Consider the following 56,563-nt stretch of genomic DNA (forward strand, 5'->3'; position numbering starts at 1 on the left):
GGGCGCGGGTCCTGACGATGAGTTCGTCGCCCGAGTGGACGCGCTCGCCGTCGACCTCGGTGATGATGTCGCCCGCCTTGAGCCCGGCCCTGGCACCGGGGCCGCCGGCGGTGACGGCGGGGCCGCCGCCACTGCCCTTGGCCGCGACGCGGGCTCCGTCCCCGGTGTAGTCCATGTCGAGGGTGATGCCGATGACCGGGTGGGTGGCCCTCCCGGTGTTGATCAGTTCCTCGGCGACGCGCTTGGCCTGGTTGACGGGGATGGCGAAGCCGAGCCCGATCGAACCGGCCTGGCCGTCGCCCGTGTCGGTCCCGTCGTCGGCGGACCGGATCGCCGAGTTGATCCCCACGACCCGCCCCTGGGCGTCGAGCAGCGGCCCGCCGGAGTTGCCCGGGTTGATGGGCGCGTCGGTCTGCAGGGCGTCCACGTACGAGACGTCGCTCCCGTCCGCCGCGTCGCCGCCTGCGGTGATGGGCCGGTCCTTGGCGCTGATGATCCCGGCGGTCACGGTGTTGTCGAGGTCGAAGGGCGCGCCGATCGCCACGACGGGGTCGCCGACCCGCACGTTGTCGGAGTTGCCGAGGGGCATCGGCCTGAGCCCGCGCACCCGGCTCACCTGCACTACGGCGAGGTCGTACCCGGTGTCGTGCCCGACGACCTTCGCCCTGGCGGTCTGTCCCCCGCTGAAGCTCACGGATATCTCGCCGTCGGCGCCGGCCGGCTGCACGACATGGTTGTTGGTGAGGATGTGCCCCCGCGTGTCCAGCACGATCCCGGTACCGGTCCCCGACTCCTCGTCACCGGTCACATGCAGCGTCACCACACTGGGCAGCGCCCGAGCGGCGATCCCGGCCACGCTCCCGGCCGCCCGCCCACCGTCCTCCGCACCGGCCTGCGGCAGGACGACGTCTCCACCGCCGACACCGTCCCGCTCCAGATACGCCCCTACGACGCCTCCGACGCCGCCGGAGACCAGGGCGAGCACCAGCCCGGAGACGACGAGGAGTTTCCGGGTGCGGTTGCGACGCTGCTGGTGGGTGGGGGCTGCCGCACCGGTCTGCTGGAGGGGGGCGATCAGTGGCGGGGGTGCCCAGGGGTCGTAGCGGTGCCAGGGGTCGGGAACGGGCGTGGGGGTGGCGTCAAGTGGGACGGGGGTGCCGGCAGCCGCTGAGGGGGCCGGCGGGACAGGAGCGCCGGAGGCCGTTGCGAGGGCCTGTGGGGCGTCACCGGACGCCTGCACGGGCCGCTCCCGCTCGAAGTCCCCGTCGGGAGAAGCGACTTCAGCGCTCGCGCCCACACCGATATGACCGCTACCGCCGCCCCCGCCCGCAGCAGGCGTCGCCGCGCGCCCTCGACCCCACCACTTCGGTTTCGGTGTCCCCTCGTCCATGTGCTCCCCACCGCCCGCCGTGCCACCCCGTACTCCCCGGATTCAACCAGGTCGGCGGGGTGCGGTGCAGGGGCCGGTCAGCGGAGGGGGCGGGAGGAGGCGGAGGGGGCTGGAGTGGGGGAAGAGGTGGCGTCGGGTGCGCGCAGCAGGCCGGGGGCCATGACATCGGGGGCCGTGGACCACGAGGTGAGGGCGACCGGCGGGTTCGTGCTGAGCGGGCGTATCAGCGGGGACATGACCGCCGCACCGGCCACTACGGGCGCGGTCAGCGTGTGCATGACCTCGTCGTCGCCCCGGACGGCCGCCGGGGACGGCACCCCGGGCAGCAGCGGCGCGGAGACGGAGGTCGGGGCCATCGGGGTGTCACCGAGCATCGACCGCTGGCTCGTGCCCTGGGCGAGCAGGGGCCCGACGCCACGGCGGCGCCCGGAGTCGGCGGGCGCGGCGCCCGTGCCCTGCGTGCGGGCCGGGGTCACTCCCGCGCCGCCCCTCGCCTCGGCCGCGGTGTCGCCCGGCGTGACCGTGGCCACCCCGCCCAGGGCGATCGCGGCCAGTGAGACCGCGCCGGCGGCGACGAACGCGAACCGCATTCCGCGCGAGGCGGAGCGGTCGGTGTCGTGCCGGCTGACGTCATGGATGCGGAAGCCCTCGCGGGCCGGTGCGGACGACGGGGTCAGGGCTGTCGCGGCGTGCGGGCCCGCGGGCACGTAGCCGAACTCGAACGCGTCGAGCGGGCCGTCTCTTTTCACGCCGAAGAAGCCGGCTCCGGCGAAGAGTCCCCCGCCGGGTGGCTCCTCGGCGTCCGAGTCACCGTCTCCCCCGGGGAGTCCCTGGAGGCGGGCCAGGAAGCTCTCGGAGGGGGGCGGTGGGGCCATTTCCGCGAACACGTTCTTCAGTCGGCGCTGCGCGTCGGCCTCGGCCTTGCACTTCGTACAGGTGGCCAGGTGCGCCAGTACGCGATCGCGCGACTCATGACCGAGCTCCCCGTCCACCAGGGCGGAAAGTCGGTCTCCCAGATGCTGCTCCGCAGGCGTAGGACGTGATCCACTCACGCGGACGCGCCCCCTCCCCCCAGCGCGGGCACACGCGCCACGAAGGAACGGCGCTCGGCCCGTGCTTCCGGCGAACGGTGTGCGAGGGCCTTGCGCAGCTGGGAGCGGCCACGGTGGATCCGGGACCGGACCGTGCCGAGCTTGACGCCCAGGGTCGCGGCGATCTCCTCGTACGAGAGGCCCTCGATGTCGCACAGGACGACGGCCGCCCGGAACTCGGGGGCGAGGGTGTCGAGGGCCTGCTGGACGTCGGCGTCGAAGTGCGCGTCGTTGAAGACCTGCTGGGGCGAAGGCTCGCGGCTGGGCAGGCGCTCGGCCGCGTCCTCCCCGAGCGCGTCGAAGCGGATGCGCTGCTTGCGGCGGACCATGTCCAGGAAGAGGTTGGTGGTGATGCGGTGCAGCCAGCCCTCGAAGGTGCCGGGCGTGTAGGTCGACAGGGAACGGAAGACCCGGACGAAGACCTCCTGTGTGAGGTCCTCGGCGTCGTGCTGGTTCCCCGTCAGGCGGTACGCGAGCCGGTACACACGGCCGCTGTGGGTGCTGACGATCTCCTCCCAGGTGGGCGGAGTCCACGCCTGCCCGTCCGCGTCGGTGGAGAAGGTCGCGGTCTGGGCATGGTCAGCGGCGTGGCTGTGGTCAGCAGCGGTGTCGTTCACGGATTTCGGCCTGCCCGCCGATCCGAGAAAGCGCCGGAGCACTCCTCCCCGATCCACAGGTACAGCCGCACCTCCCCTGTCGGCTCTGGTGGTGTCCAGTGGAGTCCCTACCATAGCCACCTCGCCCGTTAGCTCCGGATAAGGGGTTTTACGAGAATTTGATACACGCTCATACCGACCTTCCGGCGGTACGAGCCGATGCCCGGTCCCCTGCTCCCGCCGCTGCTCGACGTCCTGATCCATCCTCATCCCCCGCTCTCCCCTCCGGCCGCGTCCCCCAGTGCATTCCTCCCCCTCTAAACGCCCGGTCCCATCAGCAGGTTCCCGGCACCAACGGATACAGTCACGCCCAGGCAACCACGGGGACAGGAGAGGGTCATTACCGGCAACCGGCAGACGAGCTGGGCGTTCGCCGACGCCTATGTCGCCGAGGACGAAGCACTGCGCTGGGCCCGGGACCGGGCCCGCGAGGCAGGGCTGCGCTCGGTGTCGCCCGGCACGGGCGCCGCGCTGCGGATGCTGGCCGCCACCGTGGACGCGAAGGCGGTGGCGGAGATCGGTACCGGGACCGGCGTGTCCGGGATGCATCTTCTCCACGGCATGCGGCCGGACGGGGTACTGACCACCGTCGACCAGGAGCCGGACCACCAGCAGTTCGCCCGCCAGGCCTTCCGCGCCTGCGGCTTCGCCAGCAACCGGGCCCGCTTCATCCCGGGCCGCGCCCTGGACGTGCTGCCCCGGCTCGCGGACGCCGGCTACGACCTGGTGTTCTGCGACGGCGACCGGCAGGAGTTCCTGGACTATCTCGCTGAATCGTTGCGCCTGCTGCGTCCGGGTGGCCTGGTGGTCTTCGAGGGTGTCTTCGCCAACGGCCGGACCGTGGACTCGGGCCCGCAGCCGACCGAGGTGCTGCGGCTGCGCGAGCTGCTGCGGGCGGTGCGCGAGAGCCCGGAGCTGGTGCCCTCGCTGCTGCCGGTGGGCGACGGACTGCTGTGCGCGGTCAAGCGGTAGGACGCCTTGGGAACGCGGGAAAGCAGCTGCCCCGGCACCATCTCGGATGCCGGGGCAGCTGAAGGGGTATGGGCGCGTTCCGCCGCGTCAGCCGACGACCTTCTTGAGGGCGTCGCCCAGGGCGTCGGCCTCGTCAGGGGTCAGCTCGACGACGAGCCGACCGCCGCCTTCGAGCGGAACGCGCATGACGATGCCCCGCCCCTCCTTGGTCACCTCGAGCGGGCCATCGCCCGTCCGCGGCTTCATGGCCGCCATGCTCGTTCCCCTTCCTGAAACCAGCTCATCGTCGCCGACGGCCCCATGGAGGGCACGCGCGGCCCCTAATGAGACACGCGTCACCGGCATCGAACACATTGCTTCCAAGCCATTATCCCGCATCTCAGGACCCGATGACCAACATCAGTCGGCATCGCTTGGGCAACGCGCGCGAGCAAAACCACTCAATTCGCCGATGTGACTGCGATACTTCGCCGCCGCGCGGACCCGCGCCGACCGAATCCGGCCCGGAATTCTTTGACGCAGGTCACACGTCCGGTCCGGTGCGTGGACGGCGATCTCCGCCATGCTGTCCTACGGACACAGGGCGTACCGACCGGTACGCCGGAGCCGCCACACCGGAGGGGACACACCATGGCCGACACCGTGCTCTACGAGGTGAGCGACGGACTCGCGAAGATCACGCTGAACCGCCCCGAGGCGATGAACGCGCTGAACATCGCGACCAAGGTCGCCCTCCGGGAGGCGGTACAGGCCGCGGCGGGCGACGACGCCGTACGGGCGGTGCTGCTGACCGCGGCCGGCGAGCGGGCGTTCTGCGTGGGCCAGGACCTCAAGGAGCACATCACGCTGCTGGCCTCCGACCGGGAGGCCGGGACCGGGGCCACCATGACCACGGTGAAGGAGCACTACAACCCCATCGTGCGGGCGCTGGCCGGGATGGCGAAGCCCGTGGTGGCCGGGGTCAACGGGGTCGCGGCCGGGGCCGGCTTCGGGCTCGCGCTGGCCGCGGACTACCGCGTGGTGTCGGACCGGGCGGGCTTCAACACGTCCTTCGCGAATGTGGCGCTGACCGCGGACTCCGGCATCTCCTGGACGCTGCCCAGGGTGGTCGGTCCCGGGCGCGCCTCCGACCTGCTGCTGTTCCCGCGCACGATCACGGCGCAGGACGCGTACGACCTCGGGATCGCCAACCGTCTCGTGCCCGCGGGCGAACTGCACGCCGAGGCCGAGAAGGTGGCGCGGGCCCTGGCAGACGGGCCGACGGTGGCGTACGCGGCACTCAAGGAGGCGGTGGCCTACGGCTTCTCGCACACCCTTGAGGAGACGCTGGAGAAGGAGGACGAACTCCAGTCCCGCGCGGGCGCGTCGGAGGACCACTCGATCGCCGTGCGGGCCTTCGTCGACAAGGAGACGCCGAAGTATCTGGGCCGCTGAGCTCAGGGGCGGCGGGCCACGCAGTCGACCAGGTGGTCGTCCACCAGCCCGCACGCCTGCATCAGGGCGTACGCGGTCGTCGGCCCGACGAATCTCAGGCCCCGCTTCTTCAGGGCCTTCGCCAGGGTCGTCGACTCGTCCGTGACCGCCGGGACGTCCCCGAGTGTCTTCGGGGCCGGGCCCGGCTTCGGGGCGTGGGACCAGATGAACTCGTCCAGTTCGCCCGGCGCCCAGTCGGCCAGCACGCGCGCGTTGGCGATCGTCGCGTCGACCTTGGCGCGGTTGCGGATGATGCCCTCGTCGGCGAGGAGGCGTGCGCGGTCGGCGTCCGTGAAGGTCGCGACCTCGGCGATCCTGAAGCCCGCGAAGGCGGCCCGGAATCCCTCACGGCGGCGCAGGATCGTGATCCAGGAGAGACCCGACTGGAAGGCCTCCAGGGAGAGCCGCTCGTAGAGGGCGTCGTCGCCGTGGACCGGGCGGCCCCACTCCTCGTCGTGGTACGTGATGTAGTCCTCGGTGGACAGCGCCCAGGGGCAGCGCAGGGCACCGTCGGGACCGGCCACGGCCTCGCTCACTGGTGGTCGCCCTCGGCGGGCTTCTCGATGGAGACGCGGTGGCTCCGCGCGCCCGCCAGCGCGGACTCCAGGTCGGCGATCCGGGCGTCGCGCTCGGCGAGTTCGGCGGCGATGCGGCTCAGCGCGTCGTCCACCTCGGCCATGCGGTAGCCCCGTACGGCGAGCGGGAAGCGAATGCTCTCCACGTCGGCCTGGTCGACGGGCCGGTCCGGGGGCAGCGCGTCGTCGAGGCGCTCGGGCGCGACGCCGGGCAGCGGGGCGTTCTCGCCGCCGCCGATCACCGAGAGGGTCACGGCGCCGACCACGACGGCCAGCCCGACGACCAGGAACAGGAACATGAACATCGCTGGGGTCTCCACGGGCGTCGAGGTCGGACGTGCCGAAGCCGAATGTGTCAGGGTCCGATCGTGCCATGCGACGCTGACAGTTAGGGTCACAGGCGGCTGAAGACGGGGCAGTACTAGGAGAGGTCACAGGGGATGCTCAGGCTGGGCAGGCGTGAATTCGACGCACACGAGCCGGTGATCATGGCGATCGTGAACCGCACCCCGGACTCCTTCTACGACCAGGGGGCGACGTTCCGCGACGAGCCCGCCCTCGCGCGCGTGGAGCACGCGGTGGCGGAGGGCGCCGCCATCATCGACATCGGCGGGGTCAAGGCTGGCCCCGGCGAGGAGGTCACCGCCGAGGAGGAGGCACGGCGCACGGTCGGCTTCGTGGCCGAGGTGCGGCGCCGCTTTCCCGACGTGATCATCAGCGTCGACACCTGGCGGCACGAGGTCGGCGAGGCCGTCTGCGAAGCAGGCGCGGATCTCCTGAACGACGCCTGGGGCGGCGTCGATCCGCGGCTCGCGGAGGTCGCCGCGCGGTACGGCGTGGGCCTGGTGTGCACGCACGCGGGCGGCGCCGAGCCCCGGACGCGCCCGCACCGGGTGACGTACGACGACGTCATGGCCGACATCCTGCGCGTGACTCTGGGGCTCGCCGAGCGGGCCGTTTCCCTGGGCGTGCCCAGGGAGTCGGTGCTGATCGATCCCGGGCACGACTTCGGCAAGAGCACACGGCACAGTCTGGAGGCGACCCGGCGGCTCGGCGAGATGGTCGAGACGGGGTGGCCGGTGCTGGTGTCCCTGTCCAACAAGGACTTCGTGGGCGAGACGCTCGACAAGCCGGTCAAGGAGCGGGTCGTCGGCACGCTCGCGACCACTGCCGTGTCGGCGTGGCTGGGGGCGCAGGTGTACCGGGTGCACGAGGTCGCGGAAACGCGGCAGGTGCTGGACATGGTGGCGTCGATCGCGGGGCATCGGCCCCCGGCGGTCGCCCGCCGGGGGCTCGCGTAACCGCCGAACGGCCTTAGCGGCCGGCTTCCTTGGACACCAGCGCGACCGCTTCCTCCACGTCGTCCGTGACGTGGAACAGCAGAAGGTCCTTCTCCGACGCCTTGCCCTGGGCGATCAGGGTGTTCTTCAGCCAGTCGACCAGGCCGCCCCAGTAGTCGCTGCCGAACAGCACGATCGGGAAGCGGGTGACCTTCTGGGTCTGCACGAGGGTCAGGGCCTCGAAGAGTTCGTCCAGAGTGCCGAGACCGCCGGGCAGGACCACGAAGCCCTGGGCGTACTTGACGAACATCATCTTGCGGACGAAGAAGTAACGGAAGTTCAGGCCGATGTCGACGTAGGCGTTGAGCCCCTGTTCGAAGGGCAGCTCGATGCCCAGGCCGACGGACATGCCCTTGGCCTCCAGAGCGCCCTTGTTGGCCGCCTCCATGGCTCCGGGGCCGCCGCCGGTGATCACGGCCCACCCGGCCTCCACGAGGCCGCGTCCGAGCCGTACGCCCGCTTCGTACTCCGGCGAGTCCGGCTTGGTGCGGGCGGAGCCGAACACGCTGATCGCGGGCGGCAGTTCGGCCAGTGTGCCGAAGCCCTCGATGAACTCCGACTGGATACGCAGAACACGCCACGGGTCGGTGTGGACCCAGTCCGAGGGGCCGCCCGCGTCCAGGAGACGCTGGTCTGTCGTGCTCGCGGTCACCTGGCCGCGTCTCCGGAGGACCGGTCCCAGGCGCTGCTCCTCGGGTGGCTGCTGCTTGCCCTCGGGGTTGCCTGTAGCCATGTGCGCTCCCTCCACTTGCAGGTGTTTCGTACCTCAGCGTAGGTCTACGCGGGTTACGGAGGGGGGACATACGGATGTCAGGCGGTGAGCCAGTCCCGCAGCCGTCGCTCCGCCTCGGGGACGAGAGCCGCCTCGACCCTCTCGTCCACCTTGTGGGCGAGGAGTTGGGCACCGGGGCCGTAGTTCACCGCGGGCACTCCCAGGGCGCTGAAACGGGCCACGTCGGTCCAGCCGAACTTGGGGCGGGCCTCGCCGCCGACGGCCGCCATGAAGGCCGCCGCGGCCGGGTGGTTGAGGCCGGGGCGGGCTCCGCCGGTGTGGTCGTCGACGACGAACTCGTCGACCCCGCAGTCGGCGAAGTACTCGCGCACGAAGGCCTCCGCCTCCGCCTCGCTGCGGTCGGGCGCGTAGCGGAAGTTGACGACCAGGGTGCACTGGTCGGGGATCACGTTGGTGGCCACGCCCCCTTCCACGCGCACCGCGTTGAGGCCCTCGTGGAACCGGAGGCCGTCCACGACCGGGGTGCGGGCCTCGTAGGCGGCGAGCTTGGCCAGTGCCCTGGAGGCCGCGTGGATCGCGTTGGAGCCCATCCACGCGCGCGCGGAGTGCGCTCGTTCACCCCTGAACTTCAGGAACACCCTGAGCGTGCCCTGGCAGCCGCCCTCGACCTGACCGTCCGTCGGCTCCAGGAGGACCGCGAAGTCGCCCTTCAGCCACTCGGGATGGGCTTCGGAGACGTGCTTGAGGCCGTTGAGAGGGGCGGCGACCTCCTCGTTGTCGTAGAAGACGAACGTCAGGTCGCGGTTGGGGGCCGGGACCGTGGCCGCGAGGCGGAGCTGGACCGCGACCCCGGACTTCATGTCGCAGGTGCCGCAGCCCCACAGGACGCCGTTCTCGTCGAGACGCGAGGGGACGTTCCCGGCGATCGGGACCGTGTCGATGTGGCCCGCCAGAATGACGCGTTCTGTACGGCCCAGGTTCGTGCGCGCGACGATGTTGTTGCCGTACCGGTCGACCGTCAGGTGGGGCAGGGCGCGCAGCGCGGTCTCGATCGCGTCCGCGAGTGGCTTCTCGCTGCCGCTCTCCGAGGGGAGGTCGACGAGCTGCGCGGTGAGGCGTGCGGCGTCCAGCGTGAGGTCAAGTGGGGTATCGGCCATGCCGTCGACCCTAACGCGAACGGCGTCTCCACCGTTTGTCCACACCCGGCGCAGCGGCAACAGGAGCCTCCAGTACCTTGTGGAGATGCCTGAGCAGTCCCCCACCCCAAAGAAGCGTCGACGCGGCCGCCTCTTCAGGTTCTCGGCCGCCTTCGTGGTGCTGCTCGCGGTCGCGGGCTATCTGGTCGTCCAGTACGTCACCGGCGGCCGGGGCGGCCCCGGTTGCAAGGTGGTCTCCGGGAAGGGCGACGGCCAGGAGTTCGAGTTCACGCAGGAGCAGACGATGAACGCGGCGACGATCGCCGCCGTCGGCACCGGGCGCGGGATGCCCGAGCGGGCCGTGACGATCGCGCTGGCGACCGCGATCCAGGAGTCGCAGCTCGTCAACATCACCCACGGGGACCGGGATTCGCTCGGCCTGTTCCAGCAGCGGCCCTCGCAGGGCTGGGGCACCGAGAAGCAGATCATGGACCCGACGTACGCGGCGGGCGTCTTCTACGAGCACCTGGCCAAGGTGGACGACTACCAGAAGCTCCCGCTCACGGTCGCCGCGCAGCGCGTGCAGCGCAGCGGCTACCCGGAGGCGTACGCCAAGCACGAGCCCGACGCCGCGATGCTGTCGGCCGCCCTCACCGGGCAGTCGGCCGCCACGCTGACCTGCCAGGGCCTCCCGGACACCACCGTGACCGCCACCGGCCCGGACGCCGTACGGGCCGCGCTGCTACGGGACTTCGGGCGCAAGGTGCTGAAGGAGACCGGCGCGGAGGTGACCGGCGACTCCGCGTCCAAGGGCACGTCCGCGTCGAAGTCCAGGGGCAGGTCCAAGTCCACGCCGTCTCCGAGCGCGACGGGCGGGAGCAGCACGGTGACCCTGCCGGTGCGGGCCGGCAGCACGAAGACCGGCTGGCAGCTCGCGCACTGGGCGGTGGCCAACTCCTCGGCGCTGCACATCGACCGCGTGTCGTACGCCGGGCGCGAGTGGGCCGCCGGCAGCGCGGACGACCCGTGGCACTCGACCAGCACCAAGGCCGCGGGCGGGGTCCGCATCGTGACCGAGGGGCCGACCGGGCAGTAGTACGAGTCCACACCCGTAGGGGTTGTGCGTGGTCGATCCGGGGCCGTGGGTGCTCAGGTTTTCGCGTGGTCACCCCCAGGTGCGCCGAAGTCCTTGAAAACAAAGGGCTGCAAGCATTCGACGGGCTTTCGGACCGGGCGACCTTTGTCCGTTTTTATCCGTAGCTGATAATGCGACGCATTGCCAACTCTTTACGTTGGCGCTCCGCAACCTTCGCGCGCTTCGAGCGGTAGTCACTGCGTCCGAGCCCGGAGATCAACACAAGGAGCATCATGTCCCTCCCCCTGACCCGCCGGATCGCCCGTGCCGCGCTGCTCGTCGCAGCGGGAGCGGCAGCCGGGGTCGGTGCGGCCGGCTCCGCCAGTGCGGCCCCCTCCCTGCCGGCCACCCCGAACCTGGGCGCGCTGACCGCCCTGGACGGGGCGAGCGTCGGCAACACGGTCGACGGCGCGAGCCAGAACGTCACGGGGGTCGCCGGCAAGTCCGGTGGCCAGACGCTGGAGAAGGCGGTGCCGACCGCAGGCAAGACCGGCGGGAAGGTTGCCAAGACGGTGGCTCCGGCCGCGCAGCACGTTGCCGGGGACACGGCGGGGCAGGCCGGAGGCCTGCTCGGTGACACGGCGAAGACCGCCACCGCGGGTGGCGGCCTGCCGACCGACGCCGTGACCAAGGGTGGACTGCCCACGGCGCAGGAGCTGCCGCTCAAGGGTCTGCCGCTCGGCTGAGCGGGCCGCGAGTTGAAGGGGTCCAGGGAGTTCCCTGGGCCCCTTCTGCATGCCGGTTTTTTCGGCCGACCGCCGGTGGGGGCCGGGCGCCCGGTTCCCCGCGCCCCTGAACACTCTCACCTCAACCGGTTCACAGCTGCCCGTACTCGCTCATCCGTCGCCGTCAACGCCACACGTACGAAGTTCCCGCCCGCTTCTCCGTAGAAGTCGCCCGGCGCCACCAGGATGCCGAGGTCGGACAGGTGGGCGACCGTGTCCCAGCAGGACTCGTCCCGTGTTGCCCACAAGTAGAGGCTGGCCTCGCTGTGTTCGATGCGGAAGCCGTGCTTCAGGAGCGCTTCGCGCAGGAGGGTGCGGCGGGCCTTGTAGCGGTCGCGTTGTTCCTGGACGTGGGTGTCGTCGCTCAGGGCCGCCACGACGGCCGCCTGGGTCGGGGCCGAGGTCATCATGCCGCCGTGCTTCCGGATCTCCAGGAGCGGGGCCAGGACCGCCGGGTCGCCGGCGAGGAAGGCGGCGCGGTAGCCGGCGAGGTTCGAGCGCTTGGAGAGGGAGTGGACGGCGACGATGCCGTCGTAGGAGCCGCCGTTGACGTCCGGGTGCAGGACCGAGACGGGGTCGGCCTCCCAGCCCAGTTCGAGGTAGCACTCGTCGGAGAAGATCAGGACGCCGTGCTCGCGGGCCCAGGCGACGGCCTCGGTGAGCTCCTGCTTCGAGAGGACCTTGCCGGTCGGGTTGGAGGGCGAGTTGAGCCAGAGGAGCTTCAGGCCCTCCGGGTCCAGCTCCGCCGGGTCGTCGTAGACCTCGTGGTCCGCGCGGGCCAGGCGGGCGCCCACCTCGTACGTCGGGTAGGCCAGGCGGGGGTAGGCGACCCGGTCGCCGGGGCCCAGGCCCAGCTGCGTGGGAAGCCAGGCGACCAGTTCCTTGGAGCCGACGATCGGCAGGACGTGGCGGTGGGTGACGCCACGGGCGCCGAGGCGGCGCTCCACCCAGCCGGTGAGCGCGTCGCGCAGGGCCGGGGTGCCCCAGACCGTGGGGTAGCCGGGCGAGTCGGCCGCGTCGATCAGGGCCTTCTGGATCAGATCGGGGACCGGGTCCACAGGGGTGCCGACCGACAGGTCGACGATGCCGCCCGGGTGCGCCGTCGCCGTCTTCTTGTACGGCTCCAGCTTGTCCCAGGGGAAGGTGGGCAGACGGTCGGAGACTGCGGACACGGTTGCTCGCTCACTTTCTTCGGTACGGCGGGATGCGGCCGGTATGCCCGGTACGGCAAACGCCTCGGCCCCGTAGGGCGCTGATCGGGCGTGATCAGGCCGTACGGGACCGAGGCGGCGCGTGGGTGCGGGCCGCTCTTACTGGTTCTGCGGCGGCAGCGCGGCGACGAAGGGGTGGTCGCGCTCGATCAGGCCCAGCTTGCTGGCACCGCCCGGGGAGCCGAGCTCGTCGAAGAACTCGACGTTCGCCTTGTAGTAGTCCTTCCACTCCTCGGGAGTGTCGTCCTCGTAGAAGATCGCCTCGACCGGGCACACCGGCTCACAGGCTCCACAGTCGACGCATTCGTCCGGGTGGATGTACAAGGACCGTGAGCCCTCGTAGATGCAGTCGACCGGGCACTCCTCGATGCACGCCTTGTCCTTGACGTCGACACAAGGCTGCGCGATGACGTAGGTCACGCTGTCGTTCCTCCTCGATAGGGCGCTGGCGGGCCTCCGTAGGCTCCGCCGCCAGGCGCGCTGGAGCGCGGCGTCGTCCATGCCCGCACCTAGTATCTCCGTTCCGGGGCGTGATCCATACAGGAGGGGTGAACTGACCTGTGGAAATCTCTGCGGCCGGACGTCTCGAGGTCCGCATCACCGCTGCTGACGTGGGTAAACGGGTCTCCGTCCGGCGATTGAACGACGGTGAAGACACGGCGGAGAAGTTCACCGACACGGTGGGTGTTCTCACATCATGGGACAGCGGTGTGCTGACGATCACACGGAAGGGTGGGGAGTCCGTCCGCATTTCGGAATCCTCGCTGGTGGCGGGCAAGGTCGTACCGGCCGCTCCGGCCCGTCGGCGTGGGCCTGCCGCCACCTACCGGGAGCTGGCGCAGGTCTCCGCGCGCGGCTGGCTGCCGGTGGAGAGCGAGCGGCTCGGCGAGTGGGAACTGCGCGCCGCCGCCGGATTCACCCGCCGCGCCAACTCCGTGCTCCCGCTCGGCGATCCCGGCCTGCCTCTCGACGCGGCCCTCACCGCCGTACGACGGTGGTACGGCGACCGCGGCCTGCCCGCCCACGTCCAGACCGCGACCGGCGCCGAGGGGACGCAGGAGTTGCTCTGTGCCGAGCTGGAGCGGCGCGGCTGGACCCGTGAGGTGACGGCCGAGCTGTGGGTCGGGGCCCTGGCCCCGGTCGCCGACCGGGCCGACCCGGCCGGAGTCGTCCTCTCCAGGACGGCCGACGCCGCGTGGCTGGCCCGCTATCAGCGCAAGGGGGTGAGCGAGGTGGCCCTGAAGGTGCTGGGGAGCGGACCCTCGGTGTGGTTCGCGACGGTGCCCGGCGAGGGTGCCGGGCCCGCGGCGATCGGGCGGTGCGTCGTCGACGGCCGGTGGGCCGGTTTCGGCGCCGTCGAGGTCGATCCGGCGCTGCGGCGGCGGGGGCTCGCCTCGCTCGTCATGGCCGCGCTGGCCTCGCGGGCGCTGGAGGAAGGGGCGTCGGCCGCGTGGTTGCAGGTCGAGACGGACAACGCGGGTGCGCGGGCGCTGTACACCGGGATGGGGTTCGCGGCGCACCACGCCTACCACCACTATCGCGAGCCGGCCTCGACCGATGACATCGGTGCCATCGGTGCCATCGGTCGCGACGGTTCGTCGTGAGGGGGTTCGAGTCCGCCATGCCCGTTCCCTGTCCCCCGTCGCCCGAGCGGTCGGCGGAGGTACGTGCCCGGTTCGCCGAGGAGGCTCGGTCCGAACGGCCCGATCTGACCACGCTGTGCCTGCTGGTGGGGGCGGTGGCGGACGGGGCGCTGGACGACGCCGGCATCGACGCGGCGCAGGTCGAACTGGACCGGCTGGCCGGGCAGTTGCCCTACCGCCCTGGCGGGCCCTCCGCCTGGGCGAGCGCGCTGCACCAACTCCTCGGTGTCCGCTTCGAGTTCCGGGGTACGCCCGGCGACTACCAGCGGCTGGGGTCCTCGCTGCTGCACGAGGTGCTGCGGCGGCGGCGCGGGCTGCCCATCCTGTTGTCGGTGGTGTGGATGGAGGTGGCGCGGCGGGCGGGGGCTCCGGTGTACGGGGTCGCGCTGCCGGGGCACTTCGTGGTGGGGTTCGGGCCGGCCGAGGAACAGGTGCTGGCCGATCCGTTCGACGGGGGACGGGTGTTGTCGGGCGGCGATGCGGAGTTGCTGGTCGCGGGGGCCACCGGGGCGGCGCTGCATCCCTCGATGCTTGTGCCCGCGGCGCCGCTGGAGGTCGTTTCGCGCGTCCTGAACAACATCCGGGCGTGGGCCGCGGCTCGGCCGGAGCGGTCCGATGTGGCTTTGTGGGCCGTGGAGTTGGCGTTGCTGATGCCTTCGCATTCGGCCCGGTTGCGGTACGAGCGGGCTCAACTGCTGGTTGAGCGGGGGGATTTCCTCACGGGGGCGGCCGAGTTGGATGCGTATGCGGAGGTGGTGGCGGTGGTGGATGCACCTGCTGCCGATCGGGTGCGGGGCCAGGCGCGATCGGCTCGCGCCAGGCTGAACTGACGTTCGCCGATGCGCCGTTGAGCTTTCGGTTGTCCCGCGGCGCGGGTGCGATGCGGCTGGGCGCGCAGTTCCCCGCCCCTGGGTGAGCTGCCCCGGCCCGTGTTCTACAGCCAGCCTTTCTCTCTCGCGATCCGTACCGCCTCCGCCCTGTTCCGTACCGCCAACTTCTGGATGGCCGTCGACAGGTAGTTGCGGACCGTCCCCTGCGACAGATGAAGAGCCTTGGCCAGCTCGGCGTTCGTCGAACCGTCCGCCGCCGCCCTCAAGACCTCGCGCTCTCGGTCGGTCAACGGGTTGGCGCCCTCGGCGAGCGCCGCTGCGGCCAGAGTCGGGTCGATGACCCGCTCCCCCGCGAGCACCTTCCGTACCGCTGCCGCGAGTTGGGCCGCCGGGGCGTCCTTCACCAGGAACGCGTCCGCGCCCGCCTCCATCGCGCTGCGGAGATAGCCGGGGCGGCCGAAGGTCGTCAGGACCACCAGCTTCACCCCGGGCAGCGACTTGTGGACCTGGGCCGCCGCCTCGATGCCGGTGCAGCCGGGCATCTCGATGTCGAGGAGGGCCACGTCCACGGCGTGTTCCCGGGCCGCCGCCAACACCTCGTCGCCGCGTGCCACTTGGGCGACGACCTCGATGTCGTCCTCCAGGCCGAGCAGTGCGGCCAGTGCCTCGCGGACCATCGACTGGTCCTCGGCGAGGAGGACCTTGATCGTACGGCTCATGCGGGGGATCCTACGTCCGCCGAAGAGACCGGAACGCCTGCGGGCACCCGTGCGACCAGCCGGAAGCCGCGTTTGACGCGGGTCACCTCCAGGGAGCCGCCGACCTTGTCCAGGCGCTCGGTGAGCCCGCACAGACCGTTGCCCGGGCCCTTGCCCGAGCCGCCCGAGCCGTTGTCCTCGACGGAGAGTTCGAGCATCGGGCCGTCCAGGGTCTGGCGCCGGACCAGTTCGACCACGCAGCGCTGGGCTCCGCTGTGCCGTACGACATTGGTGATCGCCTCGCGCAGGGCCCAGGCGAGGGCCGACTCGCTCTCCTCGGGGACGTCGGTGAGGTCCGGTTCGGCGGGAAGGTCGGCCGTGACGCCCGCTGCCGTCAACGCGACCTGGGCGCCCGCGAGTTCACCGGGGAGGCGGGGGCGGCGGTAGCCGGTGACGGCCTCGCGGACGTCCACCAGGGCCTGGCGGCTGACCTGTTCGATGTCGGCGACCTGCTGGGCCGCCTTGTCGGGGTGGTCGGGGAGCATCCGGCAGGCGAGTTCGCTCTTCAGCGTGATCAGGGAGAGGGAGTGGCCGAGCAGGTCGTGCAGGTCTCGGGCCAGCCTCAAGCGCTCCTCGTTCGCGGCGAGTTGGGCGACGGTGGCGCGAGCCTTGCGCAACTCGACCGTCGTGCGCACGAGTTGTCGTACTCCCGTCATGGAGTAGCCCACCAGCAGCACGATCAGGAAGAGGCCCCAGGCCTCGTCCAGGTCATCGACGAACCATCCCGTCAGCATCATCGCCGCGGTGGTCAGCGGGATCGTCCAGTACGCGGCGCGCAGCGGGAGGGTCACCCCGCAGGAGACGGAGACGTACACGAAGAGACCGAGCCAGGAGTTGCCGAGGCTGAGGGCCAGTGCGACGGCCAGTACCCACAGGACGGCGACCAGTGCGGCGACGAGCCAGCCGGAGTAGGGGCGGCCCATGGTGCGGAAGACGACTGCCAGGTAGGTACCGGTGAAGGCGACCAGGCCCACCCAGCCGGCCGTCGTGGCCGAGGTGGTGTGGTGGCCGCCCAGCAGGTCCTGCACGGGCGCGCCGAGGAAGACCAGCCAGGGCAGGATCCACACCAGCTTGCGCAGCACCTCGCTCCGGTTGCGGGGCGGCTGTCCGATCCGGATCAGCCGCTCCACCCTGGCCTTTTCCGGCAGCGGGTCTTCGGTCATCGCGCTCACGCCTTCAGCGTGTCCTTCCGGTACAGCCAGGCCGCCCCGCCCGCGAAGAGCGCGAAGTAGACGACGAGGAGGGTGATGTCCTTCGCGTGGGGCGACCGGCTCTGCTCGATGGCCTGCCCCAGCGCAGCGTACGCGTGCGTGGGCAGCCACTTCGCGATGTCCTGGAGCCAGGCCGGGAAGGTCGTGGACGGGAACCAGAGGCCGCCGAGGATCGACAGTCCGAAGTAGACGATCATCGTGATCGGGCGGACCGCGTCCCCGGAGGCGAGGTAGCCGATGGCGACGCCGAGCGCGGCGAAGACCAGGCTGCCGGCCCAGATCGCGCCGGTCAGCGCGAGCCACTGCCAGGCCTCCAGCCGTACGTCCTTCACCAGCGCGGCGACGACGAAGACGACCACGATGGACGGCAGGCTGACCACGGCGGCGCTGGCGGTCTTGGCGAGGACATAGCCGCGCCCGGGCAGGGTGGTCAGCCGCAGCTGCCGTACCCAGCCGTTCTCGCGCTCCTTGGCGATGCGCTCGCTGTTGCCCATCAGGACGGCGGTCAGGGCGCCGAAGGAGGCCATGGAGACCATGACGTACTTCGCGATGCTCAGGCCGGTGCCGTCCACGTTGCCGGTCTGGTTGGAGACCAGCAGGAAGATCACCGAGGGGTAGATCACCGAGAAGAACAGGAACTTGCGGTTGCGCAGGGCGCGGGTGAGTTCCAGTTTGATCAGGCTGTTCATGACTGCTTGGCCTCCTCGGCGGTGGTGATGGCGACGAAGGCCTGCTCCAGGCCGAGTCCGGCGACTTCGAGGTTGCGGGGGTAGACGCCGAGGCCGTAGAGCGCGTGGACGGTCGCGTCGGCGTCGGTGGACTGGATGCGGACCGTCTGGCCCGAGATGTCCACGGAGGTCAGGAAGGGGAGGGACCGGATCGGTGCCTCGTCGATCTCGCCGTCCAGGTCGAAGGCGACCCTGCGGGCGCCCGCCTTCGCCTTGATCTCGGCGGAGGTGCCGTCGGCGAGCAGCCGGCCGCGGTGCAGGACCAGCACGCGGTCCGCGATGGCGTCGGCCTCTTCGAGGTAGTGGGTGGCGAAGAGGACCGTACGGCCCTGGTCGGCCTGTTCGCGCATGGTGGCCCAGAAGGCCTGCCGGGCGGAGACGTCCATACCGGTGGTCGGCTCGTCGAGGACGATCAGATCGCTGTCGCCCGCGGTCGCGAGGGCGAAGCGGACGCGCTGTGCCTGGCCGCCGGAGAGCTTGTTGACCTTGCGGTCCGCGATCTGGGCGATGCCCGCGCGGGCGATCACATCGCCGACCTCGTACGGCTTGGGGTGCAGGTCGCAGGCCAGCTTGACCAGTTCACCGACCGTGACCTCGTCCATCAGCCCGCCGCTCTGCAGCATCGCGCCCACCCGGCCGGCGACGATCGCCTCTCGGGGGCTGGTGCCGAAGACGCTGACCGTGCCGCTGTCGGCGTGCTTGAGGCCGAGCAGCAGATCGAGGGTGGTGGACTTGCCGGCCCCGTTCGGCCCCAGCAGGGCCACCGTCTCCCCCGGGTGCAGCGCGAGCGACAGCCCTTCGACGGCCCGGACCTCGCCGTAGCTCTTGCTCACCTGGTCGAACCCGACCACCGGGGTGGCGGTGGTCGCCGCTGTTGTCGTCATGGCACCCATCGTGGCCGCCCGGCCCGGGCCCGCGGCAGTGTCGGCGGTCCTGAGTGGCGGATGACAGATGTCATACGGAGCGGATGACGGAAAGCCGAGCGGCCCCCACCCCCTGGTCGGGGAGGCGGGGGCCGCTCGGCGGAGAATCCGTCACGTGTTGCCGGTCACGAGAAACTTGTGACCGTTGTATTCGAGCCAGATATTAATGGCCTTGTGGTCGGTGAAATTCTTCGAGCAGTAGACCCATTTGCCGGCACCGGCCTTGCTGATGCACTTTCCCTTGCGGTTTCCCGTGAGCCAGTACCCGGTGACGGACTTGCCGTCCTTCTTCTCGTCCCTCACGTAAATGCCGTCGTCACCCCGGTCGAAGCAGACGCGTCCGGCCGGGAGGCCGATCGCGCAGGCATCGCCGTGCTGATTGAAATAGCCGAGCTCGTCCGGGTCGTAGGTGGTTTCGATCCCGGTGTTGACCTCCCAGGAGGCCGCCGAGGCGGACCCCGTGAAGACGCCGAGAATCCCGATGGCGGCCGCAGCGGAAACCATCGGTACGGCAAGACGACGCCGCACATTTCCCCCTTGCATCGGCGGATTGCAGAATATCATCCACCGCACATCAAAGGGACAATCCGGACGCCGTCGTGCGCAAGATCACTTCGCTTGTCAATTGTCCTGCGGAATGGTGACGATACGCGCCGCAGGTGTCTTTCCACGCAATGCCTCACGCAGTCCGACGGCGACGTCGGTCGGTGCCACGGCGGTCTTCGAACCGTTTCCCCGCTCGATCTGCACGCCGTCGAACGTGCTGCCGTAGAGCGTCTTCAGCACGTTGAGGTCGTAGTGCTCGACAAGTTTGCCGTTGAGTGCCCGCACGGTCAGGAACTTGTAGATCGAGTTCTGCGGACTGAACGACACCGCGTGCGTGGCGTCCGTCCTGATCGTCACGTTGGCCGACATCGCGAGCTTCGCGAAGTCCTTCATCTCACGGTCGACCTCGGCGTTCGTGACCGACGGCTGCTTGGTGGTCGTCGGGACCGTCACCGTGGTGGCCGTGTTGGTCTCCACCTCGGTGCGGTACGCGTCCTCCACGGCCGTGACGGAGCCGGCCGCGTCGATGGCCTTGCCCGCCTTGCCGTAGACGGCGACCGCCTTGCCGGCCTTGAACTCGATCGTGCCCTCGGTCACCGCACCGGAGCCGCCGCCGAGGCTCGCGAGGGCGGCCTGGAGCTTCTCCTCGTCGGCCGGCATCTCGGGCTGGACGACCCGGTGCTGGCCGAAGAGCGAGCCGATCACGGAGACCGGGTTGTAGTCGCTGGTGGCGGCCTTGCTGACGGTGGTCGCGAAGTCGAACTGCAGCCCCGCCTGGTCCGGCTTCAGCGAGACGGTCCTGCCGCCCACAGAAAGCTTCAGCGGCTTGTTCACCCGGTCACCGAACGCGTCGTCGAGCTTCTTGACGGCGTCGTCACGGGTGCCGCCGCCGATGTCGACGCCGAGCACGGTGGTGCCCTTGGGCACGTCGGTGTGGTTCATGAGCAGCCCGGCGCCGTAGGCACCGCCCGCGATGACGAACACGCCGACGCCGAGCAGGACCAGCTTGCTGCGGCCCTTCTTCTTTTTCTTCGCCGCGCCCTTGCCCGCGCTCTTGGCGGCGGGCGCGCTCTGCGCCGAGCCGGGGTCGGGCAGCTTCGGGGGCGTGTGCGGCAGCGGTCCGTCCGGGTGGGTGCCCGTGCCGAACGGCGCGGTGCCGCTGCCCGGGACGACCGGCATACCGCTGGTGACGGTGTGTCCGGAGACCTGGTCGGCGGGGGCGCCGTAGCCGGGCATGCCGGGCTGGGCGAGCTTCTGCGGGGTGAGGATCGCGGTGTCGTCGCTGAGGCCGCCGCCGGGGATCGCGCCGGGGAGACTCGCGCCGCCGGCCGTGCCGGGGCCGCTGAGACCCATTGCGGGCCCTGCGCCGGGGCCACCAGGGCCCATGCCGGGACCACCGGGACCCGCGCCAGGACCGCCGGGACCGCGCGGGCCCCTGCCGCGACCGCCGTGTCGGCCGGGAGGCGCGCCACCGGGGACGCCGGGACCACCCGGGCCGTCGGCGTAGCCGCTCAGCGCGCTGGGCGCGCCCGGTGCTCCGCCCATGGGGCCGGGGGGCAGCATCAGGCCGTCGCCGGTGACCGGGCCGCCGGTCGGGCCCGCGGGGCCCTCGGGGCCGCCCTGACCGCCGCGCCCGTTCGGGCCGTTGAAACCGCTGGGTCCACCGGGGCCGCCCGGGGCGCCGGGGCCGATGCCCTGGCCGTCGGCCCCGGGGAACTGCTCGATGCGCGCGCCGTGGCCGTTGGTCCCGGGATAGCCGCCCTGGGCACCCTGACCGCCCGGCCCGGGGAAACCGCCCTGGCCGTCGGGTCCGGGAAGGCCACCCTGCTCACTCTGGCCGTTCCCCGAGAAGTACGGCAGCTCGTCGCGGCGCGGTTCGCCGGGGCCGCCGCCCGGGCGGGAGCCGTTGCCCAGCGAGCCCGCCGCCAGCGCCTCGGTCACGTCGAAGGAACCGGTGCCGCCGCCGTGCCCGGGGGCCACGGGTCCGCCACCGGTGGCACCGGCGAACCCGGCACCGTTCGTACCGCCGTTCGCGCCGCCCGGCCGGGAAGCGCTCGGCAGGCCCATGGCACCGACCACACCGCCGGGCCGGGCGCCGGTCGGCCGCGCGGCCCCGGGCGCACCCGCGGCCGGAGTACCGGCACTCGGGGTCCCGGCGGCCGAACCGCCCGGAATTCCGGCGCCGTTGGTGCCGCCACCGCCCTGACCGCCCTTCGCGGGGCCGGACTTGCGTGGCGCGAACCAGTCGCTGGTCTTCTCCTCGGGCGTGGGCAGGGCGAGTTCGGCGGTCGGTTCGACGACGCCGGTGGGCAGCGCGGAACTCGGCAGCTGCGTCTCGGCGGTCGTGGACCCGTCGGCGGACTCGGTGTCCGCGACGGGCGTGCGCACGACGACCGGCGGAATGGGCCGCGACCCGGGGATGTTGATCCGGATCCGGGTCGTCAGCGTCGTCTCGGTCTTGCGTTCCTCCGGCTGCGCGGCCGAACGCCCCGCATCCGTACGGTCGTCGGAAGCCGCGGGCGTCCCGTACGGCGGGGTCCCCGAGGGGTAAGCGGCTCCGCCGCGCCCGTCGGGCCCGGAGGACGGAGTGTCAGTTTCACGACTCAAGGCAGGTTCTCCCGGTTGGCTCCGCCGCCCGACACCCACGGGCGACTCGGCGGCGCGCACCACCATACTGGCCACTTCTTGGCGGTATCCCACGGCCGCTGGGGAAACCCACACCGGACTCGCACGCGCGCGTCACCGCGAAGTGGTACGTCACTTGCCAAGTCGGACGTAAGGGCCGGTTGGTTGCCGCCCCAAACCCAACGTGGCACAGATCACAGCAACGGCCATTCCGCCGAGCAGGAAGAGATAGGAACCGACTCCCGCGCCGAAGAGGAAGTCTCCCTCCGGGCGGCTGGCGGTGAGCAGGACGACGGCGACCATCCAGCCGGCCGCGGGCGCCACGGCCCCGCCCCGGCCGCCGGCCGCTCTCGCCCCGCCGAGGAACAGACCGCCCGCTCCGGCGAGCGCGAGCAGCAGTCCGCCGGGGAACCAGCCGCCCTGCACCAACGCCCCGGCCGCCCCGACGACCGCGCCGAGCACGAAGAGCCCGAGGTAGGCCAACACCCGTAGTCCGGACGGCCGTTGCAGCGGCTGGGCGAGCAGGCTTCCGCCGCCCTGATTTGCACTCGTCACAGGCCCAGCCCTTCGAAGAGGTCGGTCTCGGACGCCGGGCCGCCGGCCTCGCCCTTGACCAACTCGTAGTACTCGGTGGTGAGGATCGGCTGCGCGAGGTAGTTGGAGAGCACGAAGTACGGCTCGTCCGGCGCGACTTCGATCTGGGTGGCGTGCGCGCGCATCGCGGCGGTCTTGGCGGCGGCATAGTCCGTGCCGTCGATCGCGGTGGTGATCCGTCCGTCGTCCACGACACCCGGTACGTCGTCCACGGCGGCGGTCTCGGCGAAGGGAAGCTCCGGCAGCGCGTCACGCAGCCGCTCGAAGCCCTCCTCGACGACGGTGCGGGGTACCCGGTTCCAGTAGACCTTGGCGATGGACTGCCCGGCGTCGGCGGCGAGTTCGGCGGCGCGCATGGCGACGCGGTGGGCCTGGATGTGGTCCGGGTGGCCGTAGCCGCCGTCGGGGTCGTAGGTGACGAGGACCTGGGGGCGCACCTCGCGGATCACCTCGACGAGGTACTCGGCGGCCTCGTCGACGTCGGCCTGCCAGAAGCAGTCGGGGTCGTCGTTGTCCGGGGTGCCCATCATCCCGGAGTCCTGGTAGCGGCCCGCGCCGCCGAGGAGACGGAAGTCACCGACTCCCAGCTCACCCGTCGCGGCCCCGAGCTCGACCGCCCGGTGTTCCGCGAGCGCGGCACCCGTCAGATGCCGCAGCGCGGGCGGAATGACCTCGCCGTGCTCACCGAGGGTGCACGTGACGAGCGTCACCAGGGCACCCTCGGCCGCGTACTTGGCCATGGTCGCGCCGTTGTTGATCGACTCGTCGTCCGGGTGCGCGTGCACCAGCAGCAGACGACGGGCGGGCAGTTCCGTCATGTGCCCACCCTAAAGGCGGGCCGTCAGAACTTGATGCTGCCGATCATGCTCGCGATGTTCGTCGTGAGATCGCTGATCGTGGGCGCGATCGTCGAGGAGGCCAGATAGAACCCCAGGAGGATGCAGACGACCGCATGCCCGCCCTTCAGCCCTGACTTCTTGACCAGAAGGAAGACGACGATCGCCAGCAGCACCACCGCCGAAATCGAGAGTGCCACGGCGGCTCACCTCCAATGATCCCAGGGACTAGGGGGTCGGACTATGGGGGCAATGGATCCATGGCGTGGATCCGTAGAGCAAATCCATACAGCAGCCAGCAGGTTCATACCCACCCAGCGCCAGTGATCATAACTATCCGCACTCGCGCATCGCTCGGCGCACAGCCGCACAAGGGGGCGCATGGCCAATATGGTCGGGGCATGACGACCGAGGCTGACTCCTTCCCCCGACGGCACGCCCGTACCCAGCGGTTCACGCTCGGCGCGCCCCGCGCGTTCACCGTGGCGCCCGACGGTTCCCGGGTCGTGTTCCTGCGCTCCGCCTCCGGCGACGACCGGGTGAACGCGCTGTGGGTCCTCGATCCGGCGGGCGGCGAGGAGCGCGTCGCGGCCGAGCCGCGCGCCCTCCTGGGCGGCACCTCGGAGCACCTCTCGCCCGAGGAGCGGGCGCACCGCGAACGCACCCGTGAGGGCGGTGCGGGGATCGTCGGCTACGCCACCGACAGCGAGGTCGAATTGGCGTCTTTCGCCTTGTCAGGGCGGCTTTTCACGGCCGAGCTGCGAGCCGGCACGGCACGTGAACTCACCGTCCCCGGGCCGGTGATCGACCCGCGTCCCTCCCCCGACGGACGGCACGTCGCCTATGTCACCGGAGGCGCCCTGCGGGTCGTGGGAGCCGAGGGAGAGGGCGACCGGGCGCTCGCCGGGCCCGAGTCGGAACAGGTCACCTATGGACTGGCCGAGTTCGTCGCGGCCGAGGAGATGAGCCGTACCCGCGGCTTCTGGTGGTCGCCGGACTCGGACCGGCTGCTGGTCGCCCGCGTGGACGACACGCCGGTGGAGCGCTGGTGGATCGCCGACCCGGCCCACCCGGAGCGCGAGCCGCGGAGGGTCGCGTATCCGGCGGCGGGGACGGCCAACGCGGAGGTGCGGCTGTATGTGATCGCGCTGAACGGGGTGCGCACGGAGGTCCTCTGGGACCGCGCGCGGTACCCGTATCTGGCGCGAGTGCACTGGTCAGCGGCGGGTGCGCCACTGCTGCTCGTGCAGGCGCGGGACCAGCGCAGCCAGCTGTTCCTGGCCGTTGATCCGGACACCGGGACGACCCGGATGGTGCACGCCGACGAAGATCCAATTTGGCTTGATCTTTTCCCTGGCGTGCCGTGCTGGAGCCCCTCCGGACGGCTCGTGCGGATCGCCGACGAAGGGGGCGCCCGGGTGCTCGCGGTCGGTGAACGCCCGCTCACCGGACCGCAGTTGCACGTCCGTGCGGTGCTGGACGTCTCGGACGACAACGTGCTGGTCGCGGCCTCGGCGGGCGAGACCGCTCCCGCCCCGGAGATCGGCGAGGTGCATGTCTACCGGGTCAACGAACTCGGCCTGGAGCGCGTCTCGCAGGAGCCCGGCGTGCACTCGGCGGTGCGCGCCGGGGGCGTGACGGTACTGCTGTCGGCGGTGCCGGACCGGCCGGGCACGCGGGTCCAGGTGCTGCGCGAGGGCAAGAAGACGGTGACGATCGCGTCGCACGCCGAAGATCCCGGTATGTCCCCGCGCATCACGTTCACCGAGGGGGGCGCACGCCGCGTCCCGTGCGCCCTGCTTATGCCACGGGACTACGACGGCAGCGGCCCGCTCCCGGTTCTGCTCGACCCCTACGGCGGTCCGCACGGCCCCCGCGTGGTCGCCGCACACAACGCGCACCTCACCTCGCAGTGGTTCGCCGACCAGGGTTTCGCGGTGCTCGTCGCCGACGGACGGGGCACGCCGGGCCGCTCGCCTGCCTGGGAGAAGGCCGTCCACCGCGACTTCACGGTCTCCCTCGACGACCAGATCGACGCCCTCCAGGACCTCGCGAAGTCCCACCAGCTCGACCTCTCCCGGGTCGCCATCAGGGGTTGGTCGTACGGCGGTTGGCTCGCGGGGCTCGCCGTACTGCGCCGCCCGGACGTCTTCCACGCGGGCATCGCGGGCGCCCCGGTCACCGACTGGCGGCTCTACGACACCCACTACACGGAGCGGTACCTCGGGGACCCGGCCAAGGACCCGGAGCCGTACGCGAAGAGCAGCCTGGTGACGGACGACGGCCTGTCCTCGCCCGCCGCACCGCACCGCCCGCTGATGGTCGTCCACGGCCTGGCCGACGACAACGTGGTGGTCGCGCATGCCCTGCGGCTGTCCTCCGCGCTGCTGGCCGCCGGTCGCCCGCACGAGGTGCTGCCGCTGTCCGGAGTGACCCACATGACCCCGCAGGAGCAGGTCGCGGAGAACCTGCTGCTGCTTCAGGTGGACTTCCTGAAGCGGGCGTTGCGCCTGGTCTAGGTACGGCAACGGACCGGGGCGACATGGCGCGCCCCGGTCCGTTTACGGCACCCGCACGGCCGTACGTCAATCAGGTTGACGCGTCCGTATATCGAGATCGGGTCGGCCGAGTTGCTTGCGTGTTAACGCGGTTGATGCCTGTTTGTGGCGTTATTCCGCCCCCTGATCAAGATCGTCCACCGGTTCGGTGGGGGTCGCGTCCTGGGGTACGACCGTCTTCTCCTCCGCGAAGTGACAGGCCGAGTCGTGGGCGGCGGGCCCGCTCGCGAGCCGGAACTCGGCCGGTACCGTGAGCAGCGGTACCTCCAGCGAGCAGCGCTCCTGGGCCTTCCAGCAGCGGGTGCGGAAGCGGCAGCCGGACGGGACGTTCGTCGGGGACGGCACGTCCCCGGACAGGATGATCCGCTCGCGGTGCTCGCGCGCGTCGGGGTCGGGCACGGGGACGGCGGACAGCAGCGCCTGGGTGTAGGGGTGCGTCGGGTGGTCGTAGATCTCCTCGTCCTTGCCGATCTCCACGATCCGTCCGAGGTACATCACCCCGACCCGGTCCGAGATGTGCCGGACGATCGACAGGTCGTGCGCGATGAAGACGTACGACAGGTCGAACTCGTCCTGGAGCCGGTCGAGGAGGTTGATGACCTGGGCCTGCACGGAGACGTCGAGCGCGGAGACGGGTTCGTCGGCGACGATCACCTCGGGGCGCAGCGCCAACCCGCGTGCGATGCCGATGCGTTGGCGCTGGCCGCCGGAGAACTGGTGCGGATAGCGGTTGATGTACTCGGGGTTGAGCCCCACCACGTCGAGGAGGTCCTGAACCCGCCTGCGCCTGTCGCCCTTCGGCGCCACCTCGGGGTGGATCTCGTACGGCTCCCCGATGATGTCGCCCACCGTCATACGGGGGTTGAGGGAGGTGTACGGGTCCTGGAACACCATCTGGATGTTGCGGCGGGCGGTCTTCAGGGCGCGGCCGGACATCTTGCTGATGTCCTCGCCCTTGAACTTGATCGACCCCTCGGTCGGCCGCTCAAGATTGACCAGCATCTTGGCGACAGTCGACTTGCCGCAGCCGGACTCCCCGACGATGCCGAGGGTCTCTCCCCTGTTGAGCGTGAAGTCGACACCGTCGACGGCCTTGACGGCACCGACCTGTTTCTTGAACAGGATGCCCTGGGTCAACGGGTAGTGCTTGACCAGTCCAGTCACTTCAAGGATCGGCTCAACTGTTGATCCGGCTCGACCTGTTGACTCAACCATTGAGGCACTCCCTCCAGAAGTGACAGGCGCTGCCCCGGTGTTGATCAACCTCGTACAGCTCGGGCTCGTCGGTCCGGCACACGTCCTGGGCCATCGGACAGCGGGGGTTGAAGGCGCAGCCGGGCGGGATGTGCATCAGGTTCGGCGGGAGGCCCTTGATGGCGTAGAGCTCCTGGCCCTTCTGGTCCAGGCGCGGGATGGAGTCGAGCAGGCCGCGGGTGTACGGGTGGGCGGGAGCCTTGTAGATGTCGTGGACCGGGGCCGACTCGACGATCCGTCCCGCGTACATCACGGCGATCTTGTCGGCGACGTCCGCGACGACTCCGAGGTCGTGGGTGATGAGGATGAGCCCCATGTTGAGCTCGCGCTGCAACTCGGCCAGCAGGTCCATGACCTGCGCCTGGACGGTGACGTCGAGGGCGGTCGTCGGTTCGTCGGCGATGATGAGCGCCGGTTCCAGGGCGAGCGCCATCGCGATCATGATGCGCTGGCGCATACCGCCGGAGAACTGGTGGGGGTAGTCCCGGACGCGCTCCTTGGCGGCCGGGATCCGCACCCGCTCCATGAGCTCGACGGCCTTGGCCCGGGCGTCCTTCCTCGACATCCCCTTGTGCACGACGAACATCTCGCCGAGCTGGTCGCCCACGGAGAGCACGGGGTTGAGCGAGGACAGCGCGTCCTGGAAGATCATCGCCATCTCGGCGCCGCGGACCTTGCGCCGCTCCTCCTCCTTGAACTTCAGCAGATCCTTGCCCCGGAACAGGATCTCCCCGCCGGTGATCTTCCCCGGCGGCACATCGAGAATCCCCATGACGGCCTGCGCGGTCACGGACTTCCCGGACCCCGACTCCCCCAGCACGGCGAGGGTCTCCCCCTCGTCCACGCTGTAGTTGACCCCGTTGACGGCCTTGGCGACCCCGTCCCTGGTCCTGAACTCCACATGCAGATCCCGCACTTCGAGCAGCATGACGCCGGTCACCTCACCTTCGGATCAGAAGCGCCGCACACCGCGCCGCCGAACACACCGAACCCGGCCGCGACTTGGGCCGCCCCGGCCGGAGCACACCGGGCGGCCGGTCCGCCCCGCGACTCCCGCCGCACACCACGCACTCCCGGCGTCAGCACGCCGCCACCCCGACTCCGGACCGAGGGCGTCGCAGGGAGCGCCGCCGTACAGGAAGAACGCGGACGCGGGGATCACGGGCGCGGGCGAGGGGCACCGAGTGGGTGAAACGGGGCGGAGCACCCGCCCCCGGCGCCCCGACGGCAGCCTGCGCCCGGTCCCCCGCGAGGGCTCGGGGCCCCGGCTGCGGAGCAGACACCTCACGCACCCTCACGCCGTCACCCCGGCCCCGCGTCGCCGAGCGGGAAGGGTGTCCGCGCCCCGATCACCGGTCGCCGGTCCGCCGGCCCGGGCCGGCCACCGCCTCTCGGCGCCAAAACCGCCGTACACGACGGACATCGGCACGGTCACGGGCTGCCCGCACCGGATCCCCGGGGCGGCAGCCCCGCTCCCCGCCTCACGCGCTTCCGTCATCAGCACGCCGTCACCTCAACTTCGGGTCGAGGGCGTCGCGCACCGCGTCGCCGAGCATGATGAACGCGAGGACGGTGATCGCGAGGGCTCCGGCCGGCCAGAGGAGCATGTGGGGGGCGTTGCGGATGTAGGCGGAGGCCGAGGAGATGTCGATGCCCCAGCTGACCGTGGGGGGCTTCAGGCCCACGCCGAGGTAGGACAGGGTCGCCTCCAGCGAGATGTAGGTGCCGAGCGCGATGGTGGCGACGACGATCACCGGGGCTACCGCGTTCGGGGTGATGTGCCGTAGCAGGAGGCGGGAGTTGGAGGCGCCGAGTGCCCGGGCGGCCTGGACGTAGTCGTTCTGTTTGGCGGTGATGACCGAGCCGCGGGCGATGCGGGAGATCTGCGGCCAGCCGAGCAGCACCATGAAGCCGATGACCGGCCAGACCGTGTTGCTGGTGACCACGGACAGGAGGACCAGGCCGCCGAGGACCACCGGGATCGCGAAGAAGATGTCCGTGAGGCGGGAGAGGATCGAGTCCCACACCCCGCCGAAGAAGCCCGCGAGTCCGCCCAGGGCCGAGCCGAGGATCGCGACGCCCAGCGTGGCGAGGACACCGACCGTCACCGACGTACGGGTGCCGTAGACCGTGCGGGTGTAGACGTCGCAGCCCTGGCCGTCGTAGCCGAAGGGATGGCCCGGCTGGGAGCCTTCCTGGGCCTTTGCGAGGTTGCACTTGAGGGGGTTGCCCGACGCGATCAGCGAGGGCCAGAGGGAGATGACGATCAGGAAGAGGATGACGAGCGCGGAGATGATGAAGACGGGGTTGCGGCGCAGGTCGCGCCAGGCGTCGGACCAGAGGCTGCGGGGCCGCTCCTGCGGGCCGGTGCCGTCCGGTCCCCCGGGTGTCTTCTCCAGCGTCTCCGCCTCGCTCGTGGCGAGGTCCATCGCCCCGCCCGCGCCGGTCCCGGCGATGGCGCGATCCGGCTCGAACGGCTGCTCAGGCATAGCGGATCCTCGGGTCGAGTACGGCGTACAGGAGGTCGACGAGCAGGTTGGCGACCAGGAAGACGAGGACGAGGACCGTCACGAAGCCGACCACGGTCTGCGTGTTCTGCCGCACGATCCCCTGGTAGATCTGGAAGCCGACGCCGTGGATGTTGAAGATCCGCTCGGTGACGATCGCGCCGCCCATCAGGGCGCCGATGTCGGTGCCGATGAACGTGACCACGGGGATGAGCGAGTTGCGCAGCAGGTGGCGGACGATCACCCGGCGTCTCGGCAGGCCCTTCGCGACGGCCGTGCGGACGTAGTCGGAGCGCCGGTTCTCCGCGATGGACGTCCGGGTCAGCCGGGTGACGTAGGCGAGCGAGACCGAGGCCAGGACCAGGCCGGGCACGATCAGTTCGCTGAAGGTCGCTTCCGAGGAGACGGAGGGTTTGATCCAGCCCCACTCGACGCCGAGCAGCAGTTGCAGCAGCAGACCGGTGACGAAGGTCGGGATGGAGATGACGATGAGGGTGAGCAGCAGCACACCGGTGTCGACCGGACGGCCGCGCTTGAGACCGGTGATCACACCGAGCGCGATGCCGACGACCACCTCGATGACGATCGCCACGAGGGTCAGCCGGATGGTGACGGGGAACGCGGTCGCCATCAGCTCGGTGACCTTCTGGCCGTTGAACGCCGTACCGAAGTCACCGGTGAAGACGTTCCCCATGTAGGTCAGGTACTGCTGCCACAAGGGCTTGTCGAGGCCGAACTCCTTCTCGAGCTGGGCGGCCGTCGCCGGGTCGCACTGCCGGTCGCCGCACAGGCCCGCGATGGGGTCGCCCATCACGTTCACCATCAGGAAGATCAGCAGTGTGGCGCCGATGAAGACCGGAATCATCTGCAGCAGCCGCCGGACGACGTACCGTCCCATGCGGGCTCAGCCGACCTTGATCTCGTTGTACACGGGGACGCTGAACGGGTTGAGCGCCACGTTGGAGAGCCGGTCGGAGTAGCCCGCGCTGCCGTTCTGGTACCAGAGCGGGATGGCGGCCATGTTGTCCCGTACGACTCCCTCGGCCTGCTGGAAGAGCTTGATCGCCTTGCCGGTGTCGGTCTCCGCGTTGGCCTCGTTCACGAGCTTGTCGAAGTCCTTGTTGGACCACTGGCCGTCGTTGGAGGAGGCGTTGGTGTAGTACAGCGGCTGCAGGAAGTTCTGGATGAGCGGGTAGTCCATCTGCCAGCCGGCCCGGAACGGCCCGGTCATCTTGTGCTGGCCGATCTGGTTACGGAAGTCGGCGAAGGTGCCGACCGGGTTGCCGACGCACGCCTTGTCGTTGCCGAGCGCGTTGTTGATGGAGTTGCACACGGCGTCCACCCACTCCTTGTGCGAGCCCGTGTCCGCGTTGTACGTGATCTTGACCTGGCCGCCGGGCAGCCCGCCGCCCTCCTGGACCAGCTTCTTCGCCTCGGTCGGGTCGTACTTGCAGGCATCCCCGCACAGCCCGTCCTGGAAGCCGCCGGCAGTGCCGAGCACCGGGGAGGTCCAGTCGGTGGCGGGGGTGCGGGTCTTCTGGAAGATCGTGCTGGTGATCTGGTCCCGGTTGATCGCCATGGACAGGCCCTGGCGGACCTTCTCCGAGCCGCTCTTGTTCCAGTTCTTGTCGTAGTACGGGAACGCGAGCGTCTGGATGATCCCGGCGGGCGTGTTGATGTACCGGCCGCCGAGGTCGCTCTTGACGTTCTTGAGCTGCGAGGCCGGGATGTCGTCGACGAGGTCGAGGTTGCCGGCCATCAGGTCGGTGTAGGCGGTGTTGTTGTCGGTGTAGACCTTGAGGGTCACACCGCCGTTCTGCGCCTTGTCGGCACCGGTGTAGCCGTCCCACTTCTTGAGCTGCATCTGCGAGCCCTTGGTGTACGACTCGATGCTGTACGGCCCGTTGCCGACCGGCTTCTTCAGCCAGGCCGCGTGGTCCGAGAAGAACGTCGACGGCAGCGGCGAGTAGGCCGCGTAGCCGAGGGTGTCCGGGAAGGTGGAGAACTTCTGGGTGAGCTTGACGGTGAAGGTGTCGGTACCGGTCACCTTGAGCCCGGAGAGGGTGGTCGCGGACTGCGAGCCGCTGTCGGGGTGGACCTTGTCGTAGCCGTCGATGTACCCGAAGAAGTAGGCGTTCTTCTGGTTGTTCTTGAGGCTGGCGCCGTAGTTCCAGGCGTCGACGAACGACTTCGCGGTGACGGCCTCGCCGTTGCTGAACTTCCAGCCGCTCTTCACCGTGACCGTGAAGTTCTGCGAGTCCGTGGTCTCGATCTTGTCGGCGAGCATGTCCTGGGCCTTGCCGGTCTTCGGGTCGTACCGCTTCAGGCCGCGGAAGACCATGTCGAGGACCTTGCCGCCCTGTACCTCGTTGGTATTGGCCGGCTCCAGCGGGTTCTGCGGGTCTCCCCAGGAGGCACTGAGCACCGCGCTGCCGTCACCGCCGCCGCTGCTGCTGCCGCCGCTGCTCCCACAGGCGGTCGCCGCGAGGGCTACCGCCGCCGCGCAAGCGGCCCATTTGGCGTGCGTGGCTCCACGCATCGAGTACCTCCTCAGGAAAGCCGACCCAGGCCGATCCAGATCGATCCATTACCGGCCAATATCTGCATAAATTGGACACCTCGCACACGCAGCCACCCGAATGCAGCACAGGCCGCGCGCGAGAGGGGTGACGCCACAGGCCGAGGCGGTCCCGGCTCCACCGCCATGGCCCCACCAGGCACGCTTCAGTGGTGTGGACCAATAAACCTCCGATCGGTCCGTCAACTCGCTGTTTCCGCAGGCCACATGGGCTTTCATGCGCCGTTGACGGGCGCCGACCGCCGCTGATAGACACACTCTTCAACCCAGCCCGGCGTCACCTGGTCAAGCGCGAGGTCAGGACCATGAGCACTCAGGACCGGAACGGCACAGAGCACTCACGCCCCAGAAGACCGCGGCCCCGCCGCTTACACCGGCTGGTGGCCGGAGCATCCGGCGCCCTGGCCCTCACGGCGGCTCTCGCCACCCCCCTCAACCCGGCACCGCAGCAGGCGGAGGCCAAGGCCGAGAAGAGCGACAAGGTCCTCACCGTCGCCGTCGCTCAGAGCGTGGACTCCCTGAGCCCGTTCCTGGCGACCCGCCTGGTCAGCACGAGCATCGGCCGGCTGATGTACGACTACCTCACCAACTACGACCCCAAGGACAACCACACCGTCCCGGGTCTGGCCACCAAGTGGACGTCGTCGCCGGACAAGCTGACCTGGACGTACACGATCCGCTCGAACTCGAAGTGGTCCGACGGGCAGCAGGCCACCGCCGAGGACGCGGCCTGGACGTTCAACAAGATGATGACCGACCCCGGTGCCGCCACCGCCAACGGCAGCTTCGTCACCAACTTCGCGAAGGTCACCGCCCCCAGCCCCACCCAGCTGGTCATCAAGCTGAGGAAACCGCAGGCCACGATGACCGCGCTCGACGTGCCGATCGTGCCCGAGCACATCTGGTCGAAGGTCGGCGACCTCTCCAAGTTCAACAACGACAAGACCTTCCCGATCGTCGGCAACGGCCCGTTCGTCCTCACCGACTACAAGCCCGACAGCTATGTCCGCCTCAAGGCCAACAAGTCCTTCTGGCGCGGGGCACCGAAGTTCGACGAACTGGTCTTCCGCTACTACAAGGACCAGGACGCGGCGGTGGCCGCGCTGCGCAAGGGCGAGGTCTCCTTCGTCGCCGGCTCTCCCTCCCTGACACCCGCTCAGGCCGCCTCCCTCAAGGGCGAGAAGGACATCAAGGTCAACGACGCCCCCGGCCGCCGCTTCTACGCCCTCGCCACCAACCCGGGCGCGCAGGCGAAGAACGGCAAGCACTTCGGCGACGGCGACCCCTCCCTGCTCGACGAGAACGTCCGGCACGCCCTGTTCACGGCGGTCGACCGCAAGGCCCTCATCGACAAGGTGTTCCAGGGCCACGCCGTCGAGGGCGAGGGCTACATCCCGCCGCGCTTCTCGACGTACTTCTGGAAACCGTCGGCGAGCCAGGAACTCGCCTACGACCCGGCGAAGGCGGCCCAACTCCTCGACCAGGCGGGCTACAAGAAGAACGGCGACGGCAAACGGGTCGGCAAGGACGGCAAGCCGATCACCTACCGCCTGCTGTGCCACGCCACCGACCCGAACGACAAGGCCGTCGGCCAGTACCTCAAGGAGTGGTGGGGCAAGCTCGGCATCGGCGTGACGCTCGACTGCCTCGACAACGTCACCGACCCCTGGCTCGCGGGCAAGTACGACCTCGCCTTCGACGGCTGGTCCGTCAACCCCGACCCGGACTTCGTGCTGTCCATCCACACCTGCGCGGCACTTCCGGCGACCCCCAAGGACATCGGCGCCACCGACAACTTCATCTGCGACAAGACCTACGACAAGCTCTACGCCCAGCAGTTGGCCGAGTACGACCCGGCCAAGCGCGCGGACATCGTCAAGCAGATGGAGTCGCGGCTGTACGACCTCGGGTACATGAACGTCATGGCGTACCCGAACGCCGTCGAGGCCTACCGCACCGACCAGATCAAGTCCATCGAGACGATGCCCCTCAGCGGGGGCAACATCTACGGCCAGGACGGCTACTGGAGTTGGTGGTCGGCGGTGCCCGCGGCCTCCGACGGCTCGTCGTCCGGCGGGCTCTCGGGCGGGGCGATCACCGGCATCGTGGTCGGGGGGCTGGTCGTGATCGGCGCGGTGGTGCTGTTCGCGCTGCGGCGCCGGGCCACCGCCGAGGACCGGGAGTAGCCGGTGCACGGATCCTCAACAGCCGCGCGCGGGACGGCCGTTCATGGCCGCTGACGTCACATCGGTGCCGGTGGAGGAGACGGCCGGGCCGGGAGCGGGCACCCGGTCCGGTTACGTCCGCTACGTCGGCGGCAAACTGGGCGGCGCCGTCGTCTCGCTGCTGGCCGTGCTGGTCACCGGGTTCTTCCTGTTCCGGCTGATCCCGGGCGACCCGGTCAAGACCATGACCGGCGGCCGGCCGATCTCCACCGCCCAACTGGCGGAGTACCGCCGGGAGTTCGGGCTCGACCTGCCACTGTGGGAGCAGTTCACCGACTACTGCGGCAAGGCGCTCACCGGCGACCTCGGGACGTCGTACCAGTTCCGGGCGCCCGTCATCGACAAGATCACCGAGGCGCTGCCGAACACCCTGCTGCTCACCGGCACCGCCTTCGTGCTGTACACCGCGCTCGGCATGTTCCTCGGCACCAGGTCGGCATGGCGCAACGGCAGCCTCTCGGACCGGCTCAACACCGGTCTGGCGCTGACCCTCTACTCCGTCCCGTCGTTCTGGCTCGGCCTGCTGCTGATCATCGTGTTCTCCGTGGGCGTGGGACCGATCCCCGGGCTCTTCCCGACCGGCGGCATGGAGTCGGGCGGCAAGGAGGGCTTCGCGTACGTGCTGGACGTGGCCCACCATCTCGTCCTGCCCGTGGTCACCCTGGTGGCGGTCGAGTACGGGCAGACCCTGCTGGTCACCCGCTCCGCACTGCTCGACGAGATGGGCAGCGACTATCTGACGACCGCGCGGGCCAAAGGGCTTCGGGACGACCTGGTCCGGCGCCGCCACGCGGTCCCGAACGCACTGCTGCCCACCGTCACCCTCGTCTTCGTCAACCTCGGCCGTACGGTCGCGGGCGTGATCCTGGTGGAGACGGTCTTCTCCTGGCCCGGCCTGGGCGGCCTGTTCTACCAGGCCCTCAGCGTGCCCGATCTGCCCCTGGTCCAGGGCCTGTTCCTCTTCTTCGCCGCGGCGGTGATCGTCATGAACACACTGGCAGACCTCGTCTATCCGCTGCTCGACCCCCGGGTGGGCCGATGACGACCGAGGCCACTCCCCCGGCCGCCGAGACCACTCCCCCGGCGGCCCCGGCCGGCCCGCGCGCGCTCGCCCGGCAGCGCCGCCGCCGGTCCGCCGTACGGTTCTGGGCGCGGTACCGCACCCACCGCGCCGGACTGGTCGGGCTGGCCGCGCTCGGCCTGTTCGCGCTGGTCGCGCTCACCGCGCCGCTGACGGTCGGCTCCGACGTGTCGAGCGTGACCGACGCACCCGGAGGGCCCCTGGAGAGCCCGAGCACCCAATTCCCGCTGGGCACGGACCAGTTCGGCCGCAACCTGCTGGGGCTCGTCATCTGGGGCGCGCGGGTCTCGCTGCTCGTCGGGCTGCTCGCGGCGGTGCTGTCCGTGGCGATCGGCGCGGTGGTCGGGATCACGGCCGGGCACTTCCGGGGCGCGTACGGGACCGTGCTGATGCGGATCACCGACTGGTTCCTGGTCATGCCGACGCTGGTGCTCGCCATCGCGCTGGCCACCGTCATGTCCCGTTCCCTGGGGACGGTGATCCTGGCGATCGGCGTGACCACCTGGCCGACCACGGCCCGGCTGGTGCGGGCGCAGACGCTGGCGGTGGAGTCACGGCCGTACATCGAACGGGCCCGGGCGCTCGGCGGCGGGCACTGGCACGTGATGTCCCGGCACGTGCTGCCCAACGTGATGCCGCTGGTCCTGGCGCAGACGACACTGATGGTCTCCTCCTCGATCCTCGCCGAGGCGACCCTCGCCTTCCTGGGGCTCGGCGATCCGACGGTGGTGTCGTGGGGCGGGCTGCTCCAGGACGCCCGGGAGGCGGGCGCGGTCAGCGCCGGCGACTGGTGGTACCTGGTACCGCCGGGCATCGCGATCGCCGTGGTCGCGATGGCGTTCACACTGTGCGGGCGCGCGGTGGAGTCCGTCCTCAACCCCCGGCTGGGGGTGGCGGGTTGACTCTCCTGGAGGTCCGGAACCTGGAAGTGACCTACCCCGGCGGCATCGCAGCCGTGCGGGGCGTAGACCTGTCCCTGACGGCGGGTCAGAAAGTGGGCGTGGCAGGCGAATCGGGCTCCGGCAAGTCCACCCTCGCGCTCGCGCTGCTACGGCTGCTGCCGCAAGGGACGCGGGTCTCCGGGGAGATCCTGCTGAACGGCGAGGACGTGCTGACGATGCGGTGGGGGCGGGTGCGGGCGGTCCGCTGGGCCGGTGCCTCGATCGTCTTCCAGGGCGCCATGCACTCCCTCAACCCCGTGCACCGCATCGGCGACCAGATCGCGGAACCGGTGCTGCTGCACCAGGGCGCGACGGCGGCACAGGCCAAACGGCGGGCCGGGGAACTCCTGGAACAGGCCGGGCTGCCGGCCGCCCGCGCGACCGCGTACCCGCACGAACTCTCCGGCGGCCAGCGGCAACGCGTCATGATCGCCATGGCGCTCGCCTGCGATCCGCAGCTGATCATCGCCGACGAGCCCACCACGGCACTCGACGTGATGATCCAGGCCCAGATCCTCGACCTGATTCAAGGCCTCGTCACCGACCAGGACGTGGGCCTGATCATGATCAGCCACGACCTCGCGGTCCTCGCGGACAGCTGCGACCGCCTGGTCGTCATGTACGCGGGCCGCGTGATCGAGGAGGGCCCCGCCCGGCAGGTCTACGAGAACGCCCTCCACCCCTACGCCAAGGCCCTGTCGGCCTCCTTCCCGCACATCGGCGACCCGGCGTCCCGCTTCGCCCCACGCGGCCTGGCCGGCGACCCGCCCGACCCCTCGGACCTGCCGTCCGGCTGCGCCTTTCATCCGCGCTGCGCGGAGGCGCTGGCGGCCTGCGCGACCGACGACCAGTTCCTGCGGGAGGCCGGCCAGGGGCGGAAGGCCGCCTGTGTCCATGTACCTGCGGGTGTTGCCGGGGTGGTGGTACGGGGTGCCGGTGTGCCGGAACCGGCTGCCGGCGTAACGGAGTTGGCCGTCGACACGGGGCCGGAGGTCGGCACGGGGCCGGAGGTCGAGTTGGCTCGGTCCGGCTGGACCGCCGGGTCCGCCAGGCGGGGCGGGCCGAGCGGGCCTGACGAGCAGGGACGGCGGGGCGGGTCCGCCGGATCCGCGGAACCCACCGGATCTGCCAGACCCACCGGACAAGCCAAACCGACCGGACCGGCCGGATCTGCCGGATCTGCCGGATCTGCCGGATCTGCCGAACCGGCCCGATCTGCCGAACCCACCGACCCCATCGACCCCACCGAAGGCATGACGACGGGTCGGGCTGCGGAGCGTGCGGAGGGCTCCAACTCCGCTCCGGCCGCCACGCAGGCCGAGAGCACCGACAACCCCGGCCCCAGCCCCAGCCCCAGCCCCGAGAACACACCAGACCCAGCCGCCCCACCCAGCGACACCAGGAGCGCGTCATGACAACACCGGCGGCGCCCCTGCTCAGCGCGCAAGGACTGCACGTGGCCTTCCCGGGGCGGCGCGGCGGTGCGCCCGCCCGGGCCGTGGACGGGGTCGACCTCGACATCCGGCCGGGGGAAGTCGTCGCCCTCGTCGGTGAGTCCGGGTGCGGGAAGACGACGCTGGCCCGCTCGCTGCTCGGGCTGGTGCCGCCGACCGGGGGGCGGGTCACCTTCGACGGAAAGCCCCTGCAGTACTCCTCACGGGCCCTCAAGGCCTATCGCCGACGGGTGCAGCTCGTCCTCCAGGACCCGAGCGGGTCGCTCAACCCACGGCACACGGTGTACGACGCGGTGGCCGAGGGGCTGCGCATCCACGGGGGCGTCGGTGACGAACAGGCCGTGGTCGCACGGGCGTTGAGCCGGGCCGGGCTCCGGCCGCCCGAGCGGTTCTTCCTGCGCTATCCGCACGAGCTGTCCGGCGGTCAGCGGCAGCGCGTGGTGATCGCCGGTGCCCTCGTCCTGGAACCCGAACTCCTCGTCGCCGACGAGCCGGTGGCCTCCCTGGACGCCTCCGTGCGCGGCGAGATCCTGGCCCTGCTGCTGCGACTGCGCACCGAACTCGGCCTGGCCGCACTGGTGGTGACCCACGACCTGGGGCTGGCATGGAACATCGCCGACCGGGTCGCGGTGATGTACCTGGGCCGGATCGTGGAGACGGGGGACGCCGAGCAGGTGCTGACAGCACCCCGACACCCGTACACCCAGGCGCTGTTGTCGGTGCTGCCGGAGGCGCCGGGCGCTCCCGTGGTGCTGTCCGGCGAGCCCCCGGACCCGTCCCGCATTCCGAGCGGCTGCCGGTTCCGGGTGCGCTGCCAGATCCTGGCGAGCGGGGAGGCTGAGCGGGCGGGGGTGGCGCACCGGTGCCGTACCGAGGACCTGGAGGTACTGGGCGGCGGAGGCGACGCGCAGGTGGCCTGTCACTGGGCACGGGTGCCCGACCCCGCCGTGTGAACCGTGCGGAAACGCCGGTTCCCGGCACCGTCGGACGGTACCGGGAACCTGGGCGGCGGAAGCGTGGCCGTAGGGATCAGGCCGCGTGGACCACGTCCTTGACCTCGGCGAAGTGGCACGCCGACTCGTGGGCCGCCGGGGTGTCGGAGTCCTTGAAGCGCTCCGGGATCGCGAGCAGCGGCTCCTCCTGGGCGCACTTGTCCTGGGCCTTCCAGCAGCGGGTGCGGAAGCGGCAGCCGGACGGCGGGTTGGCCGGGGAGGGCACGTCACCGGTGAGGATGATCCGGTCGCGGTGCTCGCGGGCCTCCGGGTCCGGTACGGGAACGGCCGACAGCAGCGCCTGGGTGTAGGGGTGCGTCGGGTACTCGTAGATCTGCTCGTCGGTGCCGACCTCGGCCATCTTGCCGAGGTACATCACGCCCACCCGGTCCGAGATGTGCCGGACGATGGACAGGTCGTGCGCGATGAAGATGTAGGAGAGGTTGAACTCGTCCTGCAGTCGCGCCATCAGGTTGATGACCTGTGCCTGCACCGACACGTCGAGCGCGGAGACCGGCTCGTCGCAGATGATGATCTCGGGGTTGAGCGCGAGGCCGCGGGCGATGCCGATGCGCTGGCGCTGGCCGCCCGAGAACTGGTGCGGGTAGCGGTTGATGTACTCCGGGTTGAGTCCTACGACGTCCAGGAGGTCCTTCACCTTGCGGCGACGGTCGCCCTTCGGTGCCACCTCGGGGTGGATGTCGAAGGGCTCGCCGATGATGTCGCCCACCGTCATACGGGGGTTGAGCGAGGTGTACGGATCCTGGAAGATCATCTGGATGTTCCGGCGGACGGCCTTGAGGGCCCTGCCGGACAGCCTGGTGATGTCCTGGCCCTTGTAGAAGACCTCGCCGGCCGTCGCCGTCTCCAGGCTCATCAGGAGCTTGGCGACCGTCGACTTGCCGCAGCCGGACTCGCCCACGATGCCCAGGGTCTCGCCCTGGTGCAGGTCGAAGGAGACACCGTCGACGGCTTTCACCGCGCCGATCTGGCGTTTGATCACGATCCCCTGGGTCAGCGGGAAGTGTTTGACCAGGTTGCGCACCTGGAGGATCGGCTCGCCCCGCTCGACCGTCGCGTCGAGAGCGGCGACCGCCTCCTCCTCCGAGTGCACCTCCGCCACCTCGACCTCGGAGACGTTGGGCATCGCGTCCTGGGGCTCGTCGGCCTTGGTCGGGTCAGCCATGGATCGTCTCCTTCCAGAAGTGGCACGCGCTGGCGCGGCCGGGCAGTTCCGTTCCGTCCGCCTCGGTCACCGGGACCAGCGGCGGGAACTCCGTACGGCAGATGTCCTGCGCCTTGTCGCAGCGCGGGTTGAAGGCACAACCCGCCGGTACCTTCAGCAGGTTGGGCGGCAGGCCCTGGATCGCGTAGAGCTCCTGGCCCTTCTGGTCCAGGCGCGGGATGGAGTCCAGCAGACCCCGGGTGTAGGGGTGCGCCGGGCGCTTGTACAGCTCGTGCACCGGTGCCGTCTCGACGATGCGGCCCGCGTACATCACCGCGATCTTGTCGGCGACGTCCGCGACCACACCGAGGTCGTGGGTGATGAGGATGAGCCCCATCCGGTACTCGCGCTGCAACTCCGCGAGCAGGTCCATGACCTGGGCCTGCACCGTCACGTCGAGGGCCGTGGTCGGCTCGTCGGCGATGATCAGGTCGGGCTCCAGGGCGAGCGCCATCGCGATCATGATGCGCTGGCGCATACCGCCGGAGAACTGGTGCGGGTAGTCGTTCACCCGCGCCGCGGCGGCCGGAATCTTCACCCGGTCCATCAGCTCGATGGACTTGGCCTTGGCCTCCTTGCGGGACATGCCCTGGTGCACCCGGAACATCTCGCCGAGCTGGAACCCCACACTGAGCACGGGGTTGAGCGAGGAGAGCGCGTCCTGGAAGATCATCGCGATCCGGGCGCCGCGCAGCTTGCGCCGCTCCTCGGCGCCCATGGTCAGCATGTCCTGGCCGTAGAAACGGATCTCCCCCTGCGGGATCCGGGCGGGCGGCATGTCCAGGATGCCCATGATCGCCTGCGCGGTCACGGACTTGCCGGAGCCGGACTCGCCGAGCACGGCGAGCGTCTCTCCGGAGTCCACGGTGTAGTTGACGCCGTTGACGGCCTTGACCACACCCTCGCGGGTCTGGAACTCGACGTGCAGATCGCGCACTTCGAGCAGTGGGCCGGTGTTGTCGTGGTCGCCGGGGCGCTGGGCCGGAACGGCGTCCGTCGGGTCGATGATGGTCACGTACGCCTCCCTCAGCGCATCTTGGGATCGAAGGCGTCGCGAACCACGTCGCCGAGCATGATGAAGGCCAGGACCGTGATGCTCAGGGCACCGGCCGGGAACATCAGCGCGTGCGGCGAGGTCAGGAACCTGTCCTGGGCGTCGCTGATCATCACGCCCCAGGAGATGTTGGGGTACTGGATGCCGATGCCCAGGTAGGACAGGGCGGCCTCGGCGCTGATGTACACACCGAGGTTCATGGTGGTGATGACGATGACCGGGGCGAGTGTGTTCGGCAGGATGTGCCGGAACGCTATTCGCCACGATCCCGCGCCCAGGGCCCGGGCGGCCGTCACGTAGTCGTTGTACTTGTTGGCGATGACCTCGCCGCGCATGATCCGGAAGACCTGCGGCCAGCCGAGGATCGCCATGATGAGCGACACCGACCAGACGTCGCCGCCGCCCCAGATGGACATGATGAGAAGACCGCCGATGATGAGCGGCAGACCCGCGAACACCTCGGTGATACGGGACAGCAGCGCGTCGGCCCAGCCGCCGATGAGACCGGCGAGCATGCCCACCAGACCACCGATCAGCGTGGTGACGGTGGTGGTCACGACACCGACGACGACCGAGTTGCGGGTGCCGTAGACGGTCCGCGTGTAGATGTCGCAGCCCTGGACGTCGTAGCCGAACAGGTGCCCGGACGAGGGCCCGGTCATGGAGTTCTGCAGCTGGCAGAAGCCGTCGGAGAACGGGGAGCGCGCCGTGAACAGACTCGGTGCGATCGCCAGCGCGAGCAGGATCAGGATGATCAACGAGGTCACGATGAACAGGGGCCGCTTGCGCAGATCCGCCCAGCCGTCCCTGAGCAGGCTCGCCTGCCGGGCCGCCGCCTTCTCCTCCGCCTCGATCTCCTTGGCGATGGCGGCCTCGTCGGTGGTGGGCCTTTCTATCGTCTTCTCACTCATAACGGATCCTCGGGTCGAGCACGGCATACAGCAGGTCTACGAGGAGGTTGGCGACCAGGTAGATCAGTACCAGGAGGGTCACCAGACCGACCACGACGGGCCGCTCGCGCAGATAGACGGACTGGGCCAACTGACCGCCGATGCCGGGCATGTTGAACACGCGCTCGGTGATGATGGCGCCGCCCATGAGCGCGCCCAGGTCGAAGCCCAGGAAGGTGACGACCGGGATCAGGGAGTTGCGCATCGCGTGCACACCGATCACCCGCCGCGTCGGAAGGCCCTTGGCGATCGCCGTACGGACGTAGTCGGCACGGACCGACTCCATCATGCTCGTACGGACGAGTCGGGCGATGTACGCCATCGACGTCGAGGCGAGCACGACGGCCGGGAGGATGTAGCTCTGCGGCCAGCCGTGTTCGATGCCGGCGACCGGTGTGATCTTGAGGTTCACACCGAACTCCAGCTGCAGCACGGAGCCGAGCACGAAGACCGGGATCGAGATCAGGACCAGCGTCGAGACCAGCACGACGTTGTCGATGAACTTGCCCTTCTTCAGGGCGGAGAAGATACCGGCGACGATGCCGATCACGGCTTCGAGCGCGAAGGACGTCAGGCCCAGCTTCACCGTGACGGGGAAGCGCTCGGAGACGATGTCGGAGATGGCACGCCCGTTGTAGGTCTCACCGAGGTCGCCGGTGAGGACACCACTGATGTAGTGCCAGTACTGCTGGTACAGCGGCTCGTTGAGGTGGTAGTGCGCGCGGAGGATCGCCGCGATGTTGGGGTCGGCGCGCTTGTCGCCGGCCAATGCCTGGATCGGATCGCCGGGCAGAGCGAAGACCAGGCAGAAAATGATGAACGTGACGCCTATCACCACAGGGATCACCTGTAGGAGACGGCGGGCGACGTATCGGCCCATGGGTGCTCCAGAGGGGGGTGCTCGACCCGACCGCGGCCGGGGGGAGGGCACGGTCGGACGGGAGACGGCAGCAGAAGTGAGCAGGGGAAGGCTATTCCTCCCCCTGCTCACCCCGTACTGCTGTGTCAGAACTGCTCAGAACCGGTTCAGCTGAGCTTGACCGTGTCCCACAGGATCTGGTGACCGGCGACCTTCATCGACTTGATCTTGTCGCTGAAGCCCGCGTTCATCGTGTAGAAGTACACCGGGATGTACGGCAGGTCCTTGAGCAGGACGTCGTCCGCCGCCTGGTACTTCTTGATGGCTTCCTCGTGCGTCGGGGCCTGGTCGCCCTGGACGAGCAGCTTCTCGAACGTCTCGTTCGTGTAGCCCGAGTAGTTGGAGCCGTTGGCGATGGCTTCCTTCGAGAAGACCGGACGGAGGTAGTCCTCCATGTCCGGGTAGTCCATGCTCCACGCCATACGGAACGCGCCCTGGTACTTCTTGGCGTCCAGGTCGTTCAGGATGGTCTGGAACTGCTCGAACGGCTTGGCCGTCACCTTGATGCCGAGAGCCTGCTGGATCTGGTTCGACACGGCCTCGACCCACTCCTTGTGGCCGCCGTCCGCGTTGTAGCCGATCTCCAGCGTGTTGCCCGGCAGGCCGCCGCTCTTCTTGTAGAGCTCCTTGGCCGCGCTCGGGTTGTACGTGCAGGCCTCACCACAGGCGCCCTTGCGGTAGCCGTCGATGATGGGGCTGATGTAGTCGTCCGCGGGCGTACGGGCGCCGAGGAAGATCTTCGACGAGATCGTCGCGCGGTCGATCGACATCGAGATGGCCTTGCGGAGGTCCGCGTTCTGGAAGGCCTTGTTGTACTTGATCGGGAAGCCGATGTAACCGACGGCCGAGTCGGCCTCGTCGATGTAACGGCCGTTCAGGTCCTTGTGGTACGTCGGCAGGCCCGAGGTCGGGATCGTCAGCAGGCTGTCGAGGTTGCCGGCGACGAGGTCCTTGTACGCGGTGTCCTGGTTCGAGTAGATCTTGAAGTTGACACCCTTGACCTCGATCTTCGAGGCGTCCGGGAACTTGTCGTACTTGACGGTGTCAATTTCCTGGTTGTGCTTGAACTTACCGCTCATCTTGAACGGGCCGTTGCCGATCGGGGCCTCGCCGAAGGCCTTCGGGTCCTTGAAGAACGCCTTGGGCAGCGGCACGAAGGCGGTGAACGAGAGCTGCGAGGGGAAGGCCGAGAACGCACCGTTCAGGGTGACCTGGAGGGTGCTGTCGTCGACCACCTTCAGACCGGACAGCTTGTCGGTCGTGGGCTTCTTGCCCTCGCCCGGGTTGAGGTCCGCGTAGCCCGCGATGTGGCTGAACAGCGGATTGGTCTGCTGGGCGTTGGTCTGGTTCGCGCCGTAGTTCCACGCGTCGGCGAAGGACTGGGCGGTCACCTTCTCCCCGTTGTGGAAGGTGTAGCCAGACTTCAGCTTGATCGTCCAGACCTTGTTGTCCTTGGACTCGATCGACTCCGCCATGGCGTTGACGACCTTGTTGTCGGCGTCAAGCTTGGTCAGCCCCGTGAAGAGGGCGTTGATGACCTGGCCGCCCTCGGTCTCGTACGTGTTGCTCGGAACCAGGCTGTTCTGCGGTTCGCCGATCTCCACCGAGATGACGCCGTTGCCCTTGCTGCCGCCGGAGCTGTTGTCGTCACCGCCGCCGCCACAGGCCGTTGCGCCCAGCGCCACAACTGCGGCTATCGCAACCCACTTGGCGCTCTTGGCACCACGCATGGGGGCTCCTCCTCATGAGTCCAATGGTTCACCACATGGGGGAGCGCATGACACATCACCGTCACCGGTGCCTGAAATGGTCAAGTGCTCCCCGCGCTCGATGAGTCGCCGCCTACAGCGAGTGACCCGTGATCCGAGCTCTACGCGCCTAACTATCTGCCATGAGGCGGGACCGAACCATATTCACAAGGTCTCGGTTCGATCACACCTGACGCGTACATCTTCCAAAATCCGGACAAAGGGTTTGGTGAAAGATCCCTGCGAAACGGACTTGTTACATATTTATCGGGCTTGAATGTCCGCATGCCGAACGCGGAGCGCGTGAAAATCCAGTTGCGGTTCAACCACCGCTGTGCAATCAACACGCCCGCACGTCCAAGGCCTTCAACGGCACCGGACAGGACATGGACAGGATCACGCCAACGGCAGAGTAGTGCGGATCGGTCGGCCTGTGCGGATTCCTGACCAGGACAAGGGATAACCCTTTATTCGGCCACACCTCCACCTCATATCCCGCCCGCCACCAACCCGGCCTCGAAGCCGTCCCCGTTCTCCAGACAGGCGGCACAGTGATCCGGACCACCCGCGTGCGGATACCGCTCCGGGAACATCGAAGTCCAGCCATGCCGGGGGGCCGCTTCCACCAAGGCGTCCAGTTCGGCGCGGCCGCCGCGGACATGGAAGGCCAGGTGGTTCAGTCCCGGCCGCATCCGGTCGTGGGCGGTGGCCGGGCGCAGCGCCGGTGACTGCTCGATCACGACGTGCGTCTCCCCCATCCGCCAACTCCGTCCCGCCGGCCGGTTCTGGTACGGCTCGCAGCCGAGGCGCTCCAGGAGCCACCCCCACTGCGGGGCCGCCCGCCCCAGGTCCGCGAGCCGCAACTCGATGTGGCGCAACAACACTCTCCGCCTCCCGCGCAGTTGAGAACCCGTCAAGAATGCGGGCCGCCCGTGCATACCGGTGAGGTGGGTGTGACAGGCTGAATCGGTGGTGGATCGGTCATTCGGGGACATGTCGCTTGCCGAGTTGTACGACGGTCTCAATCCGTGGGGTGCGGGGGACGATTTCTATCTGGACCTGGTGATGTCCGCGCGGGCCGTGCTCGATGTGGGCTGCGGTACCGGGAAGTTGCTGCACCGGGCCCGTCGCGCGGGACATCGCGGGCGGTTGACGGGGGTCGATCCCGCCGCCGCCATGCTGGTTCAGGCGCGCCGACGGGAACCCGGTGTCGAGTGGGTGCTCGGGGAGTCGCGGACCATGACCTGGCGCGGCGAGTTCGATCTCGTCGTGATGACCGGGCACGCCTTCCAAGTCCTGCTTCTGGACGAGGAGTTGCGCCTGGCGCTGGGTGCGGTGCGGGCCGCTCTCGCACCCGGCGGGCGGTTCGTGTTCGAGACCCGGAACCCGGCGGCCCGTGCCTGGGGGACCTGGACGCCCGACCAGGTGCGCCGGTTCACCGGCCCGGACGGCGGTGTCGTACGGGTGTGGCACGAGGTGGAGAGCGTGTCGGCCGCGGAGGACCGGGTGACGTTCACCGAGACCTTCGAGGGCGGGCGTTGGGCGCAGCCCCAGGTCAGCCGGTCGACCCTGCGGTTCCTGGACGGTGCCGCCCTGTCGGGGTTCCTCGCCGGGGCCGGGCTGACGGTCGCCGAGCAGTACGGCGACTGGGAGCGGGGCCCGCTCACACCCGCGAGTCCCGAGATCATCACCGTGGCGCGGCCCACGCACTGAGCCCGGTCACCCTCAAGTCGGGGGCGCCCGGGCTCAGTTGGGCTGTACTGGTGTGCGTCAGGCGTGCTTGGCGCGGCTCGCGGAGCGGCCGCGCTCCTTCTGGTCGAGGACGACCTTGCGGATACGGACGGCCTCCGGGGTCACCTCGACGCACTCGTCGTCGCGGCAGAACTCCAGGGACTGCTCCAGGGAGAGCTTGCGCGGCGGCACGATCGCCTCGAACGAGTCGGCGGCGGCCGAGCGCATGTTGGTGAGCTTCTTCTCCTTGGTGATGTTCACGTCCATGTCGTCGGCGCGCGAGTTCTCGCCGACGATCATGCCCTCGTACACCTCGGTGCCGGGGTCGGTGAACAGCACACCGCGCTCCTGGAGGTTCGTCATCGCGAACGCGGTGACGGCACCGGCGCGGTCGGCGACCAGCGAACCGTTGTTGCGGGTCGTCAGCACACCGAACCACGGCTCGTGGCCCTCGTGGATGGAGTGGGCGATGCCCGTGCCGCGGGTACCGGTCAGGAACTCGGTACGGAAGCCGATGAGACCGCGGGACGGTACGACGAACTCAAGGCGGACCCAGCCGGAGCCGTGGTTGGACATGTTGTCCATCCGGCCCTTGCGGACGCCCATGAGCTGCGTGACCGCGCCCATGTGCTCCTCGGGCACGTCGATCGTCATGCGCTCGACCGGCTCGTGCACCTTGCCGTCGATGATCTGCGTGACGACCTGCGGCTTGCCGATGGTCAGCTCGAAGCCCTCGCGGCGCATCTGCTCGACCAGGATGGCCAGCGCCAGCTCACCGCGGCCCTGCACCTCCCAGGCGTCGGGACGCTCGGTGTCGAGGACGCGCAGCGAGACGTTACCGATCAGCTCGCGGTCGAGACGGTCCTTGACCTGACGGGCGGTGACCTTGCGGTCCTTGACGGCCGCCTTCGCGGAGGCGCCCTTGCCGGTGCCGCCGCGGCCGACCAGCGGTGAGGTGTTCGTACCGATGGTCATGGAGATCGCCGGCTCGTCGACCGTGATCAGCGGCAGCGCGATCGGGTTCTCCGGGTCGGCGAGGGTCTCGCCGATCATGATGTCCGGGATACCGGCGACCGCGCAGATGTCACCCGGGCCCGCCATCTCGGCCGGCTTGCGGGTGAGCGCCTCGGTCATCAGCAGCTCGGTGATGCGCACGTTGGACATGGTGCCGTCGCGCTTGATCCACGTGACGGTCTGGCCCTTGCGCAGCTCGCCCTGCTCGACACGGAGCAGCGCGATACGGCCGAGGAAGTTGTCCGCGTCCAGGTTCGTGACGTGCGCCTGGAGGGGGGCGGCCTCGTCGAACTGGGGGGCCGGGACGTGCGACAGGATCGTGGAGAAGAAGGGCTCCAGGTTGTCGCTGTCCTGCGGGACCGTGCCGTTCTCCGGCTTGGTCAGCGAGGCGACGCCGTCACGCGCACACGCGTAGACGATCGGGAACTCGATCTGCTCCTCGTCCGCGTCCAGGTCCAGGAAGAGGTCGTAGGTCTCGTTGACGACCTCGTCGATCCGGGAGTCCGGGCGGTCCGTCTTGTTGATGCAGAGGATGACGGGCAGGCGCTGCTGGAGCGCCTTGCGCAGCACGAAGCGGGTCTGCGGCAGCGGGCCCTCGGAGGCGTCGACGAGCAGCACCACCGCGTCCACCATCGACAGACCGCGCTCGACCTCGCCACCGAAGTCGGCGTGGCCCGGGGTGTCGATGATGTTGATGGTGATGACATCGCTGCCATCCTTGGGGTGGTACTTCACGGCCGTGTTCTTGGCCAGGATCGTGATGCCCTTCTCACGCTCCAGATCGTTCGAGTCCATCATTCGGTCGTCGAGCGACTCGGCGGCGTGCGCGGCGAAGGCACCGGCCTGCTTCAGCATGGCGTCGACGAGGGTCGTCTTCCCGTGGTCGACGTGGGCGACGATGGCGACGTTGCGGATGTCGTGGCGCGTGGCCATATTGCGGCGTACTCCCGGAGAGTGAGGAAGGCCTGCGCGTACGTCAGTGCTACGCGGACCCTGCCGGGCTGGACACGCCACGGCCTTACCCCATCGTACGTGGCGTACGGGGAAGGGGCCTCCGCAGGCCCGGCGAAGGCCCGCGGAGGGTGGGGTCAGGCGGCCTTCGCGGCGGTCGAGTCCGCGCCGCAGGAGAGGCGGGCGGCCTCACGAGCTGTGGCGTTGCCGGTCCCGGTGTCGCATTCGAGGAGGCCGTCGATCGAGACGCTCCAACTCTCCGCGTGGCCGAAGGTGGTCCTGCCTCCGGGGCAGGTGTAACGGAAGTCCGCCTCCACGACGCGCACGGCGGCGTACTGCACGAACCGCCCGGACCCTTCCGGCGCCGCGCCGCCGTCGTTCAGTTCCGGTCCCTTTCCGCCGACGTCCGTGAACCCGCTCACATCGTCGTCGGAGTCGATCACGCCGGTCTTCTTTCCCAGGGAGATGAGGATCTCCTTCGCCGCCGGGGCACTGCTCCCGGCCTGCACCGCGATCCGGACCGTGGCCAGTCGGCGCACCTTGTGCTTCAGTGTGCCGCCGCCCTTGCCCAGCGTCTCCACGTCCGAGACGCCGAGCAGCCGCGTCGGCTTCTCGATGTTGGTCCAGGTGTAGGTGCCGTTCGCACACGCCCTGTCGGCGACCGCGGGCTGCGCCCCCTTGGTGCCGGCCGTCGCGCCGTCGCTCTTCTTCCCTGCGTCACCGGACCCGCTCGTACATCCCACGGCCCCGGCGAGCAGCGCCGCGAGCGCGAAACCCACGGCCGACATCCGTCGCGTTCCCCCGTACACGGCCACCCCGTTGTCCTCGTGAAAACCCGCTGTGATCAGGCATGTCACTCTGACTGAGCACAGCGGGCGGGGCAAGGGACTTGAGGCGGTCCAGAGGCTTCCGGCCCGATCAGCTGCCGGACGACGGACTCGCCGACACCTTCGCCCCCTTCTTCAGGAACCCCATGTCCTCGTACACCGGCGTCTGGAAGCCGAAGGAGCCCGCGTTGACGACGGTCCTGCGGGCGGCGGTGAGCTGGGGGCGCTGGTAGAGGGGGATGGAGCCGGCCGCCGCCCAGATGCGGGCGTCGGCCTTGCGGACCAGGGCGGCGGACTCGTCCTCGTCGAGGGTGGAGACGGCCTGGTCGAAGAGCTGGTCGACCTGGTCGGTGCCGACGCGGGTGTAGTTCTGCTCGACGTTCAGGGAGCCGTCGGCGGCCGGGACCGGCTTGGCGAAGATCGGGCGGGCGTCGGTGGCGGGGAAGGCGGACGCGGGCCAGGAGTAGAGGGCGAGGTCGTACTGGCCGGACGCGATGTGGTCCTTGAAGTAGCTGTCGTCGGAGACCTTGGTGATCTCCGTGCGGATGCCGACCTTCTCCAGCATCCGGGAGATGCTGTCGGCGACCGCGCTCAGCGACTCCGAGCCGGTCCCGGAGGGAAGCACGAAGCGCAGGGTGAGCGGCTTGCCGTCCTTGGCGAGTGTGCCGGTCCTCGTGCCGGCGGGGGCGGCCGTGCCCTTCGGTGCGTACGCGCCGGGCGCACCGCCCTGCTTCACCTTGCGGCCGTCGTACTGCTTGCCGTCGGCGAGGTGCTTGGAGCCCTCGTCGCCGTGCCCGTGCTTCTTGGTGTGGTCCTGGGAGTCCTTGTTGTCCTCGCCGACGATGTACTGCCCGTCGGAGCCGCCCTCGGACGCAGCTTCGTCGTCGGCCTTCTTGCCCTTCTTGCCCTCGGCGCCGGCCGCCTTCTCGCCCTTGTCCTTGACGGGTCCGCCGGGTACCCAGCCGGCGTCGGCGAGCAGGGCCTGCGCCTCCACGGTGTCGTGGTCGCCGAGCGCGCCGCTGTTGTCGGCGTACGCGGCCTGCCCGGAGAGCGCGAGGTGGCTGCCGACCGGCACGGCGGGCAGGCCCAGCGGGGTGAGGACGACCTTGGCGAGCGCCTTCCGGTCGAGTGCGCGGGCCACCGCGCGCCGGACGCGCTCGTCGGCGAGGGGGCCCTCGGAGCCGTTGAGGGCGAGCTGCGTGTAGGCGGGTTCGAAGGAGCGGCGGACGGTGAAGGCACGCAACTCGTCCTGCTGGCGCAGGTACTTGGCGAGCGCCTTGCGCTGCTTCTTGCTGAGCTTCTTCTCCTTGGGGCTCTCGCCCTTGTTCTCGTCCTTGCTCTCCGTGTCGCTCGTGGCGCTCGCGCTCGCGCCCTGGAGCGGGGTGCCGGTGCCCCTGGCGCGGCCCGCGAGCGCGATCCGGCTCGCGTCGGCGGGGTCGACCGCGGCCAGGTCGACCGTGCCGTCGGCGAGCGCGGCGGCCCGCTTGTCCAGCGGTACGGCGGCCAGCACGAGCTGGGAGAGCTTCGCGGGCCGGCCCCACCAGTGCGGGTTGCGGGCGAGGACGATCTCCTTGTCCTTGCGGTCGACCTTCTGCAGCGCGAACGCGCCGGCGGTGACCTTCAGCTTGCGGCGCGCCCCGTCGTTGAAGGCGTCCGGGGTGCCCATGACGTCCTTGGGGTACAGCGGCGAGAACAGTGACTTCCAGTCGGCGTACGGCCTGCTGAAGGTGACCTTGACCTCCAGGTCGTTGGCGCCGCGCTCGATCTTCTCGATGCGGTCGTAGCCGGCGTTGCGGGCGGTCCAGTACGCGGAGTCCTTGCCGGACAGGGCGCGCCACTGGGCGGCGAAGTCGGCGGCGCCGATCTCGCGGCCGTCGCTCCACACGGCCTGCTGGTCGAGCTTGTAGAGGACGACCTGCTTGGGCGAGGTGTCGACGACCTTCGCGGACTCCAGGTAGTCGGCGTCGCGCTGCGGGCGGCCCTGCGCGTCGAGCCGGAACATGGCGGGCAGGACGGCCTGGGCGACGCGGGTGGTGGCGTCGTCTGCGTCCGACTGGAATGCGTTGAGGGTCTCGGGCACGTCGTCGACGGCCCAGCGCAGGGTGCCGCCGTCGGCAATCAGGTCACGCGCGACGGGCGCGATGTCCTGTGCGGCCAGCGGCTTGCCCGACTCGTCCTCGGAGCTGCACGCCGAGAGGGTGGGCACCGCGAGCGCGCCCGCGGTGAGGAAGGCGACCGAGCGCATGACCGCGCGCAGTCCGACGCCGTCGTGGGACATCACTGCTACCTCCGGTAAGCCGCGGGCTTCTGATCGCTTTTGGTGGTATTTGGAGCTGATCAGATCTATGCGGCCACTGAAGAGGAAACGGTTCGGCCCTGTGGGGCGACACGGCGAGGGGCGCCGGGAAGCCCACCCGTGCGGCGCAATGTTCGAATCTGCCCCCGTACACACCAACGCACCCCGGCCAATCCGTGCACACCGCTTCCCACCGGCCGGTGTGGCGCGCAACACTCGCAGGCGCATGAACGTTGCCGTCCAGGGCCGACGCCCGCGGAAGTGAGGTCACGTCATGTCCGTGCACGACGAACTGACGTCAGTCCAGCGCTGTCTCGACGACCTGTTCAGGTCGGTGGGACGGCTGGAGAATCAATTCGGCAGCGGCGGCCTGGAGATGCGCAGGGTCAAGGCCGACGCCGACCGTCTGCGCGAAAGCGTCGCGCTGCTGCGCGACGCCGCACCAGGGATCGAGCGCCCCCGGCGCCCCGATCTCGTCTCCATCCCCGACACCCCCTACGACAACACCCTGTGGACGGACTCGGACGACGAAGGACTCGGCGCCCACGACCGCCACGCACCCTGAACCGACCGGAGTCCTGAGTTGGCCACTGGTACGGAACCCCATCCGAACGGCGGCGGCGTACGCACCGGTACGCGCGCCGCCATCGACGCCCCTCATCTGCGGACCGACCGCTGGTGGCTGGCCCCGGCCGTCACCGCCGCCGGGCTGCTCGCCTTCGTCGTCTACTCGACCTGGCGCGCCTTCGCGGACTCGAACTACTACTCGGCGCCCTATGTGTCGCCGTTCTACTCGCCCTGTCTCGCCGAGCGGTGCAGAACCATGCACGCGGGCCCGAACGCCGATCTCTTCGGGAGCTGGTGGGGCATCTCGCCCGCCATCATCATCCTGATCTTCCCGCTCGGCTTCCGCCTGACCTGCTACTACTACCGCAAGGCCTACTACCGCGGCTTCTGGGCCTCGCCCCCGGCCTGCGCGGTGGCCGAGCCGCACAAGAAGTACAGCGGCGAGACCCGCTTCCCGCTGATCCTGCAGAACGTCCACCGGTACTTCTTCTACGCGGCGCTCCTGGTGGCGGGCACCCTGACCTACGACACCGTGCTGACCTTCCGCGACGAGCACTACCACTGGGGCCACATGGGCCTCGGCACCCTCGTCTTCGTGGCCAACATCGTGCTGATCTGGGCGTACACCCTCTCCTGCCACTCCTGCCGGCACATCGTCGGCGGCAAGCTCAAGCACTTCTCCAAGCATCCCGTGCGCTACAAGGCGTGGAAGTTCGTGGGGCAGCTGAACAACCGTCACATGCAGCTCGCCTGGGCGTCGTTGATCAGCGTGGCAGCTGCCGATTTCTACGTGTACCTGGTCGCCTCCGGCGCTTTCAACGATCCGAGGTTCTTCTGATGTCCGTGGTCGAGCGACAGGAGTGGGACGTCGTCGTGGTCGGTGCCGGTGGCGCCGGTCTGCGGGCCGCCATCGAGGCGCGCGAGCGCGGTGCCCGTACGGCGGTGATCTGCAAGTCGCTGTTCGGCAAGGCCCATACGGTAATGGCCGAGGGCGGCATCGCGGCGGCGATGGCCAACGTCAACGAGCATGACAACTGGCAGGTCCACTTCCGCGACACCCTGCGCGGCGGCAAGTTCCTCAACCAGTGGCGCATGTCGGAGCTGCACGCGAAGGAAGCCCCGGACCGGGTCTGGGAGTTGGAGACGTGGGGCGCCCTCTTCGACCGTACGAAGGACGGCAGGATCTCCCAGCGCAACTTCGGCGGCCACGAGTACCCGCGCCTCGCGCACGTCGGCGACCGTACGGGACTTGAGCTGATCCGCACGCTCCAGCAGAAGATCGTGTCGCTCCAGCAGGAGGACCACAAGGAGACCGGTGAGTACGAGTCGCGCCTGAAGGTCTATCAGGAATGCACGGTGACACGGGTGTTGAAGGACGGCAGCCGGGTCTCCGGGGTCTTCGCCTACGAGCGCGAGACGGGCCGTTTCCTCGTCCTGGAAGCGCCCTCCGTGGTGATCGCGACCGGCGGCATCGGCAAGTCCTTCAAGGTGACGTCCAACTCGTGGGAGTACACGGGCGACGGCCACGCGCTGGCGCTGCTGGCGGGCGCGCCCCTCCTCAACATGGAGTTCGTGCAGTTCCACCCGACCGGCATGGTCTGGCCGCCCTCCGTGAAGGGCATCCTCGTCACCGAGTCGGTGCGCGGCGACGGCGGAGTGCTGCGGAACTCCGAGGGCAAGCGGTTCATGTTCGACTACATCCCCGACGTCTTCAAGGAGAAGTACGCCGAGTCGGAGGCGGAGGGCGACCGCTGGTACGAGGACCCGGACCACAACCGCCGTCCCCCCGAGCTGCTCCCCCGCGACGAGGTCGCCCGCGCCATCAACTCCGAGGTGAAGGCGGGCCGCGGCTCACCGCACGGCGGGGTCTTCCTGGACGTGTCGACGCGTATGCCGGCGGAGGTGATCCGGCGCCGACTCCCTTCCATGTACCACCAGTTCAAGGAACTGGCCGACGTCGACATCACGGCGGAGCCGATGGAGGTCGGCCCGACCTGCCACTACGTGATGGGCGGCATCGCCGTCGACTCGGACACGGCGGCAGCGCGCGGGGTACCGGGGCTGTTCGCGGCCGGTGAGGTGGCCGGCGGTATGCACGGCTCCAACCGGCTGGGCGGCAACTCCCTGTCCGACCTGCTGGTGTTCGGCCGCAGGGCGGGCTGGCACGCGGCGGACCACGCGGCCGACCTGGCGGACAGCCGCCCGCTGGTCGACGACACGGAGGTGGACCTGGCGGCGGCGGAGGCACTGCGCCCCTTCTCGGCGGAGGGCCCCGAACCCGGCAAGGAGAACGGGCGCCCACCGGAGAACCCGTACACCCTCCACCAGGAACTCCAGCAGACCATGAACGACCTCGTCGGCATCATCCGCCGCGAGGGCGAGATGGAGCAGGCGCTGGAGAAACTGGCCGACCTGCGGGTACGGGCACGCCGTGCCGGGGTCGAGGGCCACCGGCAGTTCAACCCCGGCTGGCATCTCGCCCTGGACCTGCGGAACATGCTGCTGGTCAGCGAGTGCGTGGCGCGGGCCGCGCTGGAACGCACCGAGTCGCGCGGCGGACACACCCGCGAGGACCACCCCGGCATGAACCGCGACTGGCGCCGCATCAACCTGATCTGCCGACTCACCGACCCCACGGGCGGGTCGGGCGCCACCGACCCGGTGTCCGCCCAGATCACCCTGACCCGCGAGACCACCGACCCCATCCGCGCCGACCTGCTCGCCCTCTTCGAGAAGGAAGAGCTGGTCAAGTACCTCGCCGAAGAGGAGCTCTACGAGTGAGCAGCTACGAGGCCCGCTTCAAGGTGTGGCGGGGGGACGTCAAGGGCGGCGGCCTGGAGGACTTCAAGGTCGAGGTCAACGACGGCGAGGTGATCCTCGACATCATCCACCGCATCCAGGCCACCCAGGCCTCCGACCTCGCCGTGCGCTGGAACTGCAAGGCGGGCAAGTGCGGTTCGTGCTCGGCGGAGATCAACGGGCGGCCCCGGCTGATGTGCATGACCCGTATGTCGGTGTTCACCCGCGAGGAGACGATCACGGTCACCCCGCTGCGTGCCTTCCCGGTCGTACGGGATCTGGTGACGGACGTCGGCTTCAACTACCAGAAGGCCAGGGAGGTTCCGGCGTTCGTACCGCCGGCGGGGGTCGCTCCCGGCGAGTACCGGATGATGCAGGAGGACGTGGACCGCTCGCAGGAGTTCCGCAAGTGCATCGAGTGCTTCCTGTGCCAGGACACCTGCCATGTCGTCCGCGACCACGAGGAGAACAAGACGGCGTTCGCGGGACCCCGATTCCTCATGCGGGTCGCGGAGTTGGACATGCACCCGCTGGACGCGGCCTCGGAGAGCGGCCTGGACCGCAAGAAGACCGCCCAGGACGAACACGGCCTCGGCTACTGCAACATCACCAAGTGCTGCACCGAGGTCTGCCCCGAGGGCATCCACATCACGGACAACGCGCTGATTCCCTTGAAGGAACGGGCAGTTGACCGCAAGTACGACCCGCTGGTGTGGCTGGGGTCGAAGATCAGGAGGCGTCCCGCAGGAGGGTGAGCACCTCGCCGAGGTTGTGCTCGGCGATGCCCCGCATGAACGCGGGGTCGTCGAAGTCACCGACCTCCAGGAGGCGCAACGGGCCCGCCACCAGGGAGAGATGCATGGCCAGGCGGTAGAGACGCAGCCGGTCCTCGTCCAGGTGCGCGCTGCGCAGCGCGTCGTAGTGGTGGCCGAAGCGCAGGCGGAGGAAGACATGCTCCCATTCGACGTCGAAGTACAGCAGGCCCTCGATGTCGATGAGGGCGAGGTCGCCGTCGGCGGTCACGCGGACGTGGTCGGGGCCGAGTTCGCCGTGGATGAGGGCGGGGGGCGAGGTGCGGGGCCGGACCTGCGCGGCCAATGCCCCCAGTCCGTCGGTCAGTTGGCTGTGGACGGCGGCGACTCGGGGTTCGCGGGCGATGAGTTCGCCGAGGTCGCTCAGGGCCCGCCCGACGACGATCTCCTCGCATGAACTCCCGTACGAGAAACCGCCGTTGTCGACCACCGCGACCTTCCCGAAGTGCGGGCCCGTGCAGCTGTGCAGGGTGGCGAGGAGCGCCGCCATCCGCTCCAGCGCCTCCGGTGCGGCGGCCGGGTCGCCCTCCAGCAGGTCCTCCAGGGTGCCGCCCGGAAGGTCCTCGACGAGCGCCGCGTCCGCGGGGAGGTGGGTGTGGGTGGGGTCGGCGTGCAGGAACCGGGGCGTGCGGATGCCGGCCGCGGCGAGACGGTCGGCCGCCGCCGTGAAGAGGGTCAGGCCGGAGGCGTGGGAGAAGGGGTCCCGGGGGTCGCCGGGGCCGGCGTCCCAGAGGTCCTCGTCCGGGGACCAGACGTAGGCCACGGCGGTCGAACGGTCCTCGAAGGCGAGGCGGTAGACGCCCTTCTTCGAACCGCCCCGGATGCGGGTGACGGCCGTCGGGGTGCGGGCGAGGGCGGCGCGGGCCAGCGGTGCCAGGTCGTCGCGGGTGAGTTCCCTGCGGGTGGCGGTCACAGGGTTTTGGGGCGCTGCGCACGCCACTGCAGTACT

At 69.8% G+C, this 56,563-nt stretch carries 53 protein-coding genes (2 of these 53 only partly in view); 18 read left to right on the forward strand and 35 right to left on the reverse strand.

Features of this window, described 5'->3' with window-relative positions; translation table 11 throughout:
- From AB0I51_RS15605 to sigE, 3 genes are all read right to left on the reverse strand, one after another.
- Window positions 1–1,390: the 5' portion of a trypsin-like peptidase domain-containing protein gene (locus AB0I51_RS15605; RefSeq protein ID WP_362975255.1), read on the reverse strand. 92 nt of this gene lie to the left of the window's left edge; the window shows 1,390 of its 1,482 coding nt (coding positions 1–1,390); the start codon lies at window positions 1,388–1,390; its stop codon lies off the left edge, out of view.
- Between the two features lie 77 nt (window positions 1,391–1,467).
- Window positions 1,468–2,442, reverse strand: a complete 975-nt coding sequence (locus tag AB0I51_RS15610; protein ID WP_362975257.1) for a zf-HC2 domain-containing protein — start codon at window positions 2,440–2,442, stop codon at window positions 1,468–1,470.
- Window positions 2,439–3,212: an RNA polymerase sigma factor SigE gene (gene sigE / locus AB0I51_RS15615; RefSeq protein WP_235029434.1), complete on the reverse strand. Its 774-nt coding sequence runs from the start codon at window positions 3,210–3,212 to the stop codon at window positions 2,439–2,441. Before sigE ends, AB0I51_RS15610 begins: the two co-directional genes overlap by 4 nt.
- 198 nt (window positions 3,213–3,410) lie before the next feature.
- Between sigE and AB0I51_RS15620 the strand changes: the two genes are divergently transcribed.
- Window positions 3,411–4,109: an O-methyltransferase gene (locus AB0I51_RS15620; RefSeq protein ID WP_362975611.1), complete on the forward strand. Its 699-nt coding sequence runs from the start codon at window positions 3,411–3,413 to the stop codon at window positions 4,107–4,109.
- A gap of 87 nt (window positions 4,110–4,196) precedes the next feature.
- Here AB0I51_RS15620 and AB0I51_RS15625 read toward each other — a convergent pair whose 3' ends face one another.
- Entirely contained in the window at window positions 4,197–4,364 is a 168-nt protein-coding gene (locus tag AB0I51_RS15625; RefSeq protein WP_003966491.1) for a DUF3117 domain-containing protein, read from the reverse strand.
- 375 nt (window positions 4,365–4,739) lie between these two features.
- Here AB0I51_RS15625 and AB0I51_RS15630 point away from each other — a divergent pair, with 375 nt between their 5' ends.
- Window positions 4,740–5,543, forward strand: a complete 804-nt coding sequence (locus AB0I51_RS15630; protein WP_362975259.1) for an enoyl-CoA hydratase-related protein — start codon at window positions 4,740–4,742, stop codon at window positions 5,541–5,543.
- Window positions 5,544–5,545: 2 nt separating this feature from the next.
- Here the strand turns inward: AB0I51_RS15630 and AB0I51_RS15635 are convergent, their stop codons facing one another.
- A complete protein-coding gene (locus AB0I51_RS15635; RefSeq protein WP_362975261.1) occupies window positions 5,546–6,118 on the reverse strand; it encodes a DNA-3-methyladenine glycosylase I in 573 nt (190 codons plus the stop codon).
- A complete protein-coding gene (locus AB0I51_RS15640) occupies window positions 6,115–6,456 on the reverse strand; it encodes a DivIVA domain-containing protein (protein WP_362975613.1) in 342 nt (113 codons plus the stop codon). Before AB0I51_RS15640 ends, AB0I51_RS15635 begins: the two co-directional genes overlap by 4 nt.
- A 141-nt stretch (window positions 6,457–6,597) precedes the next feature.
- On the opposite strand from AB0I51_RS15640, the gene folP reads away from it, so the two are divergent.
- Window positions 6,598–7,458, forward strand: a complete 861-nt coding sequence (gene folP, locus AB0I51_RS15645) for a dihydropteroate synthase (RefSeq protein ID WP_019072069.1) — start codon at window positions 6,598–6,600, stop codon at window positions 7,456–7,458.
- A 13-nt stretch (window positions 7,459–7,471) separates the two neighbouring features.
- Here the strand turns inward: folP and AB0I51_RS15650 are convergent, their stop codons facing one another.
- On the reverse strand, window positions 7,472–8,230 hold the full coding sequence (locus AB0I51_RS15650; protein ID WP_362975264.1) for a TIGR00730 family Rossman fold protein: 759 nt from the start codon (window positions 8,228–8,230) through the stop codon (window positions 7,472–7,474).
- A 77-nt stretch (window positions 8,231–8,307) separates the two neighbouring features.
- On the reverse strand, window positions 8,308–9,387 hold the full coding sequence (dapE, locus tag AB0I51_RS15655) for a succinyl-diaminopimelate desuccinylase (RefSeq protein ID WP_362975266.1): 1,080 nt from the start codon (window positions 9,385–9,387) through the stop codon (window positions 8,308–8,310).
- Window positions 9,388–9,472: 85 nt separating this feature from the next.
- Here dapE and AB0I51_RS15660 point away from each other — a divergent pair, with 85 nt between their 5' ends.
- Both AB0I51_RS15660 and AB0I51_RS15665 read left to right on the forward strand, forming a co-directional pair.
- Complete coding sequence (locus AB0I51_RS15660) at window positions 9,473–10,462, forward strand: heavy metal transporter (RefSeq protein ID WP_362975268.1); 990 nt, start codon at window positions 9,473–9,475, stop codon at window positions 10,460–10,462.
- Window positions 10,463–10,734: 272 nt separating this feature from the next.
- Window positions 10,735–11,187, forward strand: a complete 453-nt coding sequence (locus AB0I51_RS15665) for an ATP-binding protein (RefSeq protein WP_362975270.1) — start codon at window positions 10,735–10,737, stop codon at window positions 11,185–11,187.
- A 116-nt stretch (window positions 11,188–11,303) separates the two neighbouring features.
- Here AB0I51_RS15665 and AB0I51_RS15670 read toward each other — a convergent pair whose 3' ends face one another.
- On the reverse strand, window positions 11,304–12,398 hold the full coding sequence (locus AB0I51_RS15670; RefSeq protein ID WP_362975272.1) for a bifunctional succinyldiaminopimelate transaminase/glutamate-prephenate aminotransferase: 1,095 nt from the start codon (window positions 12,396–12,398) through the stop codon (window positions 11,304–11,306).
- A gap of 138 nt (window positions 12,399–12,536) precedes the next feature.
- A complete protein-coding gene (gene fdxA, locus AB0I51_RS15675) occupies window positions 12,537–12,857 on the reverse strand; it encodes a ferredoxin (RefSeq protein ID WP_019058397.1) in 321 nt (106 codons plus the stop codon).
- A gap of 140 nt (window positions 12,858–12,997) precedes the next feature.
- Between fdxA and AB0I51_RS15680 the strand changes: the two genes are divergently transcribed.
- Together AB0I51_RS15680 and AB0I51_RS15685 are read left to right on the forward strand one after the other, a co-directional pair.
- Window positions 12,998–14,041: a GNAT family N-acetyltransferase gene (locus AB0I51_RS15680; RefSeq protein WP_362975274.1), complete on the forward strand. Its 1,044-nt coding sequence runs from the start codon at window positions 12,998–13,000 to the stop codon at window positions 14,039–14,041.
- Between the two features lie 17 nt (window positions 14,042–14,058).
- A complete protein-coding gene (locus tag AB0I51_RS15685) occupies window positions 14,059–14,910 on the forward strand; it encodes a transglutaminase-like domain-containing protein (RefSeq protein ID WP_362975276.1) in 852 nt (283 codons plus the stop codon).
- A 104-nt stretch (window positions 14,911–15,014) separates the two neighbouring features.
- On the opposite strand, the gene AB0I51_RS15690 is transcribed toward AB0I51_RS15685, so the two are convergent.
- The 9 genes from AB0I51_RS15690 to AB0I51_RS15730 all read right to left on the reverse strand — a co-directional run bounded on the left by AB0I51_RS15690 (window position 15,015) and on the right by AB0I51_RS15730 (window position 23,331).
- Window positions 15,015–15,629 (reverse strand): response regulator transcription factor, encoded by a 615-nt coding sequence (locus AB0I51_RS15690; RefSeq protein WP_362975278.1) that lies wholly within the window; start codon window positions 15,627–15,629, stop codon window positions 15,015–15,017.
- Complete coding sequence (locus AB0I51_RS15695; protein WP_362975615.1) at window positions 15,626–16,831, reverse strand: histidine kinase; 1,206 nt, start codon at window positions 16,829–16,831, stop codon at window positions 15,626–15,628. The genes AB0I51_RS15690 and AB0I51_RS15695 overlap by 4 nt, the downstream gene beginning before the upstream one ends.
- A 5-nt stretch (window positions 16,832–16,836) precedes the next feature.
- Entirely contained in the window at window positions 16,837–17,568 is a 732-nt protein-coding gene (locus AB0I51_RS15700) for an ABC transporter permease (RefSeq protein ID WP_362975280.1), read from the reverse strand.
- A complete protein-coding gene (locus tag AB0I51_RS15705) occupies window positions 17,565–18,491 on the reverse strand; it encodes an ABC transporter ATP-binding protein (protein ID WP_362975282.1) in 927 nt (308 codons plus the stop codon). Before AB0I51_RS15705 ends, AB0I51_RS15700 begins: the two co-directional genes overlap by 4 nt.
- A gap of 150 nt (window positions 18,492–18,641) precedes the next feature.
- Window positions 18,642–19,058 (reverse strand): hypothetical protein, encoded by a 417-nt coding sequence (locus AB0I51_RS15710; RefSeq protein ID WP_362975284.1) that lies wholly within the window; start codon window positions 19,056–19,058, stop codon window positions 18,642–18,644.
- A 93-nt stretch (window positions 19,059–19,151) separates the two neighbouring features.
- Window positions 19,152–21,683 carry a hypothetical protein gene (locus tag AB0I51_RS15715; protein ID WP_362975286.1) on the reverse strand — a complete coding sequence of 844 codons (2,532 nt, stop codon included), beginning with the start codon at window positions 21,681–21,683 and terminating at the stop codon, window positions 19,152–19,154.
- Window positions 21,684–21,833: 150 nt separating this feature from the next.
- The gene (locus AB0I51_RS15720) at window positions 21,834–22,256 is read right to left on the reverse strand and encodes a DUF6113 family protein (protein ID WP_362975288.1); all 423 of its coding nucleotides are present in this window, start codon (window positions 22,254–22,256) and stop codon (window positions 21,834–21,836) included.
- Window positions 22,253–23,113, reverse strand: a complete 861-nt coding sequence (gene mshB, locus AB0I51_RS15725) for an N-acetyl-1-D-myo-inositol-2-amino-2-deoxy-alpha-D-glucopyranoside deacetylase (protein ID WP_362975290.1) — start codon at window positions 23,111–23,113, stop codon at window positions 22,253–22,255. The genes AB0I51_RS15720 and mshB overlap by 4 nt, the downstream gene beginning before the upstream one ends.
- Window positions 23,114–23,136: 23 nt before the next feature.
- On the reverse strand, window positions 23,137–23,331 hold the full coding sequence (locus AB0I51_RS15730) for a hypothetical protein (protein ID WP_362975292.1): 195 nt from the start codon (window positions 23,329–23,331) through the stop codon (window positions 23,137–23,139).
- Window positions 23,332–23,532: 201 nt separating this feature from the next.
- On the opposite strand from AB0I51_RS15730, the gene AB0I51_RS15735 reads away from it, so the two are divergent.
- Window positions 23,533–25,650, forward strand: coding sequence for a prolyl oligopeptidase family serine peptidase (locus tag AB0I51_RS15735; RefSeq protein ID WP_362975294.1), 2,118 nt, complete (start codon window positions 23,533–23,535; stop codon window positions 25,648–25,650).
- Between the two features lie 150 nt (window positions 25,651–25,800).
- Here AB0I51_RS15735 and AB0I51_RS15740 read toward each other — a convergent pair whose 3' ends face one another.
- The 5 genes from AB0I51_RS15740 to AB0I51_RS15760 form a co-directional block, all read right to left on the reverse strand.
- Complete coding sequence (locus AB0I51_RS15740) at window positions 25,801–26,904, reverse strand: dipeptide ABC transporter ATP-binding protein (RefSeq protein ID WP_362975296.1); 1,104 nt, start codon at window positions 26,902–26,904, stop codon at window positions 25,801–25,803.
- Window positions 26,897–27,871 (reverse strand): ABC transporter ATP-binding protein, encoded by a 975-nt coding sequence (locus tag AB0I51_RS15745; protein WP_026179057.1) that lies wholly within the window; start codon window positions 27,869–27,871, stop codon window positions 26,897–26,899. Before AB0I51_RS15745 ends, AB0I51_RS15740 begins: the two co-directional genes overlap by 8 nt.
- A gap of 580 nt (window positions 27,872–28,451) precedes the next feature.
- Window positions 28,452–29,432: an ABC transporter permease gene (locus tag AB0I51_RS15750; RefSeq protein ID WP_362975298.1), complete on the reverse strand. Its 981-nt coding sequence runs from the start codon at window positions 29,430–29,432 to the stop codon at window positions 28,452–28,454.
- Window positions 29,425–30,348, reverse strand: a complete 924-nt coding sequence (locus AB0I51_RS15755; protein WP_362975300.1) for an ABC transporter permease — start codon at window positions 30,346–30,348, stop codon at window positions 29,425–29,427. The genes AB0I51_RS15750 and AB0I51_RS15755 overlap by 8 nt, the downstream gene beginning before the upstream one ends.
- 6 nt (window positions 30,349–30,354) lie before the next feature.
- Window positions 30,355–31,989, reverse strand: a complete 1,635-nt coding sequence (locus AB0I51_RS15760; protein WP_362975302.1) for an ABC transporter substrate-binding protein — start codon at window positions 31,987–31,989, stop codon at window positions 30,355–30,357.
- Between the two features lie 344 nt (window positions 31,990–32,333).
- On the opposite strand from AB0I51_RS15760, the gene AB0I51_RS15765 reads away from it, so the two are divergent.
- The 5 genes from AB0I51_RS15765 to AB0I51_RS15785 are packed head-to-tail and all read left to right on the forward strand — an operon-like array spanning window position 32,334 to window position 38,682.
- Window positions 32,334–34,214 carry an ABC transporter substrate-binding protein gene (locus AB0I51_RS15765; protein ID WP_362975304.1) on the forward strand — a complete coding sequence of 627 codons (1,881 nt, stop codon included), beginning with the start codon at window positions 32,334–32,336 and terminating at the stop codon, window positions 34,212–34,214.
- Window positions 34,215–34,257: 43 nt separating this feature from the next.
- Complete coding sequence (locus AB0I51_RS15770; RefSeq protein WP_362975306.1) at window positions 34,258–35,295, forward strand: ABC transporter permease; 1,038 nt, start codon at window positions 34,258–34,260, stop codon at window positions 35,293–35,295.
- On the forward strand, window positions 35,292–36,236 hold the full coding sequence (locus AB0I51_RS15775; protein WP_362975308.1) for an ABC transporter permease: 945 nt from the start codon (window positions 35,292–35,294) through the stop codon (window positions 36,234–36,236). Before AB0I51_RS15770 ends, AB0I51_RS15775 begins: the two co-directional genes overlap by 4 nt.
- Complete coding sequence (locus tag AB0I51_RS15780; protein ID WP_362975310.1) at window positions 36,233–37,690, forward strand: oligopeptide/dipeptide ABC transporter ATP-binding protein; 1,458 nt, start codon at window positions 36,233–36,235, stop codon at window positions 37,688–37,690. The genes AB0I51_RS15775 and AB0I51_RS15780 overlap by 4 nt, the downstream gene beginning before the upstream one ends.
- A complete protein-coding gene (locus AB0I51_RS15785) occupies window positions 37,687–38,682 on the forward strand; it encodes an ABC transporter ATP-binding protein (RefSeq protein WP_362975312.1) in 996 nt (331 codons plus the stop codon). The genes AB0I51_RS15780 and AB0I51_RS15785 overlap by 4 nt, the downstream gene beginning before the upstream one ends.
- Window positions 38,683–38,758: 76 nt before the next feature.
- On the opposite strand, the gene AB0I51_RS15790 is transcribed toward AB0I51_RS15785, so the two are convergent.
- The 6 genes from AB0I51_RS15790 to AB0I51_RS15815 all read right to left on the reverse strand — a co-directional run bounded on the left by AB0I51_RS15790 (window position 38,759) and on the right by AB0I51_RS15815 (window position 45,498).
- Window positions 38,759–39,907, reverse strand: coding sequence for a dipeptide ABC transporter ATP-binding protein (locus AB0I51_RS15790; RefSeq protein WP_362975314.1), 1,149 nt, complete (start codon window positions 39,905–39,907; stop codon window positions 38,759–38,761).
- Window positions 39,900–40,961, reverse strand: a complete 1,062-nt coding sequence (locus AB0I51_RS15795; protein WP_362975316.1) for an ABC transporter ATP-binding protein — start codon at window positions 40,959–40,961, stop codon at window positions 39,900–39,902. Before AB0I51_RS15795 ends, AB0I51_RS15790 begins: the two co-directional genes overlap by 8 nt.
- A gap of 11 nt (window positions 40,962–40,972) precedes the next feature.
- Complete coding sequence (locus tag AB0I51_RS15800) at window positions 40,973–41,911, reverse strand: ABC transporter permease (protein ID WP_362975318.1); 939 nt, start codon at window positions 41,909–41,911, stop codon at window positions 40,973–40,975.
- Window positions 41,904–42,830: an ABC transporter permease gene (locus tag AB0I51_RS15805; RefSeq protein ID WP_362975320.1), complete on the reverse strand. Its 927-nt coding sequence runs from the start codon at window positions 42,828–42,830 to the stop codon at window positions 41,904–41,906. The genes AB0I51_RS15800 and AB0I51_RS15805 overlap by 8 nt, the downstream gene beginning before the upstream one ends.
- Before the next feature lie 146 nt (window positions 42,831–42,976).
- The gene (locus AB0I51_RS15810; protein ID WP_362975322.1) at window positions 42,977–44,599 is read right to left on the reverse strand and encodes an ABC transporter substrate-binding protein; all 1,623 of its coding nucleotides are present in this window, start codon (window positions 44,597–44,599) and stop codon (window positions 42,977–42,979) included.
- 506 nt (window positions 44,600–45,105) lie between these two features.
- Window positions 45,106–45,498 (reverse strand): VOC family protein, encoded by a 393-nt coding sequence (locus AB0I51_RS15815; RefSeq protein WP_362975617.1) that lies wholly within the window; start codon window positions 45,496–45,498, stop codon window positions 45,106–45,108.
- Between the two features lie 88 nt (window positions 45,499–45,586).
- Here AB0I51_RS15815 and AB0I51_RS15820 point away from each other — a divergent pair, with 88 nt between their 5' ends.
- Entirely contained in the window at window positions 45,587–46,330 is a 744-nt protein-coding gene (locus tag AB0I51_RS15820; RefSeq protein ID WP_362975324.1) for a class I SAM-dependent methyltransferase, read from the forward strand.
- 57 nt (window positions 46,331–46,387) lie between these two features.
- On the opposite strand, the gene typA is transcribed toward AB0I51_RS15820, so the two are convergent.
- From typA to AB0I51_RS15835, 3 genes are all read right to left on the reverse strand, one after another.
- Entirely contained in the window at window positions 46,388–48,295 is a 1,908-nt protein-coding gene (typA, locus tag AB0I51_RS15825) for a translational GTPase TypA (protein WP_362975326.1), read from the reverse strand.
- Window positions 48,296–48,450: 155 nt separating this feature from the next.
- On the reverse strand, window positions 48,451–49,101 hold the full coding sequence (locus AB0I51_RS15830) for a hypothetical protein (RefSeq protein WP_362975328.1): 651 nt from the start codon (window positions 49,099–49,101) through the stop codon (window positions 48,451–48,453).
- 130 nt (window positions 49,102–49,231) lie between these two features.
- Window positions 49,232–51,418: an ABC transporter family substrate-binding protein gene (locus tag AB0I51_RS15835; protein ID WP_362975330.1), complete on the reverse strand. Its 2,187-nt coding sequence runs from the start codon at window positions 51,416–51,418 to the stop codon at window positions 49,232–49,234.
- 292 nt (window positions 51,419–51,710) lie between these two features.
- Between AB0I51_RS15835 and AB0I51_RS15840 the strand changes: the two genes are divergently transcribed.
- From AB0I51_RS15840 to AB0I51_RS15855, 4 genes are read left to right on the forward strand one after another with little or no spacing between them, the layout of a single operon-like run.
- A complete protein-coding gene (locus tag AB0I51_RS15840; protein WP_019058435.1) occupies window positions 51,711–52,001 on the forward strand; it encodes a hypothetical protein in 291 nt (96 codons plus the stop codon).
- An 18-nt stretch (window positions 52,002–52,019) separates the two neighbouring features.
- On the forward strand, window positions 52,020–52,841 hold the full coding sequence (locus AB0I51_RS15845; protein ID WP_362975332.1) for a hypothetical protein: 822 nt from the start codon (window positions 52,020–52,022) through the stop codon (window positions 52,839–52,841).
- On the forward strand, window positions 52,841–54,784 hold the full coding sequence (locus AB0I51_RS15850; protein ID WP_362975334.1) for a fumarate reductase/succinate dehydrogenase flavoprotein subunit: 1,944 nt from the start codon (window positions 52,841–52,843) through the stop codon (window positions 54,782–54,784). Before AB0I51_RS15845 ends, AB0I51_RS15850 begins: the two co-directional genes overlap by 1 nt.
- Window positions 54,781–55,557 (forward strand): succinate dehydrogenase/fumarate reductase iron-sulfur subunit, encoded by a 777-nt coding sequence (locus tag AB0I51_RS15855; RefSeq protein WP_362975336.1) that lies wholly within the window; start codon window positions 54,781–54,783, stop codon window positions 55,555–55,557. Before AB0I51_RS15850 ends, AB0I51_RS15855 begins: the two co-directional genes overlap by 4 nt.
- Here AB0I51_RS15855 and AB0I51_RS15860 read toward each other — a convergent pair.
- Both AB0I51_RS15860 and AB0I51_RS15865 read right to left on the reverse strand, forming a co-directional pair.
- Entirely contained in the window at window positions 55,532–56,527 is a 996-nt protein-coding gene (locus AB0I51_RS15860) for a phosphotransferase (RefSeq protein WP_362975338.1), read from the reverse strand. The two genes, AB0I51_RS15855 and AB0I51_RS15860, sit on opposite strands and share 26 nt — an antisense overlap.
- Window positions 56,524–56,563, reverse strand: partial view of a hypothetical protein gene (locus AB0I51_RS15865; protein WP_362975340.1) — the 3' portion only. 248 nt of this gene lie beyond the right edge of the window; 40 of the gene's 288 nt are visible here — the last part of the coding sequence; its start codon lies beyond the right edge, outside the window; it ends in the stop codon at window positions 56,524–56,526. The genes AB0I51_RS15860 and AB0I51_RS15865 overlap by 4 nt, the downstream gene beginning before the upstream one ends.

Origin of the sequence: Streptomyces sp. NPDC050549 (assembly GCF_040655035.1) — a bacterium.
Classification (GTDB): Bacteria; Actinomycetota; Actinomycetes; order Streptomycetales; family Streptomycetaceae; genus Streptomyces.

Bases quoted from the DNA above. Each gene is read 5' to 3' on its own strand.
- sigE (WP_235029434.1), bottom strand. From the start codon at position 3,212: ATGGTAGGGACTCCACTGGACACCACCAGAGCCGACAGGGGAGGTGCG.
- AB0I51_RS15625 (WP_003966491.1), bottom strand. From the start codon at position 4,364: ATGGCGGCCATGAAGCCGCGGACGGGCGATGGCCCGCTCGAGGTGACC.
- AB0I51_RS15630 (WP_362975259.1), top strand. From the start codon at position 4,740: ATGGCCGACACCGTGCTCTACGAGGTGAGCGACGGACTCGCGAAGATC.
- AB0I51_RS15640 (WP_362975613.1), bottom strand. From the start codon at position 6,456: ATGTTCCTGTTCCTGGTCGTCGGGCTGGCCGTCGTGGTCGGCGCCGTG.
- folP (WP_019072069.1), top strand. From the start codon at position 6,598: ATGCTCAGGCTGGGCAGGCGTGAATTCGACGCACACGAGCCGGTGATC.
- AB0I51_RS15650 (WP_362975264.1), bottom strand. From the start codon at position 8,230: ATGGCTACAGGCAACCCCGAGGGCAAGCAGCAGCCACCCGAGGAGCAG.
- dapE (WP_362975266.1), bottom strand. From the start codon at position 9,387: ATGGCCGATACCCCACTTGACCTCACGCTGGACGCCGCACGCCTCACC.
- AB0I51_RS15660 (WP_362975268.1), top strand. From the start codon at position 9,473: ATGCCTGAGCAGTCCCCCACCCCAAAGAAGCGTCGACGCGGCCGCCTC.
- AB0I51_RS15665 (WP_362975270.1), top strand. From the start codon at position 10,735: ATGTCCCTCCCCCTGACCCGCCGGATCGCCCGTGCCGCGCTGCTCGTC.
- AB0I51_RS15685 (WP_362975276.1), top strand. From the start codon at position 14,059: ATGCCCGTTCCCTGTCCCCCGTCGCCCGAGCGGTCGGCGGAGGTACGT.
- AB0I51_RS15690 (WP_362975278.1), bottom strand. From the start codon at position 15,629: ATGAGCCGTACGATCAAGGTCCTCCTCGCCGAGGACCAGTCGATGGTC.
- AB0I51_RS15695 (WP_362975615.1), bottom strand. From the start codon at position 16,831: ATGACCGAAGACCCGCTGCCGGAAAAGGCCAGGGTGGAGCGGCTGATC.
- AB0I51_RS15700 (WP_362975280.1), bottom strand. From the start codon at position 17,568: ATGAACAGCCTGATCAAACTGGAACTCACCCGCGCCCTGCGCAACCGC.
- AB0I51_RS15705 (WP_362975282.1), bottom strand. From the start codon at position 18,491: ATGACGACAACAGCGGCGACCACCGCCACCCCGGTGGTCGGGTTCGAC.
- mshB (WP_362975290.1), bottom strand. From the start codon at position 23,113: ATGACGGAACTGCCCGCCCGTCGTCTGCTGCTGGTGCACGCGCACCCG.
- AB0I51_RS15735 (WP_362975294.1), top strand. From the start codon at position 23,533: ATGACGACCGAGGCTGACTCCTTCCCCCGACGGCACGCCCGTACCCAG.
- AB0I51_RS15740 (WP_362975296.1), bottom strand. From the start codon at position 26,904: ATGGTTGAGTCAACAGGTCGAGCCGGATCAACAGTTGAGCCGATCCTT.
- AB0I51_RS15745 (WP_026179057.1), bottom strand. From the start codon at position 27,871: ATGCTGCTCGAAGTGCGGGATCTGCATGTGGAGTTCAGGACCAGGGAC.
- AB0I51_RS15750 (WP_362975298.1), bottom strand. From the start codon at position 29,432: ATGCCTGAGCAGCCGTTCGAGCCGGATCGCGCCATCGCCGGGACCGGC.
- AB0I51_RS15755 (WP_362975300.1), bottom strand. From the start codon at position 30,348: ATGGGACGGTACGTCGTCCGGCGGCTGCTGCAGATGATTCCGGTCTTC.
- AB0I51_RS15760 (WP_362975302.1), bottom strand. From the start codon at position 31,989: ATGCGTGGAGCCACGCACGCCAAATGGGCCGCTTGCGCGGCGGCGGTA.
- AB0I51_RS15765 (WP_362975304.1), top strand. From the start codon at position 32,334: ATGAGCACTCAGGACCGGAACGGCACAGAGCACTCACGCCCCAGAAGA.
- AB0I51_RS15770 (WP_362975306.1), top strand. From the start codon at position 34,258: ATGGCCGCTGACGTCACATCGGTGCCGGTGGAGGAGACGGCCGGGCCG.
- AB0I51_RS15775 (WP_362975308.1), top strand. From the start codon at position 35,292: ATGACGACCGAGGCCACTCCCCCGGCCGCCGAGACCACTCCCCCGGCG.
- AB0I51_RS15785 (WP_362975312.1), top strand. From the start codon at position 37,687: ATGACAACACCGGCGGCGCCCCTGCTCAGCGCGCAAGGACTGCACGTG.
- AB0I51_RS15790 (WP_362975314.1), bottom strand. From the start codon at position 39,907: ATGGCTGACCCGACCAAGGCCGACGAGCCCCAGGACGCGATGCCCAAC.
- AB0I51_RS15800 (WP_362975318.1), bottom strand. From the start codon at position 41,911: ATGAGTGAGAAGACGATAGAAAGGCCCACCACCGACGAGGCCGCCATC.
- AB0I51_RS15805 (WP_362975320.1), bottom strand. From the start codon at position 42,830: ATGGGCCGATACGTCGCCCGCCGTCTCCTACAGGTGATCCCTGTGGTG.
- AB0I51_RS15810 (WP_362975322.1), bottom strand. From the start codon at position 44,599: ATGCGTGGTGCCAAGAGCGCCAAGTGGGTTGCGATAGCCGCAGTTGTG.
- typA (WP_362975326.1), bottom strand. From the start codon at position 48,295: ATGGCCACGCGCCACGACATCCGCAACGTCGCCATCGTCGCCCACGTC.
- AB0I51_RS15830 (WP_362975328.1), bottom strand. From the start codon at position 49,101: ATGTCGGCCGTGGGTTTCGCGCTCGCGGCGCTGCTCGCCGGGGCCGTG.
- AB0I51_RS15835 (WP_362975330.1), bottom strand. From the start codon at position 51,418: ATGTCCCACGACGGCGTCGGACTGCGCGCGGTCATGCGCTCGGTCGCC.
- AB0I51_RS15840 (WP_019058435.1), top strand. From the start codon at position 51,711: ATGTCCGTGCACGACGAACTGACGTCAGTCCAGCGCTGTCTCGACGAC.
- AB0I51_RS15850 (WP_362975334.1), top strand. From the start codon at position 52,841: ATGTCCGTGGTCGAGCGACAGGAGTGGGACGTCGTCGTGGTCGGTGCC.